This is a genomic window from Niabella pedocola (assembly GCF_021044425.1).
Lineage (GTDB): Bacteria > Bacteroidota > Bacteroidia > Chitinophagales > Chitinophagaceae > Niabella > Niabella pedocola.
In genome coordinates, this window is record NZ_JAJNEC010000008.1 from 230,687 (window position 1) to 288,357 (window position 57,671).

At 47.5% G+C, this 57,671-nt stretch carries 52 protein-coding genes (1 of these 52 cut by a window edge); 28 read left to right on the forward strand and 24 right to left on the reverse strand.

The window, feature by feature from the left end:
- A protein-coding gene (locus LQ567_RS25430; RefSeq protein WP_231008740.1) for a hypothetical protein crosses the window boundary here: on the reverse strand, window positions 1-245 show its 5' end (the start). 1,192 nt of this gene lie to the left of the window's left edge; 245 of the gene's 1,437 nt are visible here — the first part of the coding sequence; it begins with the start codon at window positions 243-245; the stop codon falls past the left edge of the window.
- 336 nt (window positions 246-581) lie between these two features.
- Between LQ567_RS25430 and LQ567_RS25435 the strand changes: the two genes are divergently transcribed.
- The 5 genes from LQ567_RS25435 to LQ567_RS25455 are packed head-to-tail and all read left to right on the forward strand — an operon-like array spanning window position 582 to window position 6,263.
- On the forward strand, window positions 582-1,193 hold the full coding sequence (locus tag LQ567_RS25435) for a hypothetical protein (protein WP_231008741.1): 612 nt from the start codon (window positions 582-584) through the stop codon (window positions 1,191-1,193).
- A 21-nt stretch (window positions 1,194-1,214) separates the two neighbouring features.
- Entirely contained in the window at window positions 1,215-1,502 is a 288-nt protein-coding gene (locus tag LQ567_RS25440; protein WP_231008742.1) for a winged helix-turn-helix domain-containing protein, read from the forward strand.
- A 54-nt stretch (window positions 1,503-1,556) separates the two neighbouring features.
- Window positions 1,557-2,918 carry a DUF4153 domain-containing protein gene (locus tag LQ567_RS25445; RefSeq protein WP_231008743.1) on the forward strand — a complete coding sequence of 454 codons (1,362 nt, stop codon included), beginning with the start codon at window positions 1,557-1,559 and terminating at the stop codon, window positions 2,916-2,918.
- 11 nt (window positions 2,919-2,929) lie between these two features.
- Window positions 2,930-3,466, forward strand: coding sequence for an exosortase K (gene xrtK, locus LQ567_RS25450; protein ID WP_231008744.1), 537 nt, complete (start codon window positions 2,930-2,932; stop codon window positions 3,464-3,466).
- A complete protein-coding gene (locus LQ567_RS25455) occupies window positions 3,450-6,263 on the forward strand; it encodes an MSEP-CTERM sorting domain-containing protein (RefSeq protein WP_231008745.1) in 2,814 nt (937 codons plus the stop codon). The genes xrtK and LQ567_RS25455 overlap by 17 nt, the downstream gene beginning before the upstream one ends.
- Window positions 6,264-6,427: 164 nt before the next feature.
- On the opposite strand, the gene LQ567_RS25460 is transcribed toward LQ567_RS25455, so the two are convergent.
- From LQ567_RS25460 to LQ567_RS25480, 5 genes are all read right to left on the reverse strand, one after another.
- Complete coding sequence (locus LQ567_RS25460; RefSeq protein ID WP_231008746.1) at window positions 6,428-6,595, reverse strand: hypothetical protein; 168 nt, start codon at window positions 6,593-6,595, stop codon at window positions 6,428-6,430.
- A gap of 2 nt (window positions 6,596-6,597) precedes the next feature.
- The gene (locus LQ567_RS25465) at window positions 6,598-7,086 is read right to left on the reverse strand and encodes an OsmC family protein (protein WP_231008747.1); all 489 of its coding nucleotides are present in this window, start codon (window positions 7,084-7,086) and stop codon (window positions 6,598-6,600) included.
- 20 nt (window positions 7,087-7,106) lie between these two features.
- Window positions 7,107-7,481: a VOC family protein gene (locus LQ567_RS25470; protein ID WP_231008748.1), complete on the reverse strand. Its 375-nt coding sequence runs from the start codon at window positions 7,479-7,481 to the stop codon at window positions 7,107-7,109.
- A gap of 189 nt (window positions 7,482-7,670) precedes the next feature.
- Window positions 7,671-8,183, reverse strand: coding sequence for a GNAT family N-acetyltransferase (locus LQ567_RS25475; RefSeq protein WP_231008749.1), 513 nt, complete (start codon window positions 8,181-8,183; stop codon window positions 7,671-7,673).
- A gap of 11 nt (window positions 8,184-8,194) precedes the next feature.
- A complete protein-coding gene (locus tag LQ567_RS25480; RefSeq protein ID WP_231008750.1) occupies window positions 8,195-8,494 on the reverse strand; it encodes a chorismate mutase in 300 nt (99 codons plus the stop codon).
- Window positions 8,495-8,595: 101 nt separating this feature from the next.
- Here LQ567_RS25480 and LQ567_RS25485 point away from each other — a divergent pair, with 101 nt between their 5' ends.
- A complete protein-coding gene (locus LQ567_RS25485) occupies window positions 8,596-8,925 on the forward strand; it encodes a DUF3817 domain-containing protein (protein ID WP_231008751.1) in 330 nt (109 codons plus the stop codon).
- Window positions 8,926-9,292: 367 nt separating this feature from the next.
- Window positions 9,293-10,063, forward strand: a complete 771-nt coding sequence (locus tag LQ567_RS25490) for an oxygenase MpaB family protein (RefSeq protein ID WP_231008752.1) — start codon at window positions 9,293-9,295, stop codon at window positions 10,061-10,063.
- Between the two features lie 92 nt (window positions 10,064-10,155).
- Here the strand turns inward: LQ567_RS25490 and LQ567_RS25495 are convergent, their stop codons facing one another.
- Window positions 10,156-12,684 (reverse strand): ATP-dependent Clp protease ATP-binding subunit, encoded by a 2,529-nt coding sequence (locus LQ567_RS25495; RefSeq protein ID WP_231008753.1) that lies wholly within the window; start codon window positions 12,682-12,684, stop codon window positions 10,156-10,158.
- Window positions 12,685-12,777: 93 nt separating this feature from the next.
- Between LQ567_RS25495 and LQ567_RS25500 the strand changes: the two genes are divergently transcribed.
- The 10 genes from LQ567_RS25500 (at window position 12,778) to LQ567_RS25545 (ending at window position 25,235) form a co-directional block, all read left to right on the forward strand.
- Complete coding sequence (locus LQ567_RS25500) at window positions 12,778-13,182, forward strand: STAS domain-containing protein (RefSeq protein ID WP_231008754.1); 405 nt, start codon at window positions 12,778-12,780, stop codon at window positions 13,180-13,182.
- A gap of 29 nt (window positions 13,183-13,211) precedes the next feature.
- Window positions 13,212-14,117: a ribonuclease Z gene (locus LQ567_RS25505; protein WP_231008755.1), complete on the forward strand. Its 906-nt coding sequence runs from the start codon at window positions 13,212-13,214 to the stop codon at window positions 14,115-14,117.
- Window positions 14,118-14,338: 221 nt separating this feature from the next.
- Window positions 14,339-15,742, forward strand: a complete 1,404-nt coding sequence (locus LQ567_RS25510; protein ID WP_231008756.1) for a tail fiber domain-containing protein — start codon at window positions 14,339-14,341, stop codon at window positions 15,740-15,742.
- A gap of 95 nt (window positions 15,743-15,837) precedes the next feature.
- Entirely contained in the window at window positions 15,838-17,154 is a 1,317-nt protein-coding gene (locus tag LQ567_RS25515) for a tail fiber domain-containing protein (RefSeq protein ID WP_231008757.1), read from the forward strand.
- Window positions 17,155-17,176: 22 nt separating this feature from the next.
- Entirely contained in the window at window positions 17,177-17,800 is a 624-nt protein-coding gene (locus LQ567_RS25520; RefSeq protein ID WP_231008758.1) for a hypothetical protein, read from the forward strand.
- 635 nt (window positions 17,801-18,435) lie between these two features.
- Window positions 18,436-19,857 (forward strand): tail fiber domain-containing protein, encoded by a 1,422-nt coding sequence (locus LQ567_RS25525; protein WP_231008759.1) that lies wholly within the window; start codon window positions 18,436-18,438, stop codon window positions 19,855-19,857.
- Between the two features lie 101 nt (window positions 19,858-19,958).
- On the forward strand, window positions 19,959-20,582 hold the full coding sequence (locus LQ567_RS25530) for a hypothetical protein (RefSeq protein WP_231008760.1): 624 nt from the start codon (window positions 19,959-19,961) through the stop codon (window positions 20,580-20,582).
- A gap of 28 nt (window positions 20,583-20,610) precedes the next feature.
- Entirely contained in the window at window positions 20,611-21,372 is a 762-nt protein-coding gene (locus LQ567_RS25535; RefSeq protein WP_231008761.1) for a hypothetical protein, read from the forward strand.
- An 86-nt stretch (window positions 21,373-21,458) separates the two neighbouring features.
- A complete protein-coding gene (locus tag LQ567_RS25540) occupies window positions 21,459-24,443 on the forward strand; it encodes a ligand-binding sensor domain-containing protein (RefSeq protein ID WP_231008762.1) in 2,985 nt (994 codons plus the stop codon).
- 18 nt (window positions 24,444-24,461) lie between these two features.
- Window positions 24,462-25,235 carry a LytR/AlgR family response regulator transcription factor gene (locus LQ567_RS25545; RefSeq protein WP_231008763.1) on the forward strand — a complete coding sequence of 258 codons (774 nt, stop codon included), beginning with the start codon at window positions 24,462-24,464 and terminating at the stop codon, window positions 25,233-25,235.
- A 135-nt stretch (window positions 25,236-25,370) separates the two neighbouring features.
- On the opposite strand, the gene LQ567_RS25550 is transcribed toward LQ567_RS25545, so the two are convergent.
- From LQ567_RS25550 to LQ567_RS25580, 7 genes are all read right to left on the reverse strand, one after another.
- Entirely contained in the window at window positions 25,371-26,978 is a 1,608-nt protein-coding gene (locus tag LQ567_RS25550; RefSeq protein ID WP_231008764.1) for a sulfatase family protein, read from the reverse strand.
- A 16-nt stretch (window positions 26,979-26,994) separates the two neighbouring features.
- On the reverse strand, window positions 26,995-28,353 hold the full coding sequence (locus tag LQ567_RS25555) for a sulfatase-like hydrolase/transferase (protein WP_231008765.1): 1,359 nt from the start codon (window positions 28,351-28,353) through the stop codon (window positions 26,995-26,997).
- 69 nt (window positions 28,354-28,422) lie between these two features.
- On the reverse strand, window positions 28,423-28,629 hold the full coding sequence (locus LQ567_RS25560; RefSeq protein ID WP_231008766.1) for a hypothetical protein: 207 nt from the start codon (window positions 28,627-28,629) through the stop codon (window positions 28,423-28,425).
- A gap of 46 nt (window positions 28,630-28,675) precedes the next feature.
- Window positions 28,676-28,867: a hypothetical protein gene (locus tag LQ567_RS25565; RefSeq protein WP_231008767.1), complete on the reverse strand. Its 192-nt coding sequence runs from the start codon at window positions 28,865-28,867 to the stop codon at window positions 28,676-28,678.
- A gap of 18 nt (window positions 28,868-28,885) precedes the next feature.
- Window positions 28,886-29,086: a hypothetical protein gene (locus tag LQ567_RS25570; protein ID WP_231008768.1), complete on the reverse strand. Its 201-nt coding sequence runs from the start codon at window positions 29,084-29,086 to the stop codon at window positions 28,886-28,888.
- A gap of 3 nt (window positions 29,087-29,089) precedes the next feature.
- Complete coding sequence (locus tag LQ567_RS25575) at window positions 29,090-30,493, reverse strand: radical SAM protein (RefSeq protein ID WP_449586260.1); 1,404 nt, start codon at window positions 30,491-30,493, stop codon at window positions 29,090-29,092.
- Window positions 30,465-31,241 (reverse strand): prolipoprotein diacylglyceryl transferase family protein, encoded by a 777-nt coding sequence (locus LQ567_RS25580; RefSeq protein WP_231008770.1) that lies wholly within the window; start codon window positions 31,239-31,241, stop codon window positions 30,465-30,467. The genes LQ567_RS25575 and LQ567_RS25580 overlap by 29 nt, the downstream gene beginning before the upstream one ends.
- A 714-nt stretch (window positions 31,242-31,955) precedes the next feature.
- Between LQ567_RS25580 and LQ567_RS25585 the strand changes: the two genes are divergently transcribed.
- Window positions 31,956-33,077, forward strand: a complete 1,122-nt coding sequence (locus LQ567_RS25585) for a TlpA disulfide reductase family protein (protein WP_231008771.1) — start codon at window positions 31,956-31,958, stop codon at window positions 33,075-33,077.
- Between the two features lie 135 nt (window positions 33,078-33,212).
- Here the strand turns inward: LQ567_RS25585 and LQ567_RS25590 are convergent, their stop codons facing one another.
- The 7 genes from LQ567_RS25590 to LQ567_RS25620 all read right to left on the reverse strand — a co-directional run bounded on the left by LQ567_RS25590 (window position 33,213) and on the right by LQ567_RS25620 (window position 43,012).
- Window positions 33,213-36,128 carry an FAD-binding and (Fe-S)-binding domain-containing protein gene (locus LQ567_RS25590; RefSeq protein ID WP_231008772.1) on the reverse strand — a complete coding sequence of 972 codons (2,916 nt, stop codon included), beginning with the start codon at window positions 36,126-36,128 and terminating at the stop codon, window positions 33,213-33,215.
- A 129-nt stretch (window positions 36,129-36,257) separates the two neighbouring features.
- Window positions 36,258-36,644: a response regulator gene (locus LQ567_RS25595; protein ID WP_231008773.1), complete on the reverse strand. Its 387-nt coding sequence runs from the start codon at window positions 36,642-36,644 to the stop codon at window positions 36,258-36,260.
- Between the two features lie 243 nt (window positions 36,645-36,887).
- Entirely contained in the window at window positions 36,888-37,763 is an 876-nt protein-coding gene (sucD, locus tag LQ567_RS25600) for a succinate--CoA ligase subunit alpha (protein WP_231008774.1), read from the reverse strand.
- 62 nt (window positions 37,764-37,825) lie between these two features.
- Window positions 37,826-38,719: an ABC transporter ATP-binding protein gene (locus LQ567_RS25605; RefSeq protein WP_231008775.1), complete on the reverse strand. Its 894-nt coding sequence runs from the start codon at window positions 38,717-38,719 to the stop codon at window positions 37,826-37,828.
- 17 nt (window positions 38,720-38,736) lie between these two features.
- The gene (locus LQ567_RS25610; RefSeq protein WP_231008776.1) at window positions 38,737-39,474 is read right to left on the reverse strand and encodes an MlaE family ABC transporter permease; all 738 of its coding nucleotides are present in this window, start codon (window positions 39,472-39,474) and stop codon (window positions 38,737-38,739) included.
- A 21-nt stretch (window positions 39,475-39,495) separates the two neighbouring features.
- Window positions 39,496-41,826: an NADP-dependent malic enzyme gene (locus LQ567_RS25615; RefSeq protein ID WP_231008777.1), complete on the reverse strand. Its 2,331-nt coding sequence runs from the start codon at window positions 41,824-41,826 to the stop codon at window positions 39,496-39,498.
- Window positions 41,827-42,148: 322 nt separating this feature from the next.
- Window positions 42,149-43,012 carry a hypothetical protein gene (locus tag LQ567_RS25620; protein ID WP_231008778.1) on the reverse strand — a complete coding sequence of 288 codons (864 nt, stop codon included), beginning with the start codon at window positions 43,010-43,012 and terminating at the stop codon, window positions 42,149-42,151.
- Between the two features lie 63 nt (window positions 43,013-43,075).
- Here LQ567_RS25620 and LQ567_RS25625 point away from each other — a divergent pair, with 63 nt between their 5' ends.
- From LQ567_RS25625 to LQ567_RS25640, 4 genes are read left to right on the forward strand one after another with little or no spacing between them, the layout of a single operon-like run.
- The gene (locus tag LQ567_RS25625) at window positions 43,076-43,411 is read left to right on the forward strand and encodes a hypothetical protein (protein ID WP_231008779.1); all 336 of its coding nucleotides are present in this window, start codon (window positions 43,076-43,078) and stop codon (window positions 43,409-43,411) included.
- 44 nt (window positions 43,412-43,455) lie between these two features.
- Window positions 43,456-44,004 carry an FKBP-type peptidyl-prolyl cis-trans isomerase gene (locus LQ567_RS25630; RefSeq protein ID WP_231008780.1) on the forward strand — a complete coding sequence of 183 codons (549 nt, stop codon included), beginning with the start codon at window positions 43,456-43,458 and terminating at the stop codon, window positions 44,002-44,004.
- Window positions 44,004-44,540: an FKBP-type peptidyl-prolyl cis-trans isomerase gene (locus LQ567_RS25635; RefSeq protein ID WP_231008781.1), complete on the forward strand. Its 537-nt coding sequence runs from the start codon at window positions 44,004-44,006 to the stop codon at window positions 44,538-44,540. The genes LQ567_RS25630 and LQ567_RS25635 overlap by 1 nt, the downstream gene beginning before the upstream one ends.
- A 35-nt stretch (window positions 44,541-44,575) precedes the next feature.
- Window positions 44,576-45,076, forward strand: a complete 501-nt coding sequence (locus LQ567_RS25640; protein WP_231008782.1) for an FKBP-type peptidyl-prolyl cis-trans isomerase — start codon at window positions 44,576-44,578, stop codon at window positions 45,074-45,076.
- A 162-nt stretch (window positions 45,077-45,238) separates the two neighbouring features.
- Here LQ567_RS25640 and LQ567_RS25645 read toward each other — a convergent pair whose 3' ends face one another.
- Complete coding sequence (locus tag LQ567_RS25645; protein WP_231008783.1) at window positions 45,239-46,525, reverse strand: M57 family metalloprotease; 1,287 nt, start codon at window positions 46,523-46,525, stop codon at window positions 45,239-45,241.
- A 414-nt stretch (window positions 46,526-46,939) separates the two neighbouring features.
- Here LQ567_RS25645 and LQ567_RS25650 point away from each other — a divergent pair, with 414 nt between their 5' ends.
- Window positions 46,940-47,431 carry an FKBP-type peptidyl-prolyl cis-trans isomerase gene (locus tag LQ567_RS25650; protein ID WP_231008784.1) on the forward strand — a complete coding sequence of 164 codons (492 nt, stop codon included), beginning with the start codon at window positions 46,940-46,942 and terminating at the stop codon, window positions 47,429-47,431.
- A gap of 206 nt (window positions 47,432-47,637) precedes the next feature.
- Window positions 47,638-49,080, forward strand: a complete 1,443-nt coding sequence (locus LQ567_RS25655; RefSeq protein WP_231008785.1) for an L-serine ammonia-lyase — start codon at window positions 47,638-47,640, stop codon at window positions 49,078-49,080.
- Window positions 49,081-49,129: 49 nt separating this feature from the next.
- Here the strand turns inward: LQ567_RS25655 and rnhA are convergent, their stop codons facing one another.
- Entirely contained in the window at window positions 49,130-49,591 is a 462-nt protein-coding gene (rnhA, locus tag LQ567_RS25660) for a ribonuclease HI (protein ID WP_231008786.1), read from the reverse strand.
- 84 nt (window positions 49,592-49,675) lie between these two features.
- Between rnhA and LQ567_RS25665 the strand changes: the two genes are divergently transcribed.
- Window positions 49,676-50,548, forward strand: coding sequence for a DUF4846 domain-containing protein (locus tag LQ567_RS25665; protein ID WP_231008787.1), 873 nt, complete (start codon window positions 49,676-49,678; stop codon window positions 50,546-50,548).
- Between the two features lie 307 nt (window positions 50,549-50,855).
- Window positions 50,856-51,755, forward strand: coding sequence for a hypothetical protein (locus LQ567_RS25670; protein WP_231008788.1), 900 nt, complete (start codon window positions 50,856-50,858; stop codon window positions 51,753-51,755).
- 145 nt (window positions 51,756-51,900) lie between these two features.
- On the opposite strand, the gene LQ567_RS25675 is transcribed toward LQ567_RS25670, so the two are convergent.
- Window positions 51,901-55,167 (reverse strand): TonB-dependent receptor, encoded by a 3,267-nt coding sequence (locus LQ567_RS25675; protein ID WP_231008789.1) that lies wholly within the window; start codon window positions 55,165-55,167, stop codon window positions 51,901-51,903.
- Window positions 55,168-55,719: 552 nt separating this feature from the next.
- Between LQ567_RS25675 and LQ567_RS25680 the strand changes: the two genes are divergently transcribed.
- Window positions 55,720-56,919, forward strand: a complete 1,200-nt coding sequence (locus tag LQ567_RS25680) for a bifunctional 3,4-dihydroxy-2-butanone-4-phosphate synthase/GTP cyclohydrolase II (RefSeq protein WP_231008790.1) — start codon at window positions 55,720-55,722, stop codon at window positions 56,917-56,919.
- 74 nt (window positions 56,920-56,993) lie between these two features.
- The gene (locus tag LQ567_RS25685; protein ID WP_231008791.1) at window positions 56,994-57,632 is read left to right on the forward strand and encodes a murein L,D-transpeptidase catalytic domain-containing protein; all 639 of its coding nucleotides are present in this window, start codon (window positions 56,994-56,996) and stop codon (window positions 57,630-57,632) included.
- Window positions 57,633-57,671: the final 39 nt, after the last annotated feature.

Here is a 57,671-nt window from a genome sequence, read left to right on the forward strand (position 1 = left end):
GCCTGGGTCATTCCGGGATTACGGTAAAAAGCACCATAGCCCTTGCCGTTAAAACGCCCGGGAAAAACGGCGCTTCCATCCTGCCTGCGGATCGTTTCCGTTTTGGCAGCATCCGTCATAAAAGGAAGATCGATCAGGTGCAGCTCCAGCTCCAGTGAGGGCGGAAGCGTGTCTTTCAATATCCGTTGCCCAAAAGCCGCTTGAATAGCGGTACAAAAAAGCAACATAAGCGTCAGTCGGTTCATCGTTCATCTGTTTAGTAAAAGTTTCACCGGATGCAGTGCGTTAACAACAGGGCAGCTCCCGGCGCCGTACGCATCATAGCTACGGGCATTTCATCCGGGCGCAAGTACATATATATACAGGTGCCCCTGCTGCAAAATCGACCAACGCCTGTAAACGGCGACCAAGCCGGAATTCAGACCCACCGAACGATAATACGCAACTTTTAAAGGAGCCTCAGCCAGTGCTTCTTTCATCAGCTACCCAACCGAACGGGACCGACCGCCGGTATTACCAAAAAATAAATTTGGAGGTATAAAACGGGTTCATTTACTTTGTATTTCAAAGTACTTTTCAAAATGAACGATCCAAAAGATGACCTGCAGCATATCCGCCAGATGATGGAGCGCTCTTCCCGTTTTATTTCACTGAACGGTTTATCAGGTGTTGCCGCAGGCACCATTGCACTGATCGGTGCCGCCATCGCCTACTGGCTGTTTCAGCAACATAATATCGATTATTTTTCCGGTAACCGGTATACATACAACTATGCGCTGGAGTGGAAACTCATTCTGCTGGCAGCTGTGGTGCTGATTCTTGCCGTTGGATCCGGCATTCTTTTTACCATTCAGAAAAGCAAACGGAACGGGCTAAAAATATGGACCAGTACCACCCGGCTGTTACTGAGTCATCTCCTCACACCGCTGATTGCAGGCGGCCTGTTTTGCATGGCCCTGTTTTACCACGGACTGTTTGGACTTATCGCTCCGGCCACCCTCCTTTTTTATGGGCTGGCGTTGATCAATGCTGCAAAATATACGTTTTCCGATATCCAGTACCTGGGATATTGTGAAACCTTCCTGGGAATCATTGCAGCATTTATTCCGGGTTATGGACTCGTTTTTTGGGCGCTGGGGTTTGGTATATTGCACATCATTTATGGATTACTGATGTACAAAAAGTATAAGTAAGGATATTTGCAGAGGCGCATCATGAGCATTATAGAAAAATTAAATAAGGATTTTGAAAGCCGGGTACGACTGGGTATTATGTCGGTATTGGTGGTCAATGGCTGGGTAGACTTCCTCGAAATGAAAGAACACCTGGGCGTTACGGACGGTAACCTGGCCAGTCATATTACTGCGCTGGAAACCAAAAAATATATTGAGGTAAAAAAAGAATTCGTTGGCAAAAAAACAAAAACCTCCTACAAGGTCACCCGCACCGGGAAGGACGCCTTTGTACAGCATATTAATGCATTGGGCCGCTTGTTGAAATAATTTTTTTTACACATACACTTTGAATTTCAAAGCACTTTTAAAAAAAACAATAAAATGAAAAAGAATCTTGTCCTGTTCGTGGGCGTTGTGCTGTTTGTGGCCCTGTTTTATAACCGGGAACCGGGTTTGAACTTCAGTCTTTTCGCCATCCTTGCCTGGCTGGCCATCGTACTGACCACAGAAAGAGAAAACCACAAGCCTACCTTCTGGTGGCTGACAGCAGCACTGGGCATAGCAACAGGCGCCTTTGCCTGGTATGGGGATCCGGTTTCCTTCCTCGCTGTTTTTGCCTCGCTGGTTGCGCTTACCTGCAAAGCCCATCAGCCGGTTATAAATGTATTGCTGGTTCCTTTTGCAGGGGCAGCTAATTTCATCAGCTTCCTTTTCCGGGCCCCGGTACTTACGGGCTGGTTGCCGGTAAACGGTATTTTCACCGCCGCTTTCTACAAAAAAGCCGTTTACTATTTCCTGATCCCGGCAATGCTGGCTACCATATTCCTGGTGGTCTACAGTTCCAGCAGTGACCTCTTTCAATCATTTTTTTATATCAACTGGAATGCGGACTTTTTACAGATCGGGTTTCTGAGTGCGCTGGGATTCTTCCTGATGTTTTGCTTCGTACACTATTGGGCACCGTCGCAGCTATTCCTGGTTAATAACAAGCTAAACGATCACTTCCAGGAAGCATACCGGTTGTCGTTACAGGGCCCGCAGCACCCGGACGCCGGTTTTTATCGCAAAAGCGCCGAGATCTCCTTTATACTCCTGAACATCCTCGTGTTGTTTTTTATTGTTACCTATTGCGTTGAACAATTTGGCCATATGAACAGGGGCGGCAGTTTGAGCAGTGCATTACATGAACGGGTATACCTGCTTATTTTTTCTATTGCAATGGCCATCCTGGTGATTATGCTATTTTTTAAAGGCCGGCTTAATTTCGATGCAAAAGCGCGCCTCCTCCGCAACAGCGCCTATGCCTGGATCCTGCTCAACCTTTTTCTCGCAGGTGTTGTAGCCTTAAAGAACAACCAGTATATCGAAGCCTACGGGCTTACATTTAAGCGGATCGGGGTGCATATCTTCCTGTTGCTTTGCATTGCCGGGCTGCTGCTGACCATCTTAAAGATCAAAAACCGCAAAACCAATGCCTACCTGGCCGGTCGCATGTTATGGGTTTTCTATACCACACTCATTATCGGCTGCGTTGTAAACTGGAGCTGGATCGTTACCAAATATAACCTGGCGCACGCCCAAACCTTCGATCTTCAATACGCCCAACGTCTTCCTTTTAATAAGCAATTACTTTATGATGCAGGAAAACTTACCAAGGAGGAGCTTTATCAAATTCGTTACGATCATCAGCAGCGTCCTCTTCTTTCGCAAAACCTGTATTATTCTTTTTTAAAAACACGCTAACCGCAAATAACATGTCCATTAAACAAAAGATGCTCCTCACGGTCGCCGGCAGTCTGATACTGATCCTGCTGAAACTGCTGCTGCGGCAATCAGATGCCGACGACCTGTATTTTCTGCTGGCTCCAGTCAGCGCTATCATTGAAGCCACCGGAAACTACCATGCTCAATTCATTTCCGGTGCGGGTTTCTTTTTCAGGGATCTGCATGTGATCATTAACAAGTCCTGCTCAGGAGCCACCTTTATGCTGACGGCACTGTTACCAGCAGGATACCTGCTTCTGAGCTATTCTCGCAACGTCAAAAGTTTCTTTAAAACATTCCCCATAGCCCTGCTTTTTGTATACTTCCTTACCATATTGGCAAATACTACCCGGATCTTAACAGCGATAAAACTGGGTGGCACATCTTTTCTCATGGGCCATATAGCTCCTGAGAAATTGCATGAATTATTGGGTATGATCACCTACCTCTTCTACCTGATCTCTGCCTTCCTGCTGACAGAAAAACTGCTCCAACTAAAATCAAGAAAATATGCGCACCCTGCTTAGCCCGAAATGGGTATTGCTGATCAATACACTTCCCGTTATTCTTTTATCGATTCTTTATGTAAAAGATTACAACGTCATACATTCCTTGCTGGATGCACACAGCAGATCGTTCTGGCATAGCTATGGGCTCCTGCTGACGCTGCTGACCCTAATTAACACTGCTTATTGCATAACGGCAGCCCGGCGAAAAAAATTGCTGACACTCTCCTACGGATGTGCATCCTTACTGGTGTACCTGGCTTTTTCATACTTCTATTTGTATCATGCCACCATTCTCTTTCCCCCTCAATTACCCAACTGGATGGTCAGCGGTATCACCGCCTTGTACACCGGCACCTTCCTGATGCCCACCATGGTGCATGCACTAATTATTGTAATGATCTACTGTACCCGGCACATTCAGAAACGAAATGCATGGCCAAGCTTTGGCGCAGCCATCGCCGCTCCATCACTGGCGTATCTTTTTATTCAGGCGCTTCTGCCCACCTGGTCGCGCAACACATCCGGCAACCGGATGATCGAACATGCAATCAATGTGATCTACATCGCGCTGGTAGTTATATTCCTTTTCTTTCTTTTTCGTTTCTTATATATTTTATTATGCAAAAAGGAGAAATGGTTCCTCACCACCCGAACAATCTGGTTCTTTCTTATCGGCATCCTGTTCCCCGTGATCGGGCTTTGTGTCAACAAGAAAGAGAATAATTTCTTTGGAAATTTTTCGGATCCCTGGTTCTTTATTCTCGCGATACTCAATGGTGTGCTGCTCTGTTTACCCGAAACGGGCAGCCGGCGTTACCTACTGTTCTTATTTTCAGGCCGTTGCTTTACCCTTTGTTACACCCTCTATTTCTTCTTTGTCTTCCTACCCTTCCTGCCCCTGTCAGTGATTGCCATCATCGCCTATGGGGCAGGATTTTTGATGCTGACACCGCCCGCGCTTTTTTGCATTCATATTCACAAACTGATGCAACAGTACAAAGCGCTTCAACAGGAATGTTCCTGGCTCGCAATTAAAGGTATTGCCCTGTTCATGATTATTCCGGTCATTCTTTTCAGTTCTCTGGTCTATGAAAGGATCAATCTTCATAAAGCGCTCGAATATGTCTACAATCCCGACCTGTCCAAAACCTATTCTATCAGCAGTAATACACTGTCGGCAACCCTGAATGCCATAGACAAAAACAGGCGGCCGGATCCTCTGGCAATCACCGGCGAGGCACAGCCTTACCTCTCCTCATTTTATAATTGGGCGGTACTGGATAACCTTTCCCTGACCGAAACCAAAAGCCACCAACTCCGGCAGATCTTCCTGGGCGACAGTAGCATGCACGTATCAAAAGCCACCTTAAACAGAAGTGCCGTACTCACAAACCTGACGGCTGACTCACATTATGACTCTAATGCCGGTGCGTGGCTCAGTACGGTTGCTATTGAACTATCCAATACAACTACCGCTACGGGCGAATATGAAACCAGCATCCGGTTGCCTGCAGGATGCTTTGTAAGCAACTATTATTTATATGTCGGTAACCGAAAAGAGCAGGGGATTCTTGCTGAAAAACGAACCGCTCAGTGGGTATTTAACCAGATCCGCAATGAACGCAGGGATCCGGGCATCCTGTATTATAAAAACCCAGATGAACTGACGCTAAAAGTATTTCCCTTTACATCAAAAGAGATCCGGAAAACCGGTATCGAGTTCTTACATAAAGACCCGGTAACGCTTACGATTGATGGTCATACGATTCAATTGGGAGATATTGCTGCTCCGCCGCCGCTCTTACCCGCAGCAGCCATGGGGCCGATATATCTTACAGCCAGTGAAAAAAAACGACTTCCCCGCGTATTCCGCAAACCTTATTATCATTTCCTGGTGGATGTATCAGCTGCTTCAGCTCCTTATATCCGGCAACAGGCAAAAACTGTTGACAGCCTTATAACTATACTGGGACTGCCTGCAAGAAGAGGCCAGGTAAGCCTTGTGAACAGCCAGGTACATACTTTTAAAACCGGGGGCCAATGGAAAAACATGTTACATCATATGCATAGAGACGGAGGCTTCTTCCTTGAACGTGCGCTGCAGCAAAGCCTTACTCAGGCCTACCTAAGCAACAAAACACAATATCCCGTCTTTATAGTTGTTACCAACCACTTAACACAGGCGATATTAAATCCCGAACGCAAGGCATTAGCGTTCAGTTTTCCGGAGAAGGGAAATTATTTTGTTGCGGCCGGTACTGAAAAAGTCATGGCCTTCTCATTGCTGGATAACACGCCCGATACACTGAGCAACGGTATCCATCGCAATACGGCGCCGGTTCTTGCATATCCCGACCTGACACGCCCGACCGATTATTTAAATACAGATGACACACCCGCCATTATAATCAACAAGGATCATACAACCAATGACCATCCCTTTAAAAAAGATTGGGCATCCGCCCTGGCGCTTTATGCAAATACACAGCAAATGCAGCGCTATCCCATTCTTCAGAAAAAAGGCTGGTTACAGGATGTCCGGCATAGTTTTCAATCAGGTATTCTCACGCCTAACACCGCGTATATAGTGGTAGAGAACGAAGCACAGAAAAGCGCTCTTTATCAAAAACAAAAAGAGGTAATCGCCGGAAACAAGAACCTGGATGTAGACGATGAATCTTCAGCCATGAGTGAGCCGGGGCTACTGGTGTTATTCCTATTCCTGCTCCTGTTATTGCTCAGAAACAGGAGCAAACTGCGATACGCGTTCAGTCAATCAAACAGCACCAAACAATTCCACCATGAAAAAATATAATCTACTCATTCTTTTTACACTCCTCGCTACTATTGTAATCCTTACCGTGCTGGTTTTGAAAAAATAAACGAACGAAAACGGATGGATTTGAAGATGGCTATCGCTGCAACCGAGGTAATTAAACGCTGAGTTTTTGATTACCGGTCCGGATACAGTAAGTATTGTTACCGCATTTTTTTATAATCACTCATTCCCGGTTCCCAGGAATCAAGGATCTGTTTTACCGGTTTACCGGCCACGATCTGTTTTTTAAAATCATACACTCCTGCCTGGCGGCCGATGCTTCCCGTCTGGTTGCTTCGACTGCGGTTAAAGTACCGTTCCTTATTCAACCTCAGGAAACAACCCCTTCTTTTATGATGATTTCCGGCTGATGCGCCACCGGGAAATTAACCGAGTTGGCAATAAAACAGAACCGGTGCGCCCGTTGGTGCAGTTCCAGCGCCAGCGCGGATTGTGCGCCGTTTGTGATGGTGACAACCGGATAAAGCGTTACCCCGGTAAACCGGCCGCTTCCATCCGGATCTGTTTGCATTTGGCCTCTTGCCGCATCGGTATAGGCTGTTACTTCGATGCCGGCTTCGGCGCAAAGATGCAGGTACCAGAGCATATGGCAGTTCGACAAGGACGCCAGGAACAATTCCTCCGGGTTATACCGCTTCGCGTCGCCCCGGAAGGCCGGATCCGATGAACCCGGGATCACCGGTTTGTCCGCAGCATGGATCGTATGATCCCGGCTATAGGCGGTATACCCGGCCGTTCCTTTTCCCAGATTACCCGTCCAGGTGATGGTTACCTGGTAATGATGCTCATGATGCGCCATCTATAAGTTCTTTAAAACGATCAGCTGTTATGTGATAACAGGTTAATGGTGGCTCCGTTCGGATCCTTTACAAAAAAACGGCGCACGCCCCAGGGTTCGTTGGTAAGGGGATATACGATATCCAATCCCAGCGTGATTGCTTTTTTATACATTCCGTTTACATCAGACACTTCAATGGAAAGAAAAACACGTTCGTTGTTCAATACCTCTTTTTTCTGGTTTTCCAGAACATTGATCTGTGCCGTCGGGTTCTTGCGGGAAGCAAATGTCAACACCCATCCCCGGTCCATAATAATATCCATATGCAGGAATCCGTGATAAAAAGCCTTGCTTTGCTCCAGATCATCCGAATAAATATTGGGAACGATCCGGTTTATATAATTCTCCTCTTTCATGCTGTTTCATTTGATGGTTCAGGACCCGAAGCAACGCCCCGTTTGCAATAATTGCGTCATCCAAAGATACTTCTTTAAAACGAAGGCCGGCTGCCCATCGTTGCATGGAACGCCCGGAAATACCCGGTTTTTACTTCAGTACGCCCATCTCTTTAGATAAGATAACGGAAATTTCACCGTATTGTTACATTATAGTTCCAGTTTATACAACCAATAACGCTTTCCGAACCGTGGTTCTATTTCCCGGATGATCCGGAATCCCAGGTTTTCATACAACCTGCGTGCATTGCTCATGATTTCCGATGTATGCAATGCGATCGTCGTTTCCCCGTTATGCCTTGCCAGGGTTATACAATCTTCCATAAGTCTTCTGCCAATACCCCGGCCGCCAAAATCGGGATGCACCGTTAAAAAGCGGATATAGGACCACTCGGGAAGATAGAGGTCCGTTGGATTTCCCCGGGGCACCAGGAAACCCATTCCTACGATCCTTCCCGAACCGGTTTCACAAACCAGGCATTCGCCAGACAGCAGCAGCGCGTGGTATGTTTGCTCCCGCTGAACCGTGCGCCACAACTGCTGCCAGTTATTGGGGTTCAGTGCCTGCTCAAAGCCGCTCCATGTCTGCATTCCCAGCTGTTGGAGTTGAACCACATCGGCCATATCACCCTTCCGGTAATGCATTTCTGAACCTGTTGTCATTTTCCCAAATGCTATTTAGTGGTAAGTGTTTTCCAGTGTTCCAGCTCCTCGTTGACAAAATACCCGATCATCGTCCGGTAAACGGCCTCAACCAGCTCCGGCGACACCTCACAGGCTGCAGCCAGCTTCCTTTTTGATTCGATCACTGCTTCCACCCGGCGTTCATCCTTAACGGCCGTCTCTGATTTTTTAAACCGGGCCGCCGCCTTTACAAAGCCCGCCCGCCGGCCGATCAGGCGTACAATTTCATGATCAATGGCATCGATCTCCACTCTTACTTCTTCAATATTGTTGCAGTGTTCCGGAATCATTTCGTTGTTTTTCAGATAAAATTAAAGATACTTCATAATTTCCTGCCGGCCTGTTAAACTTTTTAACAAGACAACTGTTCTCCTTGAAACAAATGACCCCAATGGATCGTTCACTTAAGGACCTGAGGATATTTATGCAGATTGCTTTTTTAGAAGGCATCTCCTACCTTGTTTTACTACTGGTGGCCATGCCGTTAAAATATTTTGCCCAGATACCCGAGGGTGTAAAGTATATTGGCTGGGCGCATGGCGTGCTGTTTGTGCTTTTCTGCATTTACCTGTTAAAGGTATGGGTAGGACTCAAATGGAGCTTTGGAAAAACAGCGGTTGCATTTATTGCTTCCCTGCTGCCCTTCGGGACCTTCGTACTGGATGCGAAACTTAACAAAGCATATCCACAACTGAAAAACCGGCAAGGCAGCGCCCTGTAACCGCCGGTTCATCCCCCCAAAGGAAATACAATACGGTGTATATACGGCACCGGAAAGGATACCGGATTAAATGATCATCAGAACGCGGGATCCACTGCGAGAGGCCCTTCTGATGAAAAGCGACGATGAAAAATATTTTCGAATATTACCATTACTGCTGCACCGGAAAAACGATTACATGATCAACGACAGATTTCTTTTGCCGCTGTATCTTCAGAAAGATCGCTTATCTGTAATTGAATGATTAAATACGGAGTCATCTGCAAGAGACGCCGATGGGAAAAAACATCCTTTACCATTTAATTTAAGCTTTAAAACAGCGCAGCGTGCTGGAGGAGGCGTACCTTAGCATCCGGTAATAAATGCTATGCAATTCTTTGTAGAAAAACAATCCATTGTACGGAAGATTTGGGGGAAAAGCGACACCGTGCTTTTTATTTTTGCAGGTGCCGCAGCCGAGTTTGCGCTTAATAAGGCAGTAGACTGGCTTTACTTTACCGGCAAATTACCTGCAGACCCGGTGGGCCGGTTGTTTTCTACCGTACAATATGCAAAAACGATTGTTTTTGCGCCCCTTGATCAGGCAGAGGCAGCCATCAGCCGGATGCGGCATATACACCAGGCAGTGGAACAAAGCAGGGGCTATTCCATACCGGACTGGGCTTACCGGGACGTTTTATTCATGCTGATCTATTATTCCATTTCGGCCTATGAACTGTTGGAAAAAAAACTTGCTCCGGAAGAGAAAGATGCGGTGTACCAAGTTTTTTTCAGAGTAGGAACAATGATGGGCCTGCAGGCATTGCCGCCAACCTATGCCGAATGGCTCCCGTTGAGAACCCGGCACCTGCTCCATAACCTGCAGAAAAGCGCCTATACCACCGATCTGTTTCTGCAATACAAAAAACAACTGGGTGCACTGCGTTACAAGATATTGGTAGAAGGCCAGAAACTGGTGGTTCCAGAAAGAGTAAAAGAATTATTACACTTCACCGGCTTTTCATTTTTAACACCCATTGTTCCTCTATACAAAGCAAGCCGCCTGATAAAGATGGATGGCTTCCTGAAAAACCTGTTATTACCGCCCGGTTATCGCGCACAGGTCCGCAGGCTGGATGAGCCTCGTGGGTCTTACTAAAAAACAGGCCGCCGCTCTCAGCGCCGGTAGCCATAAAAAAACACCCCGCAGCTGCAGGGTGTTGTTATTTAAACATTAAATAGTAAATCTTTTTATGCTTCCTGTGGATTCTCCTTGGGATCTTTTACCGTAAAGAATAACCGCTCCTTTTCCTTGTCAAAGTCTACCAGCAACACATCACCGGGCTTCACATGCATATTCAGGATCTCTTCGGCCAGAGGGTCTTCCAGGTATTTCTGAATGGCCCGGTGCAACGGACGCGCTCCAAACTGCTGATCATATCCCTTGTCTGCCAGGAAGGTTTTTGCTTCTTCGCTCAGCTCCAGGCCATAGCCCAGGTTCTGTACCCGTTTCAGCACGCCCTTCATGGAAATATCAATGATGCTGAAGATATTTTCTTTCGTCAGGCTGTTGAAGATGATCACATCATCAATACGGTTCAAAAATTCGGGGGAGAAAGTACGCTTCAGCGCCTTTTCGATCACGGCTTTATTTTCCTCATCTTCGTTTTCCACCCGTGCCGATGTAGCAAACCCAACACCTGCACCAAAATCTTTCAGCTGCCGTACACCAATATTGGAAGTCATAATAATGATGGTATTCTTAAAGTCTACCTTACGCCCCAATCCATCCGTCAGCACGCCATCATCCAGCACCTGCAGGAGGATATTATAGATATCCGGGTGTGCCTTTTCAATTTCATCCAGCAGGATCACACTATACGGTTTGCGGCGAACTTTTTCGGTGAGCTGTCCGCCCTCTTCATAACCCACGTATCCCGGAGGTGCCCCAATCAAACGGCTTACCGTAAACTTCTCCATATATTCACTCATATCGATCCGGATCAGTGAATCTTCGGAATCGAACAGGTAGCGTGCCAGCGAACGGGCCAGCTCGGTTTTACCAACCCCTGTGGGGCCCAGGAAAATAAAGGTACCAATGGGTTTCTTCGGATCTTTCAATCCTACGCGGTTCCGCTGGATCGCCTTCACCACTTTGGAAATGGCTTCGTCCTGACCAATCACCATGCCCCTCATGTCTTCCGACATTTTGCGCAGCTTCTCGGTTTCTGCTTCCACCATTTTGCGAACAGGAATGCCCGTCATGATATTGATCACCTCGGCGATCGCTTCCTCGTCGATGGGATACCGTTTGTGTTTGCTTTCCTCTTCCCATGCGGCTTTTGCCCGCTCCAGGTCTTCTGCCAGTTTTTTCTCCGTATCGCGCAGCGATGCGGCTTCCTCAAATTTCTGGCTTTTCACCACTTTATTTTTCTCTTCCTTTACATCTTCGATCTTCTTCTCCAGCTCCACAATATTCGGTGGCACATTGATATTCTTCAGGTGTACCCGTGCCCCTACCTCATCCATTACGTCAATCGCCTTATCGGGCAATAACCGGTCGGTAATGTAGCGGTCGCTCAGTTTTACGCAGGCGTCTATGGCTTCATCGCTATAGGTAACACTGTGAAAATCTTCATACTTCGATTTGATATTATTCAGTATCTGGATGGTTTCATCCACGCTTGGAGGATCTACCATCACTTTCTGAAAACGACGATCCAGTGCACCGTCTTTTTCAATATACATCCGGTATTCATCCAGGGTGGAAGCACCAATGCACTGCAGCTCACCACGGGCCAGCGCCGGTTTAAAGATATTGCTGGCATCCAGCGAACCGCTGGCACCACCGGCGCCCACAATAGTGTGCATCTCATCAATGAACAGGATCACATCGCGGTTTTTCTCCAGCTCGTTCATAATCGCCTTCATCCGCTCTTCAAACTGGCCCCGGTACTTGGTTCCGGCAACCAGCGATGCCAGGTCTAAGGAGATCACCCGTTTGTCAAATAACACCCGGCTAACTTTGCGCTGTACAATACGCAGCGCCAATCCTTCCACGATAGCGGTTTTACCCACACCAGGTTCGCCAATCAGGATCGGGTTATTCTTTTTCCGGCGGCTCAGGATCTGCGATACCCGCTCAATTTCCTTTTCGCGTCCTACGATCGGATCCAGGTTACCACTTTCTGCCAGCTTGGTCACATCCCGCCCGAAATTATCCAGCACCGGTGTTTTGCTTTTGGCTGCCGCTTTGGAGCCGCCTGCTCTTGACTGGGAGTATTTTTTTTCTTCTTCAAACTCTTCTTCACCCTCTTCACCAAATTCTGCGCGGGGTTCTCCAGATTTAACGATGCCTAATTCCTGGCGAAACAGATCATAATCCACATCAAACTGATTTAAAATTTGTGTTGCAATATTTTCCTTGTTCTTTAATATAGAAAGCATCAGGTGCTCCGTTTCCACCAGGTTGCTCTTCAGCGCCTTGGCTTCCAGAACGGTAACACGGATCACTTTCTCCGCCTGCTTGGTCAAAGGAAGACTGTTAATGTTTGCAATATTTTTTCCGGTTTTATCCTTTATTGCCAGTTCAATTTCCTTCCGCAGTTCAAAAATATCTACATTAAAGCTTTTCAGGATCCGGATAGCGGTATTATCCCCTTCCCGGATCAGGCCCAGCAGCAGGTGCTCTGTGCCAATGAAATCATTTCCCAGGCGTAAAGCCTCTTCCCTGCTATAGGAAATGATTTCTTTTACCTGGGATGAAAAATTATTATCCATATTTAGATAAAATGTTTATTTACAATATTAACAAATATATTTGGTACTAAATTTACTTGTAATTTAAGCATATTTATTCCAAATTCACTCTATATGCAAGTCAAAATAGATACCAAAGAGAAATTTCACGTCATCACGCCAAATGAGCCTGTTCTATCTGCTACAATGACAGATCAAATGGATGCGGCGTTGCTTCCTTTTCTGCAAAAGGAGGTAAAGAATGTGATCCTGAACTTGCATGCGGTGGAAGAGATAGATGCTGCTGCAGCCGCTAAACTCCTGCAAATACAGCAATATTTCTATGAAAACAACGCCTCTTTTGTAACCTGCAATATACAAAAAACCGTAAACGCATTTTTGGCAGAACACGAACTGGATGAACTGCTCAATATCGCCCCCACCGAAAGTGAAGCCTGGGATATTGTACAGATGGAAGAAATCGAACGCGAGCTGCTGGATACGGAAGATATTGAATTCACGGATACGGGAAATGAATAAACAAATAAACCCCTAAAAAGTTTAACGGAATGTTGGGAGTTACCATACTGGGAAACAATTCAGCGGTGCCCGCTTTTGAACGGCATCCTACCAGCCAGGTACTCGCTACATCCAGCCGCAGTTTTCTTATCGATTGCGGCGAAGGCACCCAGATCCAGCTCATCCGTTACAAGATCCGCCGCAGCCGCATTTCACATATTTTTATATCGCATCTTCACGGCGATCATTACTTTGGCCTGGTGGGGTTATTAAACTCTTTTGCGTTGCTGGGCCGGCAGCAGGAACTGCATGTGGTGGCACCTCCGGCTTTACAGGAGGTTTTAGAACTGCAGTTCAAACTGGCCGATACCCGTATGCCCTACCCGCTGCACTTTCATGCCATTCAGGCTCCCGGTCATTTAATGACCATTGATGATATGGAGATCCGCTGTTTCAGAACAGATCACCGCATTGAATGTTTTGGCTTCGTTTTTAAAGAACAAAAGAAACCCCGGCGCATTAACGCGGAAGCAGTGCAGGCACACCGCGTCCATTACAGCGCGTTCGAAAACCTGCGGCAGGGCAACGACTATACGGCCCCCGACGGAACGGTGATCAAAAACGAACAGCTTACAGAAGCTGCTCCAAAAGGAAAGACCTATGCCTTCTGCGCAGATACCCGGTACGATGAATCTATTATTCCCGCCATACAGGGAGCAGACATGATCTATCATGAAGCCACCTACCTGGATAACTTTGCGGCACAGGCACACCTGCGCTTTCATTCCACTTCCAAAGAAGCGGCACGCATCGCGCAAAAGGCGCAGGTAAAAAAATTACTCATCGGCCATTTCAGCAGCCGTTATGATGTGCTGGATGCCTTTGAAACCGAAGCCCGGGAAGTATTTCCCAATACCGACCTGGCGCTCGAAGGCGTTTGCTACCGGATACCTTAGTTTTTTATGGAGCCGGCAGCAGTACTGCTATCATCCCCGTTGCCACGCTCGCTTGTGCTGCAGTACAAATAGCAGCGCTTCAGGTTCTTCCTGCCCCGGCATTCCTCAATCACTTCGCTTCACTAAATATCCTGTTTAACTTTCATTCGATCCGTTTACCATGTTTTAATTTTCAAGGGGGTTCCCGGCATAATAGTTTCGCCTCAGGAAAAATAATTACCATGAAGTTGAAACTATTTTTATTACTGCTTGTAATCACAAGTCTGTCAATGACCACTAAGGCACAGGTACCTTCCCTATTTGCGTTCCAGGGCGTGGCCCGCAATAATAACGGGCAAGCTGCAGCCAACCAAAAAGTGTCCGTACGCTTTACCATCCACCAGGGCGCGGAAACAGGCGGTGAAGTGTTCCAGGAAATCCACAATCCTACTACCAATGCAGCCGGCGTTTTTAATGTAGCCATCGGCAGTAAGACAGGTTTTCCCAATACGCTTAACTGGAGCAACAACGTAGCCTATTACCTGCAGGTGGAAATAGATCCGGCAGGCGGCAGCGCCTTTACCACCATTAGCACCAGCCAGCTGCTCAGCGTGCCGTACGCCATTGCTGCGAGCCGGCTGGTGGCAACAGGCTCCCTTGTCCTGTCCGGTACCGGAACCACCATCGGGTCATCCGGCAACAAAGCGCTTGCAGCCAATGCAACCGCAATGGGTCATAATACCACCGCCTCGGGGGCAAATGCTACCGCTGTGGGTCTCGGAACCAATGCTTCGGGAGACGCTGCGCTGAGTATAGGGGTTGATACCAAGGCCTCGGGAAACTATTCTTTTGCTGCAGGACAAAGCTCTGAAGCATCTGCTTATGCATCTTTTGCTGCAGGCACTATTTCCAAAGCCACCAATTCCAGCGCGGTAGCCATGGGCTACAGCGCCGAAGCCTCCGGACTCAATGCCTTTGCTGCCGGGGCGCTGTCCAAAGCTACAGGAACAACAACAATTGCCATAGGGTATAAGAGCCAGGCTACCGGTACAGGCGCTACAAGCTTGGGTTCCGAAGTATTGGCCGACGGTGATTATTCAACTACCATGGGCAATAACGTAAGTACCGGTTCCTTTAAGGGATCCTTTATTGTTGGCGACTACAGGCCCATTTATACTACAAAAAACTCCGCAGAAAATCAAATGGTCATGCGCTTTGGCGGCGGCTACCGGTTTTATACCGGAACCGCCGGTTTCGGCAGCGGTGCCGGTGTTTCACTGGACCCCAACGGCAACAGCTGGGCCAGTATTTCCGATAGCACAAAAAAAGAAAACTATTCAGCCGCAAACGGTGCCGCCTTTCTTTCTAAAATAAAAAGCATGAAGCTGGGCAGCTGGAATTATAAGGGACAGGACAAACAGCGATACCGCCACTATGGCCCCATGGCACAGGAATTTCACAGCCTGTTTGGTAATGACGGCACCGGTACCATCGGATGCGACACCACCATTGCCAGTGCAGACATCGACGGTGTAATGATGATTGCCTTACAGGCATTGGTAAAGCAGGTAGACCAACTTGCTGAAACCAATAAAAAATTACAGCAACGCATACAACAGCTGGAAGCAAGAAGGAAAGATCACTAACAACGCTACAGTCAATATTATCTTCCATGAATGATACGCAAAGACGCTTACTCTTTTAACGTAAAACATAAATTAACAATATCAATCTCGTTCCAATGAAACTGAAATTATTTTTATGCGCTGTTGTGGTAATCTGCTTGTCGATAACCGCTATATCCCAGGTTCCAAAACAATTTGCATTCCAGGGTGTGGCCCGCAACAGTAACGGGCAAGCGGTAGCCAGTAAATCTGTTTCCGTACGGTTTACCATTCACCAGGGTGCCGAAACCGGTGGGGAGGTGTTCCAGGAAACCCATAACCCAACCACCAACGCCGCCGGCGTATTCAATGTGGCTATCGGCAGTAAGAGCACCAGTGTATTCCAGAATATGTTTCAAAGTATTAACTGGAGCAACGCAGTAGCCTATTACCTGCAGGTAGAAATAGATCCTGCCGGCGGCAGCGCCTTCACTACTGTAAGCACCACCCAATTACTCAGCGTACCTTACGCTTTTGCAGCAGGCAGGTTGGTGGCATCCGGATCCACCGTTTTATCAGTAACCGGCAACACCATGGGTGAAGCAACCATAGCTACCGGAAACAATGCTTTGGCCATCGGGTCGGGTACTACGGCAGCGGGCGATCAATCTTTTGCTGCGGGCATCGGATCCCTCGCTACAAACAATGGCTCGGTTGCTTTAGGACGCGGTAACAAGGCTACCGGAATAAACGCGATAGCCCTTGGCAGGTTTGTTGAGGTTCCCGGCAATTTCTCTGCTGCCATAGGAAACTATACCAACGTTGCAGGCGGTTCAGCTATCGCTATTGGCAACAATGTTGAAGCTAATGCCGACTATTCCTTTGTCATTGGGAATGGTGCAGCAACCAAGCACATTGGAGCCGCCATTTTTGCAGATTTCCGCTCGAATATTGCACTTTTACCCAGTAGCAGTGCTGCGGACAACCAAATGACCATGCGCTTTGGTGGCGGCTACCGTTTTTTTACATCACCAACCGGTGACGGCAGCACAGCCGGTGTTACCATGGGGCCCAACGGCAATAGCTGGTCCAGTATCTCCGATAGCACCAAAAAAGAAAACTATTCAGCCGCAAACGGGGCAGCCTTTCTTTCTAAAATAAAGGGCATGAAGTTAGGCAGCTGGAATTACAAGGGTCAGGACAAACAAATTTACCGGCACTACGGTCCAATGGCCCAGGAATTTTACAGCCTGTTTGGCAATGACGGCACCGGCACCATCGGCAACGATACCACCATTGCCAGCGCGGATATCGACGGTGTAATGATGATTGCCTTACAGGCACTGGTAAAGCAAACAGAGATTTTGCAAACCGAGGTAAAACAATTAACGAAAGCGAATAAAAAATTACAGCAAAGCGTTGCACAGTTAGCCGCTGCTAAAAAAGAAAATTAAGAACCTATTCAATCCATTCCACATGAAAAAAATAATGGTCATACTGTTATCCGGCATCATCCATATCAGCGTTCAGGCACAAACCGGATGGGGTAATATTTATGGTGCCTCCGGAAGCGGCAGCGCCGGCGCGGTATCTGTAGACTGGGTGCTGGGGTCTTTATCAACAGACGGAGGTTCGGCCGATATCGCACTTCCGGTGCAGTTTGGTACCATCAGCGCCACCATTGCCAACCAACAGCTTCTGGTAAAATGGACAACTGAAACAGAATCCAATAATGATCATTTCGATATTGAAGTTTCTGCGGACGGCACGTCTTTTAAAAAGGTCGCATCCGTAGCTTCAAAAGCAGCAGCAGGCCATTCCGCAACTCCCCTGGAATATGAATACCGGTCAGCACAGGCGGAAACGGCACTGGCATTGGCATTCGGAATGCTTTGCTGTACCGGTTTCCTCTCAAAACGGAAAAGATGGCATTACCTGCCCGCTGTTCTAATCCTGCTGGCCGTTGCTATCCTATCCGGCTGCTCCAAAAAACATCTGGAAATAGCCCCAACCATTCCCAACCAGTACCTCCGTATTGCACAGGTAGATAAAGACGGCATAAAAACATACAGCAAGGTGGTAAAAATCACCGGCGAGTAATCCATACCTTTTTTAAAGAATAGCTGAAAGAGGCTGTCTCAAAAGTCGTTTTACAACATGATGCCATTCTGAACTTGTTTCAGCATCTATTGACGAGCGATCATCTTTAGATGCCGAAACAAGTTGCCAATGACAGATTACGTTATGTATTAAAGATCAATTATACTTTTGGCAAGCTGTCCCGATCATTCGGGATTGTTTCAGCTTCCATGTGGATCTTTCCAATAGACCCTAAAACAAGTTCAGGGTGACCTGAAGCGTATTTGTCATCGCCTCATTGATTTTATTATGTAAATCAAATACTGCCAATGACAGATTGCTTACGCATTGGAAATCAATTATACTTTAGTCATGCCGAACTCGTTTCGGCATCTATGCATGATTTAGGCAGATCCTGAAACAAGTTCAGGATGACCCAAAACAGATTTGTCATGGCTTCGTTGATTTTGCTACGCAAATGGAAATCTCAGAATGACAAAATAGATACTTTTGGTACAACCTCTTTTTTGTTGCCCCCAGCCCGCACTTCAATTTCAAAAATCTACATCTTAATAGTGATTCCGGCACTTGCTCTTAATAAATTTCCCACCTCATCTACCGGGTTATAGTTTCGTTTCTCAAGCAAATCAAATACCATGAAATTGAAACTATTATTACTCATTCTTTCTGCCACAGGCCTGTTTTTAACTGCCCATACGCAGGTTCCATTAAAATTTGCCTTTCAGGGTGTAGCCCGCAACAACAGCGGACAGGCCGTTGCCAACCAATCTGTTTCAGTACGATTTACCATCCATGAAGGTTCTGCCAATGGCAATGCCGTATACCAGGAAATGCATACGACTACAACCGGTGCAAATGGTGTATTCAATGTGGCGGTAGGCGGCGGTACGGTAATATTGGGCACCATGTACCTTAAATGGACTGATGCGATACATTATTTGCAGGTAGAACTGGACGCTGCAGGTGGTGGTGCTTACAGCACTTTCAGTACCACCCAGTTATTAAGTGTTCCCTATGCGCTGGCTACCCGGAATATTTCGGGCAATGGTTCTGTTAATTCGGGTGTCCGGGCCAATAGCATGGGTAATGACACCCGGGCTACCGGGCAGGATGCATTGGCTATTGGCATGACAACAACAGCTTCCGGCATTTCTTCTTTTGCGGTAGGCAATGGCTCAACAGCCTCTGGTACCGACGCTGTATCGATAGGTTTCAATGGCAAGGCCTCAGGCAATCAGTCGCTGGCGCTGGGTTCCTATACCGAAGCCACCGGAGAAAACTCCATAGCCGCAATACAGAATTCAAAAGCAACAGCCAATAATGCAGTTGCCATTGGTTATGAGGCACTGGCCAGCGCAAGTGAAGCAACCGCCATCGGATGGCGTACCACGGCTTCCGGATCCGGGGCACTGGCTATGGGCACAACCGCAACCGCCTCTATGCAAAATACGACAGCCATAGGAACAAGAGTTACTGCCTCCGGTAGCTATTCAACTGCAATGGGAACCTATACCAGCACCAACAATTTTGCAGGGTCCTTTATTATTGGAGATTATAATACGATCATGCTCAACAGCTCCGATGCTAATCAGATGACCATGCGTTTCCGTGGCGGCTACCGGCTTTTTACAGGTACCACAGGTGCAGGAACGGGTGCCGGTGTTACACTGGCTGCTGGCGGCAATAGCTGGGCCAGCATCTCCGACAGTACCAAAAAAGAAAACTATAAGGCAGCGGATGGCATGCGCTTTCTTTCCAAAATAAAAAACATGAAGCTGGGCAGCTGGAACTATAAAGGGCAGGATAAAAAACAGTACCGCCACTATGGCCCTATGGCCCAGGAATTTTACAGCCTGTTTGGGAACGACGGCACCGGCACCATCGGCAACGACACCACCATTGCCAGCGCGGATATCGATGGGGTGATGATGATCGCATTGCAGGCACTGATCAAGCAATCGGAAGAAATGAAAAACCAGGTAAAGCTATTGAGCGACGCAAATAAAATATTACGGAAACAGGTACAACAACTGGAAGCGGCAAGAAAAGAAAACTGAGCTTTCGATAAACGCATAATAGAGCACAGGGGCACGGAATTTTGACGCCCTGAGCCCCAGATACTCCATGACGTAACATGACCCATACAATATCAACTACAATGAAACTCAAATCACTTTTTTTACTCCTTACAATAACCGGCCTGTCCCTGGCTGCGGGCGCCCAGGGGGCCCTTTATCCGGCCTCCGGAAGCGGCAATGCCGGGGCGGTTTCCGTGGACTGGGTGCTGGGGTCCCTATCAACCGACGGAGGACCGGCGGACATCGCGCTCCCGGTACAGTTTGGCAATATCAGCGCTTCCATCAACAACCAGCGACTCCTGGTTCAATGGACCACCGAAACAGAGACCAACAATGATCATTTCGACATTGAAGTTTCCGGGGATGGTACCCATTTTAAAAAGATCGCCGCTGTTGCTTCAAAAGCACCGGGTGGCAACGCCACATCCCCGCTGCAGTATGAATACGAAACCGGGCGCACCGGAATGACGCTGGCAATGGGTTTAGGGCTTTTCCTCGCCGCCGGGTTATTTGTAAAATGCAAAAGAAACTACGGCTACCCCCTCGTTGTCTTTCTGCTGGCCGTTGCTTTCACTACCGGTTGTAACAAAAAAGATCTGAGCCTGGAACCCATCAATCCCATTAGCTACCTGCGTATCGGCCAGATAGATAAAGATGGCACCAAAGCATATAGTAAGGTTATTCACGTAACACAGGATCAATAAAAATTTATAAACGTATAAAAATATAGTAATGAGATATACCCTTGCAGTATTGCTACTGGCCGCTGCCTTCAGCTGTAAAAAAGAAAGAACGACCACTTCTCCGGAAGAGCGGGAAGCGCTCCTGCGGGTAACCGAAATAGAAAATGCTTACAATAACGACGCGCCCGAAACCCTTAAGGTCTCTTATGATCCCCTGGGGCGGATCAGCAGCAGCATTAGCGGTGATAAAAAGTACCTCTTTAATTACCAAACACCTTCCGCCCTGCAGATAAGTCGTTATAAGATCAGCGACAATACCCTGGTTCAGACCATTGATTGCATGCTGAATACGGCGGGTGCCATTACGAAGGAAACATACCGGAATGCTTCGGATAACGCCATTTTCTACACTTACCAGTATGGCTACAATGCAGACGGATACATGATCCTTGCAGAAGCGGCCGGCTACAATAATTCCTACAAATGGGAATTTATCTATACTGATGGGCTGCTTACGCAATCGAAATATTACGAGGCAGGCGTGTACAAATCTATAACCCATTTTAAATACGATGCATCCGTTACCAATAAAACCAACCTGCCTCATTGGTGGACCTGGGCTTCATCCATGCTCTATGGAAAGCCTGAAAAATACGCGCTGGTAGAAATCAGGGAATTTGATACCACCAATAAACTGATCCGGCACTGGACCAGCAGCTACCAGTATGATGCAGCTGGAAAAGTTCTGACAGAAAGCAAACAATCACAGCTGAGTAACGATGTGCAGCGGTACCGGTACAAACTTCAATAACCTTCCGCCTAAAAGCATTCATGTCACAACACAAAAGGTACCAGCCGCGGCGACCGTTGTAAATTAAAATGGTAAATTTGAGTAATATGAGATTATTGGGTATCGTATTACTGTTGCTGTATTTATCAGCGCCTGCTGCTGCACAACCAAACCGCTTCTTTTTCCGGAAACTTACGGTGGCAAACGGGCTGAATGATGCAGGTATCAATGCCATTGCACAGGACAACAAAGGCTTCATGTGGTTCGCCACCAAGGCCGGGCTAAACCGGTTTGATGGTAAATCGGTAAAAACCTACAGCTTTGTTCCGGGCGATCCGGGCTCGCTTCCCACATCGCTTTCCCGGTGCATGTCGGCAGACAGCAGCGGGGGCTTCCTGGTGGGTATTGAAGAGGGTATGCTGGAATATGATGTAACCGCCGACCGGTTTGTTCCGGTAAAAGCACTAACGGATACCTGGGTAACCCATATCCTGCCTGTTAATAAGCATACGGTTTACCTGGGCACCAGAAAAGGGCTGGTAAAATACAATCCTGTAACCAAGGCAGCGTTTTTTTACAATAAGCAAAGAGACACTTCCCTGCCTAAAATAATTTACCAGTTAGAGCAAAAGAACGGCTTCATTTATATAGCCGGTGGTACCGGCCTGTTTCGCCTGAATGTAGCTACGGACCAGATGCAAAAGATCCCTTTGCCGGTGCCGGCAGCTGCAAGAGTAATTGCAACAGCTACGGATCACAATGGCCATTTCTGGATCACGACCCGGAACCCCAACCTGCTGCTAAAGTTTTCTGCGGACTTTAGCGCCTGTGAAAACTATAGCCGCTATATCGAATCGGAAAACAGTACCCTGGTGAATTTTTCCGCAATGATCGCCGACCGGTCCGGTCGCATCTGGATCACCACGCACCTGGACGGACTGATGTTGTATAACGAGCAGACCAATGCATTTGACCATTTCCTGCACGATCCGTTGCAGATGTGGACGCCTTCCACCAACCTGCACAGCGCGCTTTATTGTGACCAGGCAGGCCGGATATGGGTGGGCGGAAACAACGGCATCAATTATTTCAGTCCGGATAAAACCTTCTTCCATATCATACCGGTATTTGATCATGACCGCGACAAAAGGAACCGCAGGGTGGCACGGGTAGCTGCGGAAGACAAAAATGGCCATCTGTGGCTGGGTACGCTGGATGGCCTTGTACGTTACGATCCCCGCTCCGGCAACTATAAAGAATGGAATAACCGGAAAGGCCGGCCAGACATGCTGCATTACAATTCCATCAGGGGAATTGTGTGTGATGACGCCGGCGATATCTGGATCGCCACCGGTCATGGCATCAACAGGTATATCCAGGAAACGGGGAAAATGGTCTTTTACAAAAAAAAAGATTCCATTCCCGAGGTCTTCTATTTTTCGGCAGACAGGGATCGCCATGGCAATATCTGGTTCTCCTCGCGGGATGAAGACGGCTTCTACTATTATGCCCCCGGGGAGCAAAAATTCCGCAGCATCCGGTCTGTACCCGGGTTAAATGTGTTTGCAGGCGAAGGCGGGCGAAAATTATTCCAGGACCGTAAAGGACGATACTGGCTGGGATTTAACGGCAACGGGCTCGGCATGTATGATGCCATTACCGGAAAGCATCACCGGTGGAAGGCTTCCGCCGCACCGGGTAGTATTGCCGGCAATTCCGTTGTAGATATCAAGGAAGACCGAAGCGGCCAGATATGGATAAGTACGTTTACCGGTCTGTCTGTCATCGATCCGGTAACATTGCGGGTAACCAACTACAATCATACCAACGGCCTCATTAACAACAGTACCGGCCCGCTTGCTATTGACCCGGCCAACCGGGTTTGGATCGGCACTTCCGGCGGATTGATGATGCTGGACAGCAGTCGCAGATATTTTACTTCATTTGGATTGCAGCAGGGCCTTCCTTCGGTTGACTTTCCGGAACATGCGGCGGCGGCGTTAAGCAACGGCGACATACTGATGCCTACCCAAAATGGCTTCATCCGGTTTACCGCCTCAGCATTTGAAAAAGAAAATAATTCACTGACCCCGTTCTTTACCACGCTGGATATATCCGGCAGCAGACAGGAGCCATTGCTTGCGTCTTCCATTCATTTGAAACACGACGAAAACTTTTTCACGATCGGCTTCGCAGCCGTTAACTATGACAACCCGGAGGATACCTGGTATGCTTACCGGCTGGAAGGTATCGATGAAGACTGGAAGTATACCCGTAACCGCTTTGCCGATTACACAAAAATACCCGGCGGAAACTATACCTTCCGCCTGAAGGCGTCTACAGACCGGGAGCAATGGAATATGCCGGAGCAGTTGCTCCATATTCGTATTGATACACCGTTTTATAAAACGGCCTGGTTCCGCCCGCTCCTGTTGTTGTTACTAACCGGTGGTATTGTGTTTTTTTACCGTTACCGGATGCGCCAGAAGGAAACACTGTTAGCACTTCACGGAAAAGCACAGCTGCTGGAAAAAGAAAAGGCCATGGTGATGTATGAAAGCTTAAAGCAGCAGTTGAACCCGCATTTCCTCTTCAACTCACTCACCTCATTATCGGGTCTTATTGACACCGACCGGAAAACAGCCAATAGTTTCCTGGAACAGATGTCCCGGATCTACCGGTATATTTTAAAAAACAGGGATAGCGAGTTGGTAACACTCCGGGAAGAACTGGCTTTTGCACAAACCTATATCCAGCTACAAAAAACAAGATTCAAAGAAGGGCTACAGATAACGATTGCTGTGGAAGAAGACGACTGCGCGCGGAAAATTGTACCGGTCACCCTGCAAAACCTTACTGAGAACGCCATCAAACACAATATCATTGATCCGGACACTCCGCTGTGCATCACGTTTTCAACGGCGAACGGCTACCTGCTGGTAAAAAACAACCTGCAAAAAAAACATATGGTGGAAACGTCCAATAAACAGGGGCTCGCAAGCCTGCAGGCACTTTATGCATACCTCAGCGACAAGCCCATAACGATCGAAGAAACAAAGGATGAATTCCGCATTTATATTCCGCTCATTTAATCTTAACACATCCGCTTTATGAAAGCAATCATTATAGAAGACGAAGAAATCATCGCACAGGTGCTGCAAAATAAAATAAACGATGCAGATCCCTCTATTGACATCATCAAGATCATTCCCAGTTTGAAAATTGCCAAAAAATGGTTCATGCAAAATGAAGAGCCCGATATCCTGTTTATGGATATCCAGCTTAGCGACGGCGTCAGTTTTGAACTCCTCGAGTATTTTCAATTGAAATGCCCCATTGTATTCACCACGGCTTATGATGAATTTGCCATTCGTGCTTTTAAGGTGAACGGTGTTGATTACCTTCTGAAACCGGTCAATGAAGACGAACTGAAAAAAGCTATTGAAAAGTGCAAGGCGGTTATTCTGCAACGAAAACCAATGGTTGCAGATATTGCCGAACTGATGAAAGCACTTTCATATCCGCAACACACCACCAAAAGATATAAGGAACGGTTTGTTGCCAGTATCCGTAATCAGTGGATGCCCATCCCCGTTACAGAGATCGCCTTTTTTGCCAAAGAAGTGCTCCATTATCTTTACCTGTTTAACGGTGAACGGTACCTGCTGGACAGCACCTCTCTCGACGATGTAGAAGAAGTACTTGATCCGGACCGCTTTTATCGCGCCAACCGGCAATACATTATTAATATCGATGCCGTACATGCCGTTAAACCGGTTGAAAACTCAAAGCTCCTGATCCGGCTGAAAGCGCCCAACCATAAATTCGAGATCGATATGAGCCGGGAACGGGCTCCGGCTTTTAAAAAATGGATGGGCAAATAGCACCGGTGGCACAACCTTTTTATTTGTGCGGAATGATACCCATTCGCATATGCAACAGGTTAAAGCTGCCACCAGAAGCTGTGCAGTTGTGTAACAGGCATTCGTTTGCCCCGGCCCTGTTTTGTTAAAGAATATTTATTGCTGTTTTTTGACGGCCACCTGTAAAAACCGCTGATCGTTTGCATCCGAATCCTTATACTGTTTGCGGAGCTGCACCAGTTTTTTATAAAGGTTCTTCCGTACCGAAGCATATGCCGGATCATTATATACATTTTTCATTTCATGGGGATCCTTTTCAAGGTCGTACAGCTCCCATTCATCCACATCGTAATAAAAATGGATCAGTTTATACCGGTTGGTGCGCACGCCGTAATGGCGCTTCACCATGTGGATAGACGGGTACTCGTAGTACGTATAATAAATGGCATCCCGCCAGGAAGTATCTTTTCCATTCAATAGTTTCCGGAACGACCGGCCCTGCATATCTTTTGGAACCGCTACGCCGGCATAGTCTAAAAGGGTGGGTGCAAAATCCAGGTTCTGTACCAGTGATGCAGACCGTTTTCCCTGTGGTATCTCTGCCGGATAACGGATCAGCAGGGGCGTACGCAGTGATTCCTCATACATAAAGCGTTTATCGAACCACCCATGCTCACCGAGGTAAAAGCCCTGGTCGGAAGTATAGATCACGATCGTATTCTCATCCAATCCGTTTGTCTTTAAGAAATCCAGCAACCGGCCTACACCGTCATCCACCGCAGCCACGGTTCCCAGGTAGTCCTGCATATACCGCTGATAACGCCAGCGCATCAGTTCCGTTTTCGACATCGACGGATAGCGTTTTTTAAAGTCTGCCATAATGGGATCATATACTGCGTCCCATGCCTTGCGCTCATCGGGCGTCATACGCCCCAGGTTGTTCGTATACGCTGCTTTATCCCAGGTAAGTGTTTGCTTCAGTCCCAGCTCATCCATCATTGCCGGTGGTATTTTGCTATCGCCGGCCCAGTTCATATCCTTCAGGATGTTCATTTCAGCCGTACGGGCAGCAGTGCCGCGTCCCTTGTAATCATCAAATAATGTAGACGGTTCCTTTACCTTCAGTTTTGTATACTCCGCAATATGGCGCAACGCGGGCAACCATTCGCGATGGGGGGCTTTTTGATGAAAAAGCACACAAAATGGTTTGGCCGTATCGCGCTTTGCGATCCAGTCCAGTGTCATATCAGTGGTAAGATCCGTCACATACCCGGGCACCTGTTGCTTTTTCCCGTTAATGATGAAGTTGGGGTTATAGTATTCCCCCTGATCAATCAGCACTGCCGAATAATCAAAGCCCTGGGGCAAGCCGTCCATATGTATCTTACCGATCAGTGCTGTCTGGTAGCCATGTTGCTGCAACTGCTTGGCAAAATTATCCTGGTTCCAGTCGAAGCGGGCTTCATTGTCTATTTTACCATTGATAAAGCTATGCTTGCCGGTAAGCAACACCGCACGACTGGGGGCGCAGAGCGAATTCGTAACGGTGGCCTGGGTAAACAACACCCCCTCCTTTGCCAGCCGGTCGATATTGGGCGTGTGATTCAATCCATACCCGTAAGCACTTACCGCCTGGTATCCATGGTCATCACTCATGATGTATACAATATTCGGGCGTTTCTTTACCCCGCTACCCTGCTGGGCTGCTGCCATCAGCGGCAATGCCAGCGCCAGCATCCATCCTGTTATTTTTGTCCAATGCATCGCTTGATTTTTATTTTTATTGTTGATTGGCCTCCGCCACCCATTGATCATACAGCGTCTTTAACGCTTTCACGATCGCGGGTTGCTGTTTTGAAAGATTCACCTGCTCTCCCGGATCTGTTTTGATATTGGCCAGAAAAAAACCATCCGCATCCAGCTCCTCCTTCCGGGCCTGTGCCGGGTTGTGCAGCAGCTTCCAATCGCCCTGGCGCACTGCCCACTGCGGGTTATCCTTTGTGCCGCCCTGCTTCCAGAAAAAGGATGGGTGCATTGTGGGTTGCTCTTTATCCCGGATGATGCCGGCGAGGCTCCTTCCATCGATCCCGTGGTTATGAAACGGGATGTTACAATACTCCGCAAGCGTAGGGAACCAATCGATATTCGCCGCAAACTGGTCCCTTACTTGGTTGGGGCGGATCTGCCCTGGCCAGCTGATGATCGCCGGCACGCGGGTACCTCCTTCAAACAGACTAAACTTGGAACCGCGCAGCATGCCTGCCGAACCGCCGCCGCCAAAGGTGCGCTCCTCTTCGGAAAAGCCCTGGTCCGGCTGAAAGATCACAATGGTATTATCCGCCAGTCCCAATGCCTTCAACCGGCTCAGCAGCATACCGATCTTTTCATCCATCGTAGATACAAAGGCGGCATACTGATCACGGGGCGAGGCCAGCCCTTTCTTTTTATAATAGTCCAGCCATTTTTTTTCACCCTGTAATGGGTAGTGCGGTATGTTAATGGCAAAATAGATAAAGAAAGGATTGTTCCGGTTCTTTTCCATAAATGCACCGGCCTCGCGCACCATCAGATCCGGGAAATACGCACCATCCTCATGGATCTCTTTGCCATTGCGCCAGAGATCATGCCGGTTAGGACCGTTCCAGTAAAAAAAATGGGAATAATTATCAATGCATCCGCCCATAAATCCAAAGGATTCATCAAAGCCCTGTGCATTGGGCATCGTTTCCGGGGTATAGCCTATATGCCATTTGCCGATATGGGCCGTTTTATAACCCGCATCCTGAAACAGCTCGCCCAGGGTATACTGAGAGCCCGGCATTCCCTGCACCCCTTTTAATGAAGAGGCCATTTCCGGCAACCCTGCCCGCTGCGGATACCGGCCTGTAAGCAGGGAGGCCCGGGAAGGAGAACAAATGGGTGAAGCTGCATAGAACTGCGTAAAACGCACACCGCTGGCACCCAAGCTATCCAGAACGGGTGTGTACAGATCCGCTGATCCAAAAGAATGCAGATCGGCCCAGCCCTGATCATCGGAGTAGATCAGGATCACGTTGGGAGGCTGTACCGCGGATTGACTTTCACCTTGTATGGTGAGCAATGCACAACCGATCAATAACCAGAGACATTTTATTTTCATGTATCAATACCCGTTGGAATTTGGTTCTAAATTAGGATTAATTTGGGTTTACCGGGAATGAACCGGGTGCTAATGAAATCCGCCGGAGGGTGCAATAGAACAAATGGAAAAACCAATCAGTATGGAAAGCACAATAATGATCAAACCGGTAAGTGCGTTTTTACGGCCGCGTCCTGCGGGTTCGGCATGGCTAAGCAATTGAATGATGCCTACCAGCAACATGATTCCGCCCACGATGGGACCTACAATTATCAAAAACAGTCCAAACTCTGCCATGCTGTTTGTTTTTATTTTTTTTCATCTGCACGTCCGGCATACCTGATCAGAACCCGCCCGTACAGATGGAGAAACCCACCAGTGCCGAGCATACCAGGAGGATGAATCCGATCAGCACCAGTTTACGTCCCTCAATCGCTTTTTCGCTTTGACCGAACAATTTTATAATTCCTATCAGGATCAGGATCAGACCGATAATTGGTCCGCCAATCAAGATCATAATACCCAGTTCTTCCATCGTTTTGTGTTTTATAGTTTAGCCCCGAAAAATACCGGAACAAAGCGAAAAGCCAATTAAAAGTATAACGGCCATGATAATGCTGCCGGTAAGCAATAACCGCGATCCCGATTTCCGTACTTCATCTTTTCGGGAAAACAGCTTTATAAAGCCGGCGATCATCAGGGCCAGGCAGGTAATGGGAATACCAAATAAAAGAAAAATAAAAACCCCATCCATGGCTTAAACTGCTGTTTCAATCTTTTCCTGCAATTGCTTTACATATACCTCCTTTTCGTCCCGGTAAAATAAATTCATCGTCTCAAAAGGGATCAGCCGTCCATCTTTATGCACTATATGCACACAGCTCTTTTTAATAGCCCGCACATCAAAATCGTAGGCATCAATAAACCGCATGATGATGATCCGGAACAGGTTGTTATACGTAAGTCCCGGCGCCTGTATCTGCGGCAGACAGCACAAAAGCTGGTTGATATTCGCTTCTACCCGGTCTACCGAAATACCGGTACTAAAGATGTCGATCATCTTTTCCTTTAACACATCATCCTGTTCGTATACGATCGTATTCCGCGAATTATCCAGCAACAGCGCCGGATCAATATACCGGGTTAACGGAAACACCTGGTTATTCAGCTTCAGGGCATAGCCCATTACCAGCGCATCGGGGTTACAGGGTACAGGGATAAGGTCATGGGCATTAAAAACATCGGTTTGGTCCAGGATCCGTTGCCGCACATCCGTCATAGTAATGCGGTTAACGGCCGGGTCAAAATTTTCCGTGCGCCCCGCGATCTGCACCGGCTGAAAGGTAACACCCCGCACACACGGCTGCTTCAGTGCATAGTCAATGATCGCGCCGATTTCATCATCATTCACTCCTTGTTGCAGGGTAACCACCAGGGTTGTGGAAAGGTTGAGTTCGTTCAGGTGGTCCAGGGCCTTAACCCGCACATCCCGTAAATCTTTTCCCCGCAGATGCATCAGTGCTTCCGGCTTAAATGAATCAAATTGCAGGTAGATCTCAAAATCCGGCATATAAGACGCCAGCTGCTTTGCAAATTCCTTATCCTTTGCGATACGGATGCCATTGGTATTTATCATTAAATGCTTGATGGGCTTGGTTTTGGCGATATCCAGTATCTTGAAAAAATCGGGATGAAGCGTAGGCTCCCCGCCACTGATCTGCACCACATCCGGCTCTCCTTCATTGGCCACAATGATGTCCAGCATCCGCTCTACCTCTTCAACCGTGCGGTGGCGTCCGTAATGCGGACTGCTCATGGCATAACAGGTAGGACAGGTTAAATTACAACGGTCTGTTATTTCAACCACCGTTAAACAACTGTGCTGTTCATGATCGGCACAAAGGCCACAATCATAGGGGCAGCCATAATGCGTTTCGGTATTGAACTGCAGCGGTGTTTCGGACGGTTTATTGTAGTTGCGGATGTTTTTATAATACTCCACATCTGTGGCAATCAACACCTTTTCAAATCCGTGCTCCGCGCAGTTTTTGAGCATATACACATTGTCATTTTCAAAAACGATTTTTGCATCCACCCGCTTTAAGCAGGTACTGCAAAGGCTGATGGTGAAATCATAGTATGTGTAGGGACGAACCGGCATGGGAAATCAGTAATCTTTTGGGTTGAATAATATATCTAAAATAATATAATAATCCCAGTAAACAAGCGATCTGGATGGAAGATAATCCTACCGGCCAGGTATAATGGGGTTTTATAAAATCGAGCACAAAACGGAACAACAGGTACCCGATCATAAAAATCTTAAACCGTGCCCCGCTGTCGAGCGGCACCAACCGTTCCAGATAGCGGATCAATAAGGCCAGCAGCAGCAAAAAACCGATCTCATACAGGGCAACCGGATGCCTTAATACATCATCACCCAGGTTCATACCGGTAAAGAAGTTTGTGGGCAGGCCATAGGTTTCTTCGTGTACGCCCATACTAAAACACCCGATGCGGCCGATGATCAGTCCTAAAATGATGGGGTAAGTATACAGGTCGCCGCTGCGCTGCTTTTCACCAATGATCTTCTTCATGATTTCCACGCCGGCCAACCCACCCAGGAATCCGCCCACCACCGTTTTGTTCAGGTAAAAATATTGCAGGGGTGATGCGCTGGCTGCAAGGGCTACAGGATCTTCCAATCCGCCCAAAAGGCGGGATCCCAACAGTGCACCCAGGGTGGCACCCAGTAAAATATACAGCCGGTTCATACCTGAAATGGTATCGCCCCGTTTTCGTTTCAAATACCGGTAAAAACGAAAGGCGATAAAAAAGCTGGCGATCTCTGTTACCATATGCAACAAGATCTTTTGTGTTCCCAAATGCAGGTATACCGGAAATTCCAAGGCGGTAAAAAATTTGCGGAAAGATAGGATTTTTATACTGGGAGGACTGCTTTGTTTGGGACGAGAATTGAGATTTGAGATTTCAGATTTGAGATTTCAGAATTGAGATTTCAGAATTGAGAATTGAGATTTCAGGTCGTTTCGTTAAGGCCACAGATGTGCGGATCTGGTACAGGCTTTAATAGTGCTCAAAAATAGCGCGGCAAAAACACCGCAGGCGCAATCAGCGTATCTGCGGCATTGATAAAAAATGGCTTAATGAAGCGACATTGAACCGGGATTTCAGATTTCAGATTCGAGAATTGAGATTTGAGATTTGAGATTCCAGGTCGTTTCGTTAAGGCCACAGATGTGCGGATCTGGTACAGGCTTTAATAGTGCTCAAAAATAGCGCAGCAAAAACACCGCAGGCGCAATCGGCGCATCTGCGGCATTGATAAAAAGCGCTTACGTAAACGATATTGAACCGGGATTTCAGATTTCAGATTTGAGATTTGAGATTCCAGGTCGTTTCGTTAAGGCCACAGATACGCAGATCTGGTACAGGCTTTAATAGTGCTCAAAAATAGCGCAGCGAAAATGGCGCAGACGCAATCAGCGTATCTGCGGCATCGATAAAAAGCGCTTACGTAAACGATGTTGAACCGGGGTTTAGAATTTGTGATTTAGGATTTATAATATATACTACCTTCACCCTACCCAAACGATACCGGTATGAAAAAAGCTTTTTTTGCAGTACTGCTTTGCTACACTTCTATAGCGTTTCCCCAATCACAAAAGGCCATTGTTAAAGGGTCACTGGAACATATTAAAGAATCCCCCTCTTTTATTTATTACAGTTATACGAAAGATACAGGCGCCGTTACCGATAGCGCCCGTGTTGTAAACGGGCAGTATACCTTCGCCGTTACCGGCACCATGCCGTTGTTGATCACCATCCGCTCCCGGCCCTTCCAGGACCGTTCTTTACCCCGGAAGCGTATTGAAACCACTCTTTTTATCCAGGAAGGTACAAACCGGTTGATCGCCTCGGATTCCTTTACAAACCTGACTACACCGGGGCTGCTGGCGAACAATGAATACCGGAAGCTGGCGATGCTTACCGAACCGGCCGGCAGGGAGATGGCGCGGCTCAACGATGAACAGCGCATTGCCATCCGGAATAAAGATACGGCCACGGCATTAACTCTACAGGAAGCGCTCAATGGCGCCATTACCCGGTACAATAAGATCCACGAAGACTACGCAAGAAACCATCCCACATCTCCCATTGCATTATATGCGCTAAAAAACAGTACGGGTATGCATTTCAATACAAATACCGTAAACTCCATTTTTGAACAGTTCGGCCCGTCTGTGAAGCATTCGAAAGCCGGTATGGATTTTAAAAAAGAACTGGAATCGGTAAAAGCCGCAAACCAGGGGATGGCGCCGCTATTCACCCAAACAGATATGGATGGAAAAGCGCTGTCGCTGGAATCATTGCGGGGACAATATGTGCTCCTCGACTTCTGGGCCAGCTGGTGCTATCCCTGCCGGGCACAGGCACCCCAGCTGATCAAAATTTATAACCGGTTTAAGCACCAACATTTCACCATTTTGAGTGTGTCGCTCGACAAATCCGATGCACGGGAACAGTGGATCAATGCCATAAAAAAAGATAAGATGACCTGGCTTCATGTATCGGAATTAAACGGATTTGATAACCATGCTGCAACGCTTTACAACGTGCGCCGGATACCTCAAAATGTGTTGATTGATCCGCAGGGCAAGATCCTCGGACGCGACTGGGAAATGCAGCAGCTGGAAAAAACACTGGCTACCATCCTTCAATGATCGTTGCTTCAGTAAAATATACTTCAATACCATTGATGGTAAAGGCCGAGGTTGGCCCTGCATCGCCATTAAACAGTTGCCGGAATCCGGTGAAAGCCGGGCACTGTTGAGCACAGTTCCGCTTAATCCGCCCTGCTATTGCAACGCCTCCCACAACACTTCCACAGGATGCAGGCTATGCCGTTTTGCTCCATCCTTTATCTGGTGACGGCAGCTGGTACCGGAGGCGGCAATGATGGTATCTGCAGCCGCAGCGCGAACCGCCGGCAACAGTACCAGCTCTCCTACTTTCATAGACACCTCATAATGTTCTTTTTCATATCCAAAAGATCCGGCCATCCCACAGCAACCGGAGGGGATCAGTTCCACGTAATAGTTGGAAGGAATGCCCAGCACTTTCTGCACCGAGGGCACAATTCCAAACGATTTCTGATAACAATGTCCATGCAGTTTTACCACCCGTTTTGCATCGGTGAACCGGGCGGTATCAATATGCCCTGCTTCATATTCGTTTGCCAGGAATTCTTCGATCAGGAAGCTGTTCGCCGCCAATTCCCGGGCGGCTTCCCCAAGCTCTGGCGGAAAGAGATCCAATGCCTCATCCCGGAACGTAAGGAGGGCACTGGGCTCAATGCCGATCAGCGGCTGCAGGGCGGTTACCTGCTGCGAAAGTACGCTTACATTAGCGGTGATGATTGCCTGCGCTTTCCGCACCAGGCCTTTGGACAAGTACGTGCGCCCGCTTTCTTTATGACCGGGAATTTCTACCCCATACCCCAGGGCATTCAGCAGTTTGATGGTTGTTTTACCAATTTCCACATCATTGTAATTGGTAAACTCATCGCAAAACAGGAACACCTTCCGGTCATAGGCCTGCGGAGCCGTTTTCCGGTACTTCTCAAACCAGCTGCGCAATGTAGTGCGGCCAACCGGCGGCAATGAGCGGTCCGGGGCAAACCCGGCCATTTTTTTTATGATTCCCGATGTGAATTTATTCGCCGCAACCGCGTTATAAATAGCCGGCACCTGGATGCCCAGCCGTTGCGACTTTGTAAACCCGGCGATCAGCTTCGAACGGAAGGGTACGCCATTGGCATCATAATAATGTTGCAGGAATTCTGCTTTGAGTTTGGCAATGTCCACACTGGAAGGGCATTCCGACTTACAGGCCTTGCAGCTCAAACAAAGATCCATCACCTCTTTGATTTCCGGGTGATCAAACGGATTTTGCTTATGGGAGCTGGTCAGAAATTGCCGGAGGATATTGGCACGCGCCCTCGTGGTATCCTTTTCCTGCAATGTAGCCATGTATGAAGGGCACATGGTGCCGCCGGTTACATGCGATTTCCGGCAATCACCGGAACCGGAACATTTTTCCGTCAGCCGCAGGATATTTTCCTGCCGGGTATAGTCAAACACCGTTTTTACCGGTTGCTGTTGTTTTCCCGGATCATAACGCAGCTGCTCGTTCATTTTAGGTGTATCAACGATCTTACGTGCATTAAAAATATTTCCCGGATCAAAAATATGCTTTACCTGTTGCAGCAGCCGGTACACTTCTTCGCCCATAGCGCTGGCGATAAACTCGCCCCGCAGTCTTCCGTCGCCGTGCTCCCCGCTTAGGGAACCATTGTATTTTTTTACCAGCGTTACCGTGTCTTTCAGCACATTGCGAAAGGTTTCCTTTCCACTTGCTGTTTTCAGGTTGATCATGGGTTCTACATGCAATTCACCCGCGCCGGCATGTGCATAATAGGATGCCGAAAGCCCGTAGCGTTTTAACAGGTGCTGCAGTTCTTCAATGTAAGCGGGCAGGTCTTCGGGAGATACGGCGCAATCCTCTATGAGGTTCACCGGTTGTACATCTCCCGGCATATTACGGATCAGTCCCAGGCCGGCCTTCCGGATATCCCATACCAGCTTGGTTTGCGGTCCTTTGATAACGGGGTATGCATAACCCAGTCCGTTCTTTTTGAGGTCTGCGATCAGTGCAGCCGCCTTTTCATCCAGGGCCGCTTCGCTGTGCTCCATAAACTCCACCATCAGCAATGCTTCGGGTGCACCTTCAATAAAGAACCGGTTCTGATGATAGACCGGGTGCCCTTTTGTAAAGTCCATGATGTATTTATCTACCAGCTCCGAAGCCATCGGATGGTGCCGCAATACGATGTTATTGGCGTGCAGCGATTCTGCCAGCGAGGCGCAATGAATACAAACCAGCGCATCCTTTGCCGGCGGTAACGGAAGCAGGTTGAGCCGCACTTCTGTTACAAATGCCAGCGTGCCCTCCGATCCGGCGATCAGGCGGCACAGGTTAAAGCCCCCTGACGACCGTTCATCCTGCAGCATATCCAATGCATAGCCGGTATTCCGGCGCTTGAGCGATTTCTTGGGATAGTGTTCCCGGATCACCGATGCATTTACCGGGTCATTCAGCAAGGTTAACAACTGCCGGTAAATATGGCCTTCCAGCGTATCTACGGCGGCCATCGCGTCCATTTCCGCACCTGTACGATATTTCAATACCACTTCTTCCCCATTGCTGAGCAATACGGTGGCTTCCAGCAAATGCTGGCGGGTGTCGCCCCACACAATTGAATGCAGTCCGCAGGAATTGTTTCCAACCATTCCGCCGATCATGGCCCTGCTGGCCGTGGACGTTTCGGGAGCAAACAGTAGCCCGTAGGGTTTTAAAAAGGCATTCAAATCATCGCGGATAATGCCCGGCTCCAGGCGTACCCACCGTTCTTCCGCATTTACTTCAATGATCTTTTTAAAGTATTTGGAAATATCCACTACGATGCCGTTGCCCACTACCTGCCCGGCCAGCGAAGTACCCGCAGCACGGGGAATCAGGGATACCTTGTTTTGGTTGGCAAAGCGGATCAGCGCTTTTACATCTTCTTTATTTTTAGGCAGGGCTACTGCCAGCGGCTGTTCCTGGTACACCGATGCATCTGTTGCATAAACCATTTTCTGTGCCTGATGCAGGCTGCTGCTGTCGTAAAACAGCTCCCCCGAAAAAACCGTTTCTAATTGCTTAAAATCCATGTACTGTGTTCTTGTGCTAAAGATAACGGATCCGGGCAAAACAAGAATGGAGAGTTCTGCAATATCAGGTGTTTACGGCCGGCAATCATCATGGCCGGCGGGTAACCTTGTCGGTGCAACCGGCACCGGCTATTGAAGCAATTCGATAATGGTGTCGATCCGGATCGGCTTTACAATATACCCTTTTATCAGCGGATAGGTTTTTACGCGCTCCTGGTCCTCATCCGAAAAAGAGGAGGAAACCATGTATACCGATATCCGGCCTGTAAATGCGGGATCCAGCTTGCTAAAAGCCTCCATGAACTGCCAGCCGTTCATTACCGGCATTTCAATATCCAGCAGGATCAGGTCTGGTAAAACCTGTGCTTCGGGATCGGTAAGGGCGTCGAATGCTTTTTGTCCGTTCTCAAAAAAATGCAGTCTGCAGGGTTTTGGTTGTCTGGCAAACAGCTTATCCATTAACAGCCGGTGGATCGGGTCATCATCTACTACAAATATCGCTCTGCCTTCAGTCATAAACAAGAGAAGTTATTTGAACCGTTTACGTCATTTCTTCTTTTTGGTGTTCAAATAAAATAGCAATCATACGGTTATTGCAAGAAACGCGTGAATCGTGCATCGATCCAGATGCATTTCCCGTGCAAATTATCCGGTACCAGAGGGCATTCAAATTTATGATATTTTTTAATCACACCCCAATAAAGAAATTAAAAAAGCCCGGGATCTTCCGGGCTTTTTTAAAAAAATCTTCAGTAAGGGTTATTTTCTGATAAGATCAGCCATTGTTTTACCAATATCGGCCGGGCTGCTCACCACGGCGATACCGCACTCACTCATGATCTGCATTTTGGCAGCAGCCGTATCTTCGGCTCCGCCTACGATCGCTCCGGCATGCCCCATCCGGCGTCCGGGAGGTGCTGTTTGGCCGGCGATAAACCCAACTACCGGTTTTTTGTTACCATTTTCCTTGATCCAGCGGGCTGCTTCCGCTTCCATACCGCCACCAATTTCACCAATCATTACAATGGCGTCGGTTTCGTCATCCTGCATGAACAGCTCCACGGCTTCTTTCGTCGTTGTTCCGATGATCGGGTCTCCACCAATACCAATAGCGGTGCTGATACCCAGCCCGGCTTTTGCCACCTGGTCCGCGGCCTCATAAGTAAGGGTTCCGGATTTGGAAACAATACCGATGCGTCCTTTCTTAAACACAAACCCGGGCATAATGCCTACTTTACATTCATCAGCGGTAATAACCCCCGGGCAGTTTGGACCAATCAAACGGGTGCCGGTGCCCTGCAGGAAGTTCTTTACAGCAACCATGTCCTGCACAGGGATCCCTTCGGTGATGCATACCACCAGTGCGATACCGGCATCTGCAGCCTCCATAATGGCATCCGCAGCAAAGGCCGGCGGAACAAAAATAATGCTCACGTTAGCACCTGTTTGCTTTACGCACTCCGCCACGGTATTGAATACCGGCCGGTCCAGGTGCGTAGTGCCGCCTTTACCTGGAGTAACGCCGCCTACCACATCGGTACCATATTCGATCATCTGCGTAGCATGGAAGGTGCCCTCCGTACCGGTAAAGCCCTGAACTAATATTTTTGAATTCTTATTGACCAAAACTGCCATATCTTATTAATTATGTGTTTAAAAAAGCAAGTGCAAAATTAAGGGTTTGCCCCTTATACCCGTTATTCTTTTGAAGGGGGATTGTTTTTGGAAGGATTCCCGATATGCCCGTCCCCATCGAGGTCTACATTCAGTTTTTCTTCAATCGCGTCTTTTACGCCTGCAGGCATGTCTTTAGGGATCTCGCCCGTTTCCTGTATGGTACGCATCCGTTTGGCATCCTTCAGGAACTCGGAAGCAAAAATAAAGTCGTTCAGCTTTTGATTTTCACTAAGGATGATTTCCTTATTGTTACCTTCCCATTCCTTTTCACCCTGATGCATATACGTGATATGATCCCCGATCTCCATCACACTGTTCATATCATGGGTATTGATGATCGTGGTAATATTGTACTCCTGTGTGATTTCCTGTATCAGTTTATCGATCACCATGGACGTCTGGGGATCCAGTCCGGAGTTGGGCTCATCGCAAAACAAGTATTTCGGGTTTAACACGATTGCCCGTGCCAGCGCCACACGTTTCTGCATTCCACCGCTGATCTCCGAAGGAAATTTGCGGTAAGCATCCTCTTTCAGTTGTACCCGTTCCAGTACCTGCTTTACCCGCTCTTTCTTTTTGGAATATTTATCGCCGGTAAACATATCCAGGGGAAACATCACGTTTTGTTCTACCGTTTGACTGTCGAACAGCGCCCCTCCCTGGAAGAGCATGCCTATTTTTTCACGGATGGCTTTCTGTTCAATATCGTTCATATTTACAAAATCTTCACCGTCGTACAACACCTGTCCGGAAGTAGGCTTTATCAACCCTACCATGCATTTCATCAGCACGGTTTTTCCGCTGCCGCTGCTGCCGATGATCAGGTTGCATTTACCGTCGTCGAAAATCACATCAACCCCTTTCAGGACCGCCTTATCATCAAAACTTTTTTTCAGGTTTTTTATTTCAATCATGCTGTTGGGTTGCTGTTTTACAAAAGTAAAGCGGATAAGATATAGTCGGCCAGCAATAATAATACACAGGATACCACTACTGCCCGGGTACTGCTATGCCCGATCTCCAGTGCGCCGCCCTTTACGTTATACCCGTAAAAAGCCGGAACAGCGGTAATGATAAAGGCAAATACAAATGATTTGATCAGCGCAAAATAAACGTTATAGGCTTTAAAGGCCATCACCAGGCCGGTATCAAAAATGCTGGGATCAATAATTCCGGCGGCGGTTCCGGCAAGACGTCCGCCCCAGATGCCCAGCACCATGGCCAGCATAATCAGAAGCGGAATGGTTACCAGGCCGGCCAGGATCTTGGGCAATACCAGGTAACCCTTGGTATTGATGCCCATAATTTCCAGAGCATCGATCTGTTCACTCACCCGCATATTTCCCAGCTCACTGGCAATTTTACTTCCCACCACACCACAAAGCACGATACAGCTCAGCGTTGGCGCAAATTCAAGGATCACCGTGTCTCTTACGATCTGGGCGATGGTGGTTTTGGGAATGATGGGCGATACCAGCTGGTAAGCCGTTTGCAGGGTGGATACCGCACCGATGAAAACGGAAATGATACAGATGATCCCTAATGAGCCGATACCAATGTCGTTGCACTGAAGCATGAACTGCTTCCAGTACATTTTGGAATTTTCCGGTTTCCGGAACATCCCACCGGCCATTTTGATAAATTCTCCAAGCTCTCTTAATATTTTCAATGGATTGCTTTTAAAAATGGATCAATCAGTTTTTCTTTTTAACAGCCGCGTTCCTTTCCGGTCGTCTGTAACAGGCGGTTTTGTTTTCAACTGCGCATCAATAACCGCAATCATGGCCATATTTACAATATTGCTTACCGTGCTGCCCAGCTGCAACAGATGCACCGGCTTTTTTAATCCCATTACAATGGGGCCTACAGCATCAGTGGATCCGATCTCCAGCAGGATGTTGTAGGCAATGTTTCCCGACGCTAAGTTAGGAAAGATCAGCGTGTTTACCTGTTGCCCTACCAGATCGCTAAACGGGTATATTTCCTGCAACAACCCGTTATTCAGCGCAATATTGGCCTGCATTTCACCATCTACGATCAGATCGGGCATTTTTTCCTTTACCAGCATCCTTGCCTGCGACACGAGTCTGGACTCGGGTGATTTACTGCTGCCGAAATTCGAATAGCTAAGCATGGCGATGCGTGGCGTAAGGTTAAAGGCCTTTACTTCCTTCGCGGTCAGCAATACAATTTCTGCCAGTTCTTCCGCTGTGGGGTTAAAGTTAACCGTAGTATCCGCAAGGAACAACGGTCCTTTTTTGGTCATAACCAGGTACATACCCGCCACCCGGTTTACGCCGGGTTCCGTGCCAATGATCTGCAACGCCGGGCGAATGGCCTCGTCATATTTTTTGGTAAGCCCGGCCAGCATGCAGTCTGCATCGCCCTGCTCCACCATCATACACCCGAAATGATTGCGTTCCTTCATAAGCTTGTGCGCCTCTTCCTTCGTATATCCCTTGCGGGCCCGCTTCCGGAAAAAGAGGTCGCCATACTCCTTCCGCTTTTCGATCATATCTTCACTCCGCGGATCAAAAATGACCATCCCCGAAATATCAATGCTGTTTTCAGCAGCAATGACCTCGATCTCTTTTTTATCACCGATCAACTGCGGGTAACCGATCCCCTCGTCTAAAACGATCTGTGCCGCTTTTAATATTTTTACATTTTCTCCTTCTGCAAATACAATACGCTTGGGAGCCGAGCGCGCTTTGGCGCCCATTGCCCGCAACACCTGGTTGTCTACCCCCAGCCGTTTATCCAGTTCCCTGCTGTAATGTTCCCAGTCGTGTATCTGGTGATAGGCCACACCCGTTTCCATGGCCGCGCGGGCCACAGCGGGTGCCACAGCGGTTAACAGGCGCGGATCCAGCGGTTTCGGAATGATATAGTCTGCACCAAAAGCCATTTTCTCCTGGTTATACGCCAGGTTCACGATATCGGGTACCGGCATTTTAGCCAGCCCTGCAAGCGCTCTTACCGCGGCCAGTTTCATTTCTGTATTGATCACCCGGGCCCGTACATCAAGGGCACCCCTGAAAATATAGGGAAAGCCCAGCACGTTGTTTACCTGGTTGGGATAATCACTGCGGCCGGTTGCCATAATGATATCTTTCCGGGCACCGGTAGCGGCTTCCCAGGAGATCTCCGGATCGGGGTTAGCCATGGCAAATACAATAGGATTTTTGGCCATGCTTTTAACCATGTCGGCAGAAACGGTATTGCCGGCGCTCAGGCCGATAAATACATCAGCCCCCTTCATGGCCTCCGCCAGGGAAAGTTCCCGAGTGGCATTGGCAAACGGAAGTTTCATTTCTTCCAGATCGGTCCGGTCCTTACTTAAAACGCCATGCTTATCAAACATCAGGAAATTGGAAGGTTTGGCCCCCAACTCCTGGTACAGCAGTACACAGGCCATGGCCGCAGCCCCGGCGCCATTTACTACAAACTTTACCCTATCGATCTTTTTTTTCTGAATTTCCAGCGCGTTGATGAGTGCGGCCGCACTGATAATGGCTGTGCCATGCTGATCGTCATGCATTACAGGAATATTCATCTGCTTACGCAGTTCCTGTTCAATATAAAAACATTCAGGCGCCTTAATATCTTCGAGGTTGATGCCGCCGAACGTGGGTTCGAGCGCCTTTACAATTTCAACAAATTTCTGGGGGTCTTTTTCGTTCACTTCGATATCGAACACATCGATATCCGCAAAGATCTTAAAGAGTACCCCCTTACCTTCCATCACCGGCTTCCCGGCCTCCGGCCCGATATCGCCCAATCCCAATACGGCCGTACCATTGCTGATTACCGCTACCAGGTTACCCTTCGCGGTATATTTATATACATTTTCAACGTTCCGGGCAATTTCGAGGCAGGGTTCTGCCACACCGGGCGAATACGCAAGCGCCAGGTCCCGTTGGGTTTTTGCTTTTTTTGTTGGAATTACTTCAATTTTTCCCGGTCGTCCTTTTGCGTGATAGGCCAATGCCTGCTCTTTTCGTAGATCATTCTTTGCCATATGAATTCTTTCGGGGTATTAACCGGTTTTAGACGCCCGAAAAGTAAATCAATCCGCCAAATATGCAAAATAATTATTTGTTCAGCAGGGCCTTGCGTTGTCCTAAAAGCCTGGTCAGACGGTCATTTACATCTTGTCCGGGAAGGCGCCTTTTGCAGCAGTTCTCGGAAGAAAATTCAGGTATTCACGCACTGCGCAACGCAGACAATTACCCCGGTGTAGCACTTGATTTTTTTCCACTGCATACCCGCCGGCCAGTCAGGAATCTATCGAACCGTTTGAAAAATAACGCTTCATAAAAAATTCACCGCACCCATTGGCGTTAGCGGATGGTTACTTTTTTCCCGGAGATTGCGCTTAAGGAATCCCGAACCCTGGCGGTGTCGGCCACCGCAGTGTTCAGTTTCATGATAATGGCGTATTGAACAGAGTCCAGCCGTTCCAGTTCCACGGGCCAGGAGATCTTTTTGAGCTGGTTATACCGTTTAGACGCGCGGGGCTCTTTTGTAATTTCCAGTACATAGGTAGTAACACCAGGAGTAGCAGTTGCCACCGGTGCCGCACCTGCATCTGTCGTATTTCCAGGAGCTGCTGCCTGCTTATGGGTAGTATCTGCTTTTTCCGTAACCGCAGGCGCCGGATGATCCGTGGTTTCCGAAGCCACTACGGTTTCCCGGGGCTCCCCTGTTTTGGAGTAAAACCAGATGGTAGCTGCAATGGCAATTACTGCCAGTACAATAATAATGATCGCCGGCTTTTTTGACCGGCCATTTCCCGGCTTTTCGTCAATATAGCTTTGAGGAATGGTATTTCGTTCCGTAATCGGCACGTCCTTCTTCTTTGGCGGAAGGGCTGTGGTATTTGAGATAAAGTCATAGGAGCCATCTGCTTTTTTTAGCAGGGTGCCGATCCCGTTAAAAAGATAAGGCTTCCCTGTATTTAAGAACCGGACGGCATCCTCCAGCTGTGAATGCAGGTCGGAAATGGCTAAAACCTTCATTTTTCCCGTTTCCGAAGAGATATAATCCACTACCGGTTCGTCAAATCCGTCCACCGGCCGTTGTTCAAACCGCACATTCGGATGCTCCGGATCACTGTTGTTTTCGGCATAAAAAACTCCCAGCCCGGGCAAGCTTAACTGCTTATGGGCGAACAGGTATTGGGCTAATAATGACGCTAGTTTCACAAACAATTAATTGAACTGCAATATATGCAAGATTTGTTACACTTACAAAACTGCTTGTTTTTCATGTACCTTTGGGGCGTCATGTATACCAAGGAAGAGGAAGCTTTTATAAAATACTGGGAGGCCAACCGGCTTAAGAAAAAAAGATCATTAAAAAATTTCCTTATCAGTACACCATTAGGCATCTTGCTGGTTATCAGTATTTTTATCAATTTTTTCAGCGGCTGGTATAAAAAAGCCGCCATGGAGGCCAACGCAGATCCGTCGCTTTTTTTAATTTTGCTGATTGCCGGTATCATTATTGTTGCGTTTATTGCCGTCTTTTCGTCTTATCACAAATGGGATATCAATGAAAACTACTACAAATCCTTGCTGGCCCGAAAAAACAAAAGTAATTAATTGATTTATAAATAGATTCGTTTAAAATTTTTTAAATTGAGAGAATGAAAAAAAAGTTATTCCTACCCGTAGCAGCTGTTGCTGCCGCCGTAACGATGCTGGCTTCCTGTATTAAAAATGATGGCCCTACCTGCTATCCCAATACACTGGAAAAAGACCGGGCGGTGATTGATTCCTTCATCGATAAAAACCCTTCCCTCGGATATCTGAGCTATAATACTACCTACAGTGCATATATGGGCGTTGCAGACCCCGGAACCGGCAGTCAGCCCAAGGATGATTCACTGGTAACCTTTAAATATACCATATCCCTGATGAATGGAACTGAGCTCGCATCGGATGAGATCAAAACTATAGGAAATATGGGAACGCCGCTCCGTTTGAAGGATCTGATCGATCAGAACGGCCAGCCTACACTTCACTATGCCGCACTTTCTGTATTAAAAAAAGGCGGTAAGTTTAAAGTGATCCTCCCTTCCTCCCTCTATTTTTCCTGCGCCCCGCAAAAACCTCAAGGATGGAAAGAAACTGCTCCTGGTTACTCCCAGCTGATTTATGATTATATCCTTACTGATGTAAAAGCGCCGAACTAATGAGGAAGCAAGCTATAAAAACGTGGAGCGCCTCCGCCCTGCTCTTGTCGTTCCTGGTAGTACTGATTGCCCGGTGCTCAAAATCCGACGATCAATCCATTTGTCTTCATAAGCTCACCCTGAGCCAGGACCGGCAGATCATTGACTCCTTTCTGCAAAAGAACGGAACCAGTGCTTTATATACGTTCGACGAACAGGCATCCATTTACTATTATATCGAAGATCCGGGTACCGGCACCACCAAACCTACGGTTGATTCTCTGGTCTCTTTTAAATATACCGGGAAATTGATGGATGGGACTATTATCGATGCGTATACCTCAAAGCAGCCCCCCACCGCTCCCCTGAGAGATTTCAGCTCAGGCGTGCGTTTAGTATACGCCCTCAGCAAAATTTCAAAAGGAGGAAAGATCCGGCTGGTGATCCCTTCTACATCGCAGTTTGGATGTATATCGGTAATGGGCATCAATATGATACCTGCAAACTCGCAGCTGGTTTATGAATACGAGCTGATCGATATGACCACCAATCAATGATTCATTTAAATTAAAAAGTATACTTTAGACCTGGTATGAAAAAAATATATGGACTGGCGTTGATTGGATGCGTTGCGATGATCGGTTGCCTGAAAAATGATGATGTAAAGCAGTGTACCCCGAAGACCGTAGAGAGTGAAAAAACGGCGATGACAAAATTTGCTACAGACAGTGCCATTAGCGTTACCACTGACCCCAGCGGCATCATGTACGAAGTAATAGACCCCGGTACGGGTGCTATCCCTTCCGGAAGCAGCACGGTTACAGCAAAATACATTGGCCGGTTGTTAAATGGCCGTGGGTTCGACTCTTCCTATGTAAGAGATCCGAATGGCACTTCGTTTCCCTTGAACGGGGTCATTGCCGGATGGCAGTTAGGCATCCCCAAGATAAAGGAAGGCGGAAAGGTTAAACTCATCATTCCTTCTTCGTTGGCTTATGGCTGCACCGGCGCCCGGAATCCGTATACAGGTGAAATAACAATTCCACCCGACCAACCCCTTTATTTCTACGTAGAGTTGGTAAAGGCCCAGTAGAGATTATCAGCCTTTTACCTACAATTTGTAAATTATCTGTAAATCTAGAATTTAACGATAATCGCAATACACTTAATAAAATATCCCAGGATAATTCCTGGGATATTTTATTAAGCACATTACTATTATTATTATTATTATTATTATTATTAAATATAAAAGTTAAGGCATTCTAGCCGGCAATGTAAAATCAACAGAGGTTGGATACGCTTCGTATCTGTTAGAAATTTCCTCTCCATTTTTATATATCCTGGCTCTTAGCCGTACTGACTCAGGTGAATATTGTAATGTCCCTCTTCCTATTTTTACGGTTTTAAAATCGCCACTAAGATCTATAATATTTGGACATGAAAGAGGATTTTGGGAGCCCCAACTGGTCTCTACTCCATTTACCATTTTAATTATATCCCAACTTACCAGCACATTATCAGGTAACCAAGTCAAACTATATACAGGATCGTCCGCCACCGTAACTTGACTCACTTGGGGAATATATGGATACACATACTCAAGGGCCTCTCTATCGTAGCCGGAAAACCCATAACCAGAATAATTTCCATATTCATCTATGCTTTGGGTCCAATCTCTGCTTATGGAACTATTCCATAAAGAACTTGGGTCCGGATTAAACATATTCGTCCAGTCTGGAAATCCTGGCGCCCCACTTACATTTTGTAATAACCACAAATCATATCTATATGTTACCGAGGTGCCCGGATACGTATACTGTACTTGACCAGCTGGCGCACCGGTGCCGTTATTATAAAATATGTTGGTATGCTCAACTCCTATATTATGTCCCATTTCATGGGCAATCAGGGTGCTCATCCAGCCTTTTGTCCGGTTGCCTATACCATTCATTTCAAGATAAATTGCATACCCGGGCTTTCCGTCGAAGGGGAATATACCAAGTCCTCCCCAGCCTTTGTTATAATTGTCTAGATACACTACAATATTCGGGGCAGGGTTAACTATAATCGGAGGTTGTCTTACAAATTTAATATTAGACCTATTGACATATGTATTGTAATAGGCGATAGCAGAATCCAAGGCTTCTGAACATTTTTGAATATCAGCTGCAGATACATTATTCCAGGTCCAGGTTGATGCAGACATTCCTATAGTGATATTTCTTTGGTAGCCGGAATTGACTGGCTGATAGTAATTTTCAATACCTGGAGTCAAATAAGGTCTTAAAGCCACAACCTGCTTGGGCCCTTCGCTTGGTATATCGAAGGATACTATATCTCCATCTACTTTTGCTCCTTCTTTTTTGAAGGCCGGAAGATAGTTGTCTGGTGTTATTCCAACACCCTTTACAACACCTTGCTTCTCCTTAGCAACCAAACCAAAGTCAGAGGCTTGTTGGTCAAAATTCGATTTTTTACAGCTTGTGTACAGCATAACAGATGTTGTTACAATCGCGGTGATTGCGTGTAATCGTCTCATAATAGTTATTATTTGTTGTTTAGAAAAAAAGCATTTTACGGTTGTTTCATACGGTCACTTTAAACAGTTGTCTTTGGTATTTGTATTTATCGAAGGTACAGATTTATTAGTAACGAAAACTATCGTACAATAAAATATTTTAATATAATAAAAAGTTAATAAGATTTTTATTTTTCAGGAAATTGTAACCAGCTCCTGTTCTTTTAATTTCACAAAGGAACTTGTAAAATTGTATTGGTTCGTTTGTTTCTGGGTTTTATATAAAAAAGGGTTCTCCGATATCTGCACCAGCCGGTTCCCTCAGCCAGCTTCCTCCGGGAAAAGCGGCCCGCAAGTCGGCACAATCCGGTCATTTATGTAAATTCGCCCCGGGAGGGCAATGATCCCTTTCACTGAATCATTAACACATCATCAATGAACAGAAAATTATGCGCTGGCCTGGTGGTCGTATTCGGTCTTTTGATCGCCGGCTGTATTAAGGAAGAAACCGCTGCCACCTGCGATCTTAAACCTGCCACCAGCGATACCGCACAGATGAAACAATATATTAAAGACAGTGCCATCAATGCGGTAGTTGATTCTAGCAATTGGGTGATGTGGCAGGTAATCCGGGAAGGTACCGGTGCCCGGCCGGAGCCCAATAGCCAGGTAACGATTAAATATATGGGCCGGCTGCTGACCGGACAGGGATTTGATTCCAGCTCGGCTAAAAATCCTGACGGGATCATACTCCGGCTGAACGGAGCCATACCAGGCCTGTATCTTGGCCTATCCAGGATCCGGGAAGGCGGCGCCATCAAGCTGCTCATTCCTTCGGCACAGGCATACGGATGCGACGCCCGGTACGGCTCCCTGGCCAATCAACCCCTGTTTTTTAATATTGAACTGGTGAAGGTGAGTAACTAATTGATTGAAGCATTTTATCCCAATGGAGGGTTATTTTTTTTTCAACTGCTGAACAGATCGATGCCCGTTACACCGTTAACGTCCTTTTAGCCGCTCAGGTACATTCATATACCGGAACAGCAGAACCATCCGGCGTTTGACAAGCCCGTTTGTTTTCTTATTGAATCAACCAGTTTGTTGTATTTTCGGTCCCTAAAGATTGAACCATGCAATACGAACCGATTTCGGTTTTTGATATGTTGAAAATCGGTATAGGGCCTTCCAGCTCGCATACATTAGGCCCCTGGCGGGCGGCCGAACGCTTTTTGCTATTTTTAATGCAGCAGGGTCAGCTGGAACAGGTCTCTTCCCTGAAAGTGCTGTTATACGGCTCCCTTGCCAAAACAGGGGTGGGGCACGGTACCGATATTGCGGTGCAACTGGGACTCTGCGGCTATGATCCAGTGACCTTTGATGTGGAAAAAATTGATGCAACAATTGCGGCAATACGGCAAACCAAAAGCCTGCAACTGGCCGGCAGCAAATCCGTCTTTTTTGATCCCCAAACGGCAATTGAATTTCTTTTTACGGAAACCCTGCCGTACCACTCAAACGGGCTCACCTTTCTGGCCTCATTGGAAAACGGCGCGCACATCGCCAAAACCTATTATTCGATTGGTGGCGGCTTTGTAAAAGAAGAAGGCGAGGACGCCGTTTTAAATAATCATGTACTCCTGCCCTTTCCCATCGACAATGCCGACGATCTGTTGCGCTGGAGCATTAAAACGGGACTTTCGATCAGTGAAATTGTTGCCGAAAATGAGCAGGCCTGGCGCAGTGAGCAGGAAACCAATGAAGGACTTACAAAAATATGGGATGCCATGCGCGACTGTATCTACCGGGGCTGCCACAAAACCGGGGTGCTTCCCGGTGGTTTAAATGTAAGGCGGCGTGCTGCCGCGCTCAACAAAAAGCTCATCGGGGAAGCCTCTTACGATTCCTATGAAGAATGGATCCGCCTGATCCGCAATGGTGGCAGCAGTTTTCGTTATACGCTGGACTGGGTAAGTTGTTTTGCCCTTGCTGTAAACGAAGAAAATGCTTCTTTTGGCCGCGTGGTAACGGCGCCTACCAATGGTTCAGCGGGAGTAATTCCGGCAGTGCTTCATTATTTTATTATTTTCTGTGCCGACGCAGCGTATGACCCGAATGCCTCCGAACGGATCCGGAAATTCCTGATGACCGCCGCTGAAATCGGCAGCATCTTTAAAAAAGAATCTACTATCTCTGCAGCAATGGGCGGTTGCCAGGCCGAGATTGGTGTTTCCTCCTCAATGGCTGCAGCCGCATTAACCGAAGGGCTCGGCGGCTCACAAAAACAAGCCATGATGGCCGCCGAAATTGCCATGGAACACCACCTGGGTATGACCTGCGATCCGATTGGCGGACTGGTACAGGTACCCTGTATCGAACGGAATACCATGGGCGCCATCAAGGCCATAACAGCCTCACAGCTGGCCCTGCAAAGCACCCCTGATTTTGCCCGGGTTTCCCTGGATGATGTAATTAAAACCATGTGGGACACCGCCCAGGATATGAACTTTAAATATAAGGAAACCGCAGATGGTGGCTTGGCCATCAATGTGCCGCTGAGTTTGCCTGAGTGTTAGGCCGGCGCATTCAGCGTTCAGCATTGAGCGTTCAGCATTTTGTCTTCAACTACCCTTCATACCCTATATCCTCCGGAAGGTTCCTTCCGTCTGCAGCTGTGGTAGCCAGTTCATCGCAGCGGTTGTTATACGGGTTATCGGCATGGCCTTTTACCCACACAAAGCGGATCTGAAATTTTTTGGCAAGATGGTAGTATTGCGTCCAGAGGTCTTTATTTTTTTTCCCGCCCTTAAAATCGGTACGAACCCAGTTATTCAGCCAACCTTTTGTAACCGAATTCACCACATACTGGCTGTCTGAATAAATGGTAACCGGCAGCTCCGTTGTTTTCAATGTTTTGAGCCCTTCAATGACAGCCATCAGCTCCATGCGGTTATTGGTCGTACGTCGAAAACCGCCAGACAATTCTTTCAGGTGCTTTCCATACATCAATAACACACCATAACCACCCGGCCCGGGATTGCCGCGGGCTGCACCATCGGTATAAATCGTAATTCCCTGGGATTGCATAGCGGACAAAGATAATGGTCTTTAATAATCGGTTTATGGAACTTTTCAAAACCATACTCTCATTTCAGGAAAAACAGCCCATTTATGATTTTCATCCGCTACATGAAATCCATCGCGCAACTTACATTATGCCATTGTATCGCTGTGCTTTTTCTGCCGGGATGCGGACAAGCCGCTGCACCGCCCCTTGCCTCCATAACCACAGCACCGGAACCGGCCACAACCCCGTTGTCTGTTTCCGGTATCGCAACACCACCCGGGTACACCCGCAGCAGCATCCCGGCTACTGGTTTTGGCTACTATTTAAAACAATTAAAACTCAAAAACAGCAACACCGTTTTCCTTTTTAACGGAGCGCCAAAAGCCAACCAGCAGGCACAATATGCGGTACTGGATATCAGTGTTGGAAACAAAGATCTTCAGCAATGCGCAGATGCCGTAATGCGCCTGAGGGCCGAATACCTGTTTATGGAAAAGCGATTTGATCAGATCCGTTTTTTTGCCGGTGATGGCACCTGGATCTCCTACGCCGCCTGGCTGAAAGGAACCCGGTACAAACTTTCGGGAAACAGGCTGGTACCTACCCGCAGTACACCCGTAGCCCCTACACACGCATCCCTGTTGCAGTATCTTGACATTGTATTTTCCTATTGCGGAACCGCCACATTACCGGCATCTCTTTATAAAAAGCCAATAGCGGCCATGCAGCCGGGTGATGTATTGTTAAAACCCGGTGCACCCGGACATGCCGTGATCGTTATCGATATGGCGCAAAACACGAAAGGGGAAAAGATCTATCTTCTGGCACAAAGCTATATGCCGGCGCAGGATATCCATATTCTCAAAAATCCCTCCGGCAAACCTTCCATCCCCTGGTATCTGCTGAAGGATAGCAACGATCGTATTCAAACACCGGAATGGACCTTTTATCAGGATCAGTTATATGGCTGGAAATAAACAGGCACCCAATCATCATTTCATACCGCCGATAATGAGATAGCCTGCTCCACCGGAACGGGGATCATATGCTGCCGCGGGCTTCTGCGGCAGATTGCCCGTATTTTTCCTTACCCTTTTTTGAAGCGTTCACCCGCTGTATGGATGTTCCAAAACTGCGGTCATTTGTTCGGGTTGTAATTTTTTTCCTGCATGTGTTCCGAAACTGTTTAAGGAGGTCGCAAAATTAAATTCAGCTCCTGAAAGAACAATTCGCAAAAATGGGCTTAATTTGGGTACAACAAAACCTGTTTAACGAAATACGACAATGAGCCAACTGCTAAAAATCACCACGCTGATCTATGGATTTATCATACCTTGTATACCGGCTTTTAGCCAGGCTCCCCTGCAACAAAAACGGCTTTATATCTCCTTTGCGCCCTTGTTATCCGTAGAAAATTTCCGTTGGTCCATTGCCGGAAATGAGCAGGGCACCAATCCGGATATCTTATCCGAGTTAAACTTCACCGGGTTGAAGCGAACCGGTTTTTTTATGCAGGGATGTTATCAGATGAGTAAGCGCTTGGGCCTGGAAGCCACAGCAACAATGCAATACGGATATTCCGGCCGGGTTACCGATATTGATTATGCCGGCAATAACAGGAGCAGGGTTGTTACTTTTCTCAAATTCCGGAGCAGGAAAAACAACGGCTATGATTACCGGCTGCAAGGCCATTACCAGCTGCTGCAGGGCGGGGTTGTTTCTGTGGCTGCCCGAGCCGGTTATTTTATTTCAAAGGCCGGCTACCGGATGCAGGGCCGTTCGGCGGCTGATATAAAAGGCATCTATAATGTGCAATGGCAGGGCCCGCTTTTGGGTGTCGATGCAAAGATGACACTTCCCCAGCATTGGGAGGTGCGCGCAGCTATTAGCGGGCAATACCATACCTATTATGCGGAAGCCGATTGGCGGCTCCGTTCCGATTTCAAACACCCGCTTAGTTTTGTTCATCGTGCCAAAGGCGGGGGCATTAACGGGCAGCTGGGGTTACACTATCAGCTCAATGCACAGGTAGGCCTGCAGCTCAAGGGCTTCCTGCAGCAATGGCAAACCGGTACGGGAAGCGACCAGTTATACATGGCAGATGACCGCCAGGTTTCAACCCGTATGAATGAATCTGTAAAAACACAACTAGGGGCCGCTCTGGAGGCCGTGTTCGGCTTTTGATACCATTGGCCGGTTCTTATGACAACTGATACGAACGAAACCAGATAGCCCGCACAAGCGGCCCGCCTCCGGGGGAAATCTACCCGTCAAATCATTTATACAAAAAAACCGCCCGGAGGCGGTTTTTGAAGCTTTTTTTGTTGGATTAATTAAATATATAGCGAATACCGATCTGCAAACCCCAGGTGCTGCCCACCGAATAATCCGGTTGTTGCACCTTGGTAATAGTGGGGTTAAAGGTATATTTCGGATTGGCTTTGTTAAAGCCTTCCTTTCCGGTATTATTCGTAGAGGAAGGAAGTCCCAAAAGCGCCTGATCCTGGAAGGTTCCGAAATTGTAGAAATAGCGGTAGCCCCAGTCTTTATTCAGCAAATTCAGGAAGTTGGTCAAATCTGCGCTCAACTGAAGTGTATGTTTCTTACTGCCGGTATATACATAAAAGTCCTGCAGCACCCGCAGATCCAGTGCATGGTTCCAGGGAAGTACAGCTCCGTAACGCTCCATATACTGTCCTTTATGGTTTTTCAGGTATTTATCATTTTCTACATACTTAAAGAACGCATCGCTTTGCTCCTGTGCAGTATAGGTTTTGCCACCTACGGTATAGCCCTCTACGAACGTGATTTCACTTGCACTTTTTGGAATATAGATGATGTCATTAGAGGCATTATCCCCGTTAATATCACCGCCGTAACGATAGCTATACCTGTCCTGGCTGGATCCGGCATAGTACACACCCACGGTAGTAGCCATTTTTTTATTCAGATAATCAAAGCGGTAAGACGCAGATGCTACGATCCGGTGAGGCACCGAGTAGTTGGAATAACCCAGTTCAGGCTTGTTGGGATTCCCGGAAATATTATTGGTTGTCCAGCCGCTTCCTGCCTGATCGCTGGAGCCGATGGCTACATCCTTGGCTATGGTATACGTATAGGCCAGCATTGCCTCCCATCCGTTTGCAAATGATTTCTGGATCATGGGGGTCAATGCAAAACTATACCCTTTGTTGATATTGTCCAGCACATTCATCTGGGCGATATCTGCATTCAGCCGGGTATTATAGATCGGGCGTTTATCTGCAACACCGCCCAGAGTGCCCGCCTGGGTGCCCAGGTTCGCGTTCCTGTAATACACGTTATTGATCATTTTTGTATAGATCGCTTCCAGGCTCACGATCGTATTAGTGGCCACTGTTTTTTCAACAGCCAGGTTCGACCGCCATACCTGCGGCATTTTAAAATCTTTTACCGTTGCACTATAGCTCGAGCCGCTTGGGATCGTTGTTCCAACCGGAGGAACGGTAGAAGGTATGTATTTTGTTCTGTCTGTACTATAGCGGATATCGGCCAGCTCTGCTCCAGATGCCGTATACTGTGCGCGGATCACCCCATTATCACCCACCTGGTTTACCAGCCAGATAAAAGGAATTCTTCCGGTAAAGATACCGGTACCACCACGAACCACCAGCGACTTGTTATTCAGCACATCGTAGGTAAAACCAACGCGCGGTGAAATGAGCATCTTGGAATCCGGGAATTTGCTTACGTCAAATTTCTCGGGGTTTCCGTTTTCATCCGCAAAAGTAATCTGCTCCAATGCAGGGTTTCTGGGCGGAGTGTAGGGGTAATTAGGCTGATCCACTCTTAAACCATACGTAAGTTTAAAATTGGAAACCGGAGACCAGATATCCTGCACATACACACCCAGCTGGTTGAATTTGGCAGAAGGAACGGCAATTCCCATTGGATTGCTGGGATCGTAGGCCACCGCAAAGAAGTTGGGGGCTTTCTTATCCAGGAAGTCCTGCAAGGAAGCATACCGGTAGTAACCGCCGCCGGCACCACTGGTAAAAGAGTTCTGGAACTCCATGTGATCAAAGCTGGCACCAAATACCAGGTTATGTTTACCAAGGTTTAAAGTAAGGTTCTCCGCTGCGTTAAATGCCTTATCTACAATATAGTTCTGGTAAGAGAACAAATCGGTACCAAAGGAGATATAAACATTATTCGCGTCTTTCATGATGTCCACGAAAGGTGCATTGCTGTTCGGAACCCGTTTGGGCTGGTTATCAGTATAAGAAACCAGTAACTGATTCGATAATTTGGAGTTAAAAACGGAGTTCAGTTCCAGTACACCCGATTTTACAATGGTATTGTTCAGGAAATTGGTATTGGCATAGGCCATACCTCCGGAAACCGTACCGCGTCTGCCATTACTGATCCTTCCTGCGGGAGAAGGAACGCTGCTGGTATTCACCTGGTCGTCATCATTGGTTTCAGATTGGGTATAGCGTAATGACAGTTTGTGCATATCATTGATATTCCAGTCTAACCTTCCCAGGATTTTATAGTTATCTACACCAAAATTGTACTTTTCATAAGCACCGGTCTGATAGTTGTATTCTGTTTGCAGAAAACTGCTCAGCTTTTCCAGGTCCGATGCAAGCACTTTTGTAGCCTGCGGGTTATTGTCGTTCTCCCCGGGTCTGCTGGCCAGCCAGGTTTGTCCCGGCCGGGTGCTTTTCTCTTTTTCAGCATTTACAAAGAAGAATAATTTATTCTTGATGATCGGGCCACCGATGCTGGCGCCATATACTTTCCGGGAAAGATCAGCAGTGCTCACCGTTTGGTCTTTTACTTTTTTACCATAAAAACTTTCCGGTTTAAAATAACCATATGCAGATGCATAAAAGTTATTGGTACCTCTCCTGGTTACAGCATTGATACCACCACCCACAAATCCGGCCTGGCGCACATCAAAAGGAGCAATATTTACCTGGAGCTGATCGATGGCATCCAGCGAAATAGCGGCTGCTGCTCCACCGGGAACCATACCATCACCCGATCTTCCGAAGTTGTTATTAAATACAGAACCATCGATTGTGATATTGTTATAGCGCTGGTTCATACCGGCAAAGCTGTTGCCATTGCTTTGAGGGGTTAATTTTGAAAGGCCCGTAAGCGTTCTGCCCGGGTTTGGTACGTTAAGCACCTGTCTTCTGCTGATATTTGTAGAGGCTCCGGTTTTTTGAATGGAAGATTTAACACCGGTAACAACCACGGTTTCCAGCTGCGCAGCATTATTCGTCAACTCCACCGATATGTCATATTTGTCCCCCAGGGGAACGGTGATCTCTGATTTGGAATAATCCGCATAGCCCACATAGGTCACGCTTACGGTATAGGGTCCGCCGGGCGCAATATTCGGAAGGGTAAATAATCCCCCGGTTTGCGATGTGGTAGTATAACGCGATCCTGTTGGCTCATGAACAGCAGTTACTGTTGCCCCCTGAAGTCCGTTCAGCGACGCATCAACAACTTTACCCGTGATACTACTGGTAGTTACCTGAGCATGCAGAAAAGCCGTGGAGAGAAGCGCCACAGCTATAAATAGATAAATCTTCTTTAGCATAAATTTGGGATTAAAGTGATTTCAGGGGGCAAAGAAACAGAATAAAATTTAACATTTCCGGCTCAAATATTAACAAATTGTAACCAAGGCCCTAACATATATCAATTTTTGACCGGGATCAATTTCGCTATTGACAAGGCATATTTCAAATATCCGGGCTTGTTGATTGAAAATCAGGCAGCAAGCTTTCATTTTAGTGATTATGGAGATTTGCTGAGGTATAGCGTTCATCCGCCTCCGTAAACCTGCACTGAGAATCATTTCTGCAAAATCTTGAACCTGGTCAATATTGAGTTGCAATGATCACTTTGTAATATTTTTAAATATCATAGATTTTTCATTACAATTACCTGTAATATTTATTTTGTAATATTTTTTTTTATCACAACTTTCTTATTACAACAGAACGTCCGGTGGAAACCTGCATTTTCCGGAACGGGAGCGCGTTTCACAAATACCACCGGCGTGGGCGCCTGTAATAAAGGATTCGCGGAAACCATAAACCAAACCCCGCTTACAATCGTTATCTTTGTATAAATTTCAGCAATACATATGTTTGATACAATAGAAAGTGCCATTGAAGCGATAAAAAATGGCAAACTCGTGATCGTTGTAGACGACGAAGACCGTGAAAATGAAGGCGATTTTATTACCGCTGCGGCAACCATCACTCCCGAAATTGTCAACTTCATGGCCAAAAACGGCCGCGGGCTGATCTGCACGCCGCTTCCTGAAGAACGGTGCGACGAGCTGAATCTTCCCCCGATGGTTACCAACAACACGGCGCTGCATGAAACGGCCTTTACAATATCGGTAGATCTGCTGGGCAATGGCTGCGGTACGGGTATTTCCGCATCGGACCGGGCTAAAACCATCGAGGCCCTGAATAATCCCTTTACCAATCCATCAGACCTGGGCCGCCCGGGGCATATCTTTCCCCTGCGTTCAAAAAAAGGCGGGGTACTGCGTCGCGTAGGGCATACCGAAGCGGCAACCGACCTGGCACGGCTGGCCGGGTTTCCTTACCCGTATGGCGCCGTACTGGTTGAGATCATGAATGATGATGGTACCATGGCCCGGCTCCCCGATCTTGTTGAGGTGGCCAAAAAGTTTGATCTGAAACTGATCAGTATTAAGGACCTTATCGAATACCGCCTGAAGCGCGATTCACTTATAGAGGAAATCGTGCGGGTGAATATGCCCACGCAGTACGGCAACTTTACCCTGGTAGCCTTCAGGGATAAAAACAGCAACAATGAGCATCTGGCACTCATAAAAGGCGAATGGGAAAAGGGCGAACCGATACTTACCCGGGTGCATTCTTCCTGTTTTACCGGCGATATCCTGGGTTCCCTGCGTTGCGATTGCGGCGATCAGCTGCACAAAGCCATGCAAATGGTAGAACAGGAAGGCAAGGGTATTATTTTATATATGAACCAGGAAGGCCGCGGTATCGGCCTTATGAACAAGCTAAAAGCCTATAAACTGCAGGAAAACGGTATGGATACGGTGGAAGCTAATCTGCACCTGGGTTTTAAAATGGACGAACGGGATTATGGTGTGGGCGCCCAGATCCTGCGCCACCTGAATGTAACCAAGCTGCGCCTGATGAGCAACAATCCGCGGAAGCGCGTAGGCCTCATCGGTTACGGACTGGAGATCATTGAAAGCGTTCCGATCGTGATCACTCCCAACGAGCACAATGAAAAATACCTGCGTACAAAAAAAGAAAAACTGGGACACGAGTTTTAAATCATTCGTCAGCATATTATTTCCATTATGGAATCTGAGGTCGTTTGCATCCCATAGCAAACGACCTTTCTTTTATGGGTAAATGCCTTTTCGTTTTCATCCTCCTGCTTGCCTGCGGCATTTATGCTTATAAAATTGCCGCCCCCGTATCCGGCCGCCAAATCCGGCCCGGACTGCCTACAACAACCATCACGGCAGCACCGGATAACCGCTACAAACCCGGAGCGGCCCGGTTATTAGCCATCAAAGAACGGATCCGGAAGCAGGGATTCAACCCGTCCCTGGTGTTTCTTATCGATATGCAACAGCCTTCCTTCCGCAAACGCTTTTTTGTATATGATCTCCGCCGGGATACGGTGATAGCCTCAGGACTGGTAACACACGGGCGCTGTAATGAACAATGGCTGGAGGGGCGACGCTACAGCAATGAGGTAGGCAGCCGCTGCACTTCACTCGGTGATTATAAAATAGGGAAATCGTACCAGGGAAAATTTGGGCTGGCCTACAAACTATATGGGCTGGACAGCAGCAACAGCAAGGCCTTTGAACGGTTCGTGGTGCTGCACGCCCATGCCTGCGTACCCGAAAAAGAGGTCGATTATGAAATCTGTCAAAGCGACGGCTGCCCTACCGTAAGCGCCGGTTTCTTAAAAACACTGCAACCGGTCATCGATGCCGCTTCACGCCCCATATTGCTATCTATATTCGACTGATCCGATTTCCGGATCCTTGTTTCCGGATACCCGGTTTAG

Bases quoted from the DNA above. Each gene is read 5' to 3' on its own strand.
- LQ567_RS25440 (WP_231008742.1), top strand. From the start codon at position 1,215: ATGAGCATTATAGAAAAATTAAATAAGGATTTTGAAAGCCGGGTACGA.
- xrtK (WP_231008744.1), top strand. From the start codon at position 2,930: ATGTCCATTAAACAAAAGATGCTCCTCACGGTCGCCGGCAGTCTGATA.
- LQ567_RS25615 (WP_231008777.1), bottom strand. From the start codon at position 41,826: ATGGCAAAGAATGATCTACGAAAAGAGCAGGCATTGGCCTATCACGCA.
- LQ567_RS25575 (WP_449586260.1), bottom strand. From the start codon at position 30,493: ATGCCGGTTCGTCCCTACACATACTATGATTTCACCATCAGCCTTTGC.
- LQ567_RS25525 (WP_231008759.1), top strand. From the start codon at position 18,436: ATGAAATTGAAACTATTATTACTCATTCTTTCTGCCACAGGCCTGTTT.
- LQ567_RS25490 (WP_231008752.1), top strand. From the start codon at position 9,293: ATGCAATTCTTTGTAGAAAAACAATCCATTGTACGGAAGATTTGGGGG.
- LQ567_RS25520 (WP_231008758.1), top strand. From the start codon at position 17,177: ATGAAAAAAATAATGGTCATACTGTTATCCGGCATCATCCATATCAGC.
- LQ567_RS25630 (WP_231008780.1), top strand. From the start codon at position 43,456: ATGAAAAAAAAGTTATTCCTACCCGTAGCAGCTGTTGCTGCCGCCGTA.
- LQ567_RS25535 (WP_231008761.1), top strand. From the start codon at position 20,611: ATGAGATATACCCTTGCAGTATTGCTACTGGCCGCTGCCTTCAGCTGT.
- LQ567_RS25585 (WP_231008771.1), top strand. From the start codon at position 31,956: ATGAAAAAAGCTTTTTTTGCAGTACTGCTTTGCTACACTTCTATAGCG.
- LQ567_RS25515 (WP_231008757.1), top strand. From the start codon at position 15,838: ATGAAACTGAAATTATTTTTATGCGCTGTTGTGGTAATCTGCTTGTCG.
- LQ567_RS25475 (WP_231008749.1), bottom strand. From the start codon at position 8,183: ATGACAACAGGTTCAGAAATGCATTACCGGAAGGGTGATATGGCCGAT.
- LQ567_RS25550 (WP_231008764.1), bottom strand. From the start codon at position 26,978: ATGCATTGGACAAAAATAACAGGATGGATGCTGGCGCTGGCATTGCCG.
- LQ567_RS25435 (WP_231008741.1), top strand. From the start codon at position 582: ATGAACGATCCAAAAGATGACCTGCAGCATATCCGCCAGATGATGGAG.
- LQ567_RS25655 (WP_231008785.1), top strand. From the start codon at position 47,638: ATGCAATACGAACCGATTTCGGTTTTTGATATGTTGAAAATCGGTATA.
- rnhA (WP_231008786.1), bottom strand. From the start codon at position 49,591: ATGCAATCCCAGGGAATTACGATTTATACCGATGGTGCAGCCCGCGGC.
- LQ567_RS25455 (WP_231008745.1), top strand. From the start codon at position 3,450: ATGCGCACCCTGCTTAGCCCGAAATGGGTATTGCTGATCAATACACTT.
- LQ567_RS25485 (WP_231008751.1), top strand. From the start codon at position 8,596: ATGGATCGTTCACTTAAGGACCTGAGGATATTTATGCAGATTGCTTTT.
- LQ567_RS25625 (WP_231008779.1), top strand. From the start codon at position 43,076: ATGTACCTTTGGGGCGTCATGTATACCAAGGAAGAGGAAGCTTTTATA.
- sucD (WP_231008774.1), bottom strand. From the start codon at position 37,763: ATGGCAGTTTTGGTCAATAAGAATTCAAAAATATTAGTTCAGGGCTTT.
- LQ567_RS25470 (WP_231008748.1), bottom strand. From the start codon at position 7,481: ATGAAAGAGGAGAATTATATAAACCGGATCGTTCCCAATATTTATTCG.
- LQ567_RS25675 (WP_231008789.1), bottom strand. From the start codon at position 55,167: ATGCTAAAGAAGATTTATCTATTTATAGCTGTGGCGCTTCTCTCCACG.
- LQ567_RS25590 (WP_231008772.1), bottom strand. From the start codon at position 36,128: ATGGATTTTAAGCAATTAGAAACGGTTTTTTCGGGGGAGCTGTTTTAC.
- LQ567_RS25540 (WP_231008762.1), top strand. From the start codon at position 21,459: ATGAGATTATTGGGTATCGTATTACTGTTGCTGTATTTATCAGCGCCT.
- LQ567_RS25480 (WP_231008750.1), bottom strand. From the start codon at position 8,494: ATGATTCCGGAACACTGCAACAATATTGAAGAAGTAAGAGTGGAGATC.
- LQ567_RS25495 (WP_231008753.1), bottom strand. From the start codon at position 12,684: ATGGATAATAATTTTTCATCCCAGGTAAAAGAAATCATTTCCTATAGC.
- LQ567_RS25635 (WP_231008781.1), top strand. From the start codon at position 44,004: ATGAGGAAGCAAGCTATAAAAACGTGGAGCGCCTCCGCCCTGCTCTTG.
- LQ567_RS25670 (WP_231008788.1), top strand. From the start codon at position 50,856: ATGAGCCAACTGCTAAAAATCACCACGCTGATCTATGGATTTATCATA.
- LQ567_RS25680 (WP_231008790.1), top strand. From the start codon at position 55,720: ATGTTTGATACAATAGAAAGTGCCATTGAAGCGATAAAAAATGGCAAA.
- LQ567_RS25665 (WP_231008787.1), top strand. From the start codon at position 49,676: ATGATTTTCATCCGCTACATGAAATCCATCGCGCAACTTACATTATGC.
- LQ567_RS25510 (WP_231008756.1), top strand. From the start codon at position 14,339: ATGAAGTTGAAACTATTTTTATTACTGCTTGTAATCACAAGTCTGTCA.
- LQ567_RS25465 (WP_231008747.1), bottom strand. From the start codon at position 7,086: ATGGCGCATCATGAGCATCATTACCAGGTAACCATCACCTGGACGGGT.
- LQ567_RS25445 (WP_231008743.1), top strand. From the start codon at position 1,557: ATGAAAAAGAATCTTGTCCTGTTCGTGGGCGTTGTGCTGTTTGTGGCC.
- LQ567_RS25530 (WP_231008760.1), top strand. From the start codon at position 19,959: ATGAAACTCAAATCACTTTTTTTACTCCTTACAATAACCGGCCTGTCC.
- LQ567_RS25555 (WP_231008765.1), bottom strand. From the start codon at position 28,353: ATGAAAATAAAATGTCTCTGGTTATTGATCGGTTGTGCATTGCTCACC.
- LQ567_RS25645 (WP_231008783.1), bottom strand. From the start codon at position 46,525: ATGAGACGATTACACGCAATCACCGCGATTGTAACAACATCTGTTATG.
- LQ567_RS25650 (WP_231008784.1), top strand. From the start codon at position 46,940: ATGAACAGAAAATTATGCGCTGGCCTGGTGGTCGTATTCGGTCTTTTG.
- LQ567_RS25560 (WP_231008766.1), bottom strand. From the start codon at position 28,629: ATGGCAGAGTTTGGACTGTTTTTGATAATTGTAGGTCCCATCGTGGGC.
- LQ567_RS25640 (WP_231008782.1), top strand. From the start codon at position 44,576: ATGAAAAAAATATATGGACTGGCGTTGATTGGATGCGTTGCGATGATC.
- LQ567_RS25595 (WP_231008773.1), bottom strand. From the start codon at position 36,644: ATGACTGAAGGCAGAGCGATATTTGTAGTAGATGATGACCCGATCCAC.
- LQ567_RS25545 (WP_231008763.1), top strand. From the start codon at position 24,462: ATGAAAGCAATCATTATAGAAGACGAAGAAATCATCGCACAGGTGCTG.
- LQ567_RS25565 (WP_231008767.1), bottom strand. From the start codon at position 28,867: ATGGAAGAACTGGGTATTATGATCTTGATTGGCGGACCAATTATCGGT.
- LQ567_RS25500 (WP_231008754.1), top strand. From the start codon at position 12,778: ATGCAAGTCAAAATAGATACCAAAGAGAAATTTCACGTCATCACGCCA.
- LQ567_RS25605 (WP_231008775.1), bottom strand. From the start codon at position 38,719: ATGATTGAAATAAAAAACCTGAAAAAAAGTTTTGATGATAAGGCGGTC.
- LQ567_RS25570 (WP_231008768.1), bottom strand. From the start codon at position 29,086: ATGGATGGGGTTTTTATTTTTCTTTTATTTGGTATTCCCATTACCTGC.
- LQ567_RS25505 (WP_231008755.1), top strand. From the start codon at position 13,212: ATGTTGGGAGTTACCATACTGGGAAACAATTCAGCGGTGCCCGCTTTT.
- LQ567_RS25685 (WP_231008791.1), top strand. From the start codon at position 56,994: ATGGGTAAATGCCTTTTCGTTTTCATCCTCCTGCTTGCCTGCGGCATT.